This is a genomic window from Idiomarina sp. X4, assembly GCF_002808045.1.
Classification (GTDB): domain Bacteria; phylum Pseudomonadota; class Gammaproteobacteria; order Enterobacterales; family Alteromonadaceae; genus Idiomarina.
Genome location: NZ_CP025000.1, coordinates 689,229 through 746,899 on the forward strand (window position 1 = coordinate 689,229; position 57,671 = coordinate 746,899).

49 protein-coding genes and 1 pseudogene (2 of these 50 cut by a window edge) are annotated in these 57,671 nt (G+C 48.5%); 13 read left to right on the forward strand and 37 right to left on the reverse strand.

Going from position 1 to position 57,671, the window contains the following annotated elements:
* The 4 genes from folA to rplU all read right to left on the reverse strand — a co-directional run.
* Positions 1 to 406, reverse strand: partial view of a type 3 dihydrofolate reductase gene (gene folA / locus CWC33_RS03295; protein ID WP_100690771.1) — the 5' portion only. The gene continues 95 nt to the left of window position 1, outside the view; the window shows 406 of its 501 coding nt (coding positions 1-406); the start codon lies at positions 404 to 406; its stop codon lies off the left edge, out of view.
* An 84-nt stretch (positions 407 to 490) separates the two neighbouring features.
* The gene (gene cgtA, locus CWC33_RS03300) at positions 491 to 1,651 is read right to left on the reverse strand and encodes an Obg family GTPase CgtA (RefSeq protein WP_100690772.1); all 1,161 of its coding nucleotides are present in this window, start codon (positions 1,649 to 1,651) and stop codon (positions 491 to 493) included.
* A 116-nt stretch (positions 1,652 to 1,767) separates the two neighbouring features.
* On the reverse strand, positions 1,768 to 2,025 hold the full coding sequence (rpmA, locus tag CWC33_RS03305) for a 50S ribosomal protein L27 (protein WP_053954619.1): 258 nt from the start codon (positions 2,023 to 2,025) through the stop codon (positions 1,768 to 1,770).
* 15 nt (positions 2,026 to 2,040) lie between these two features.
* Entirely contained in the window at positions 2,041 to 2,352 is a 312-nt protein-coding gene (gene rplU / locus CWC33_RS03310; RefSeq protein ID WP_053954620.1) for a 50S ribosomal protein L21, read from the reverse strand.
* Positions 2,353 to 2,521: 169 nt separating this feature from the next.
* On the opposite strand from rplU, the gene ispB reads away from it, so the two are divergent.
* Positions 2,522 to 3,493 carry an octaprenyl diphosphate synthase gene (gene ispB, locus CWC33_RS03315; protein WP_100690773.1) on the forward strand — a complete coding sequence of 324 codons (972 nt, stop codon included), beginning with the start codon at positions 2,522 to 2,524 and terminating at the stop codon, positions 3,491 to 3,493.
* A 489-nt stretch (positions 3,494 to 3,982) separates the two neighbouring features.
* Here the strand turns inward: ispB and mdh are convergent, their stop codons facing one another.
* Complete coding sequence (mdh, locus tag CWC33_RS03320) at positions 3,983 to 4,915, reverse strand: malate dehydrogenase (protein ID WP_053954590.1); 933 nt, start codon at positions 4,913 to 4,915, stop codon at positions 3,983 to 3,985.
* Positions 4,916 to 5,100: 185 nt separating this feature from the next.
* On the opposite strand from mdh, the gene argR reads away from it, so the two are divergent.
* On the forward strand, positions 5,101 to 5,574 hold the full coding sequence (gene argR / locus CWC33_RS03325; RefSeq protein ID WP_100690774.1) for a transcriptional regulator ArgR: 474 nt from the start codon (positions 5,101 to 5,103) through the stop codon (positions 5,572 to 5,574).
* Here argR and CWC33_RS03330 read toward each other — a convergent pair.
* Complete coding sequence (locus CWC33_RS03330; RefSeq protein ID WP_100690775.1) at positions 5,550 to 6,506, reverse strand: Dyp-type peroxidase; 957 nt, start codon at positions 6,504 to 6,506, stop codon at positions 5,550 to 5,552. The genes argR and CWC33_RS03330 overlap by 25 nt on opposite strands.
* 116 nt (positions 6,507 to 6,622) lie before the next feature.
* On the opposite strand from CWC33_RS03330, the gene CWC33_RS03335 reads away from it, so the two are divergent.
* Positions 6,623 to 8,365: a DUF885 domain-containing protein gene (locus tag CWC33_RS03335; RefSeq protein ID WP_100690776.1), complete on the forward strand. Its 1,743-nt coding sequence runs from the start codon at positions 6,623 to 6,625 to the stop codon at positions 8,363 to 8,365.
* A gap of 315 nt (positions 8,366 to 8,680) precedes the next feature.
* On the opposite strand, the gene CWC33_RS03340 is transcribed toward CWC33_RS03335, so the two are convergent.
* The 5 genes from CWC33_RS03340 to CWC33_RS03360 form a co-directional block, all read right to left on the reverse strand.
* The gene (locus CWC33_RS03340; protein ID WP_100690777.1) at positions 8,681 to 9,013 is read right to left on the reverse strand and encodes a type II toxin-antitoxin system RelE/ParE family toxin; all 333 of its coding nucleotides are present in this window, start codon (positions 9,011 to 9,013) and stop codon (positions 8,681 to 8,683) included.
* A gap of 9 nt (positions 9,014 to 9,022) precedes the next feature.
* Positions 9,023 to 9,283, reverse strand: coding sequence for a type II toxin-antitoxin system Phd/YefM family antitoxin (locus tag CWC33_RS03345; protein ID WP_100690778.1), 261 nt, complete (start codon positions 9,281 to 9,283; stop codon positions 9,023 to 9,025).
* 271 nt (positions 9,284 to 9,554) lie between these two features.
* A complete protein-coding gene (gene acnB / locus CWC33_RS03350) occupies positions 9,555 to 12,143 on the reverse strand; it encodes a bifunctional aconitate hydratase 2/2-methylisocitrate dehydratase (protein WP_100690779.1) in 2,589 nt (862 codons plus the stop codon).
* Between the two features lie 151 nt (positions 12,144 to 12,294).
* Positions 12,295 to 15,345 (reverse strand): efflux RND transporter permease subunit, encoded by a 3,051-nt coding sequence (locus CWC33_RS03355; RefSeq protein ID WP_100690780.1) that lies wholly within the window; start codon positions 15,343 to 15,345, stop codon positions 12,295 to 12,297.
* Positions 15,345 to 16,418 carry an efflux RND transporter periplasmic adaptor subunit gene (locus CWC33_RS03360; RefSeq protein WP_100690781.1) on the reverse strand — a complete coding sequence of 358 codons (1,074 nt, stop codon included), beginning with the start codon at positions 16,416 to 16,418 and terminating at the stop codon, positions 15,345 to 15,347. The genes CWC33_RS03355 and CWC33_RS03360 overlap by 1 nt, the downstream gene beginning before the upstream one ends.
* 102 nt (positions 16,419 to 16,520) lie before the next feature.
* Here CWC33_RS03360 and CWC33_RS03365 point away from each other — a divergent pair, with 102 nt between their 5' ends.
* Positions 16,521 to 17,399 carry a LysR family transcriptional regulator gene (locus CWC33_RS03365; RefSeq protein ID WP_100690782.1) on the forward strand — a complete coding sequence of 293 codons (879 nt, stop codon included), beginning with the start codon at positions 16,521 to 16,523 and terminating at the stop codon, positions 17,397 to 17,399.
* Between the two features lie 183 nt (positions 17,400 to 17,582).
* Here the strand turns inward: CWC33_RS03365 and CWC33_RS03370 are convergent, their stop codons facing one another.
* From CWC33_RS03370 to ampD, 11 genes are all read right to left on the reverse strand, one after another.
* Positions 17,583 to 20,684 (reverse strand): efflux RND transporter permease subunit, encoded by a 3,102-nt coding sequence (locus tag CWC33_RS03370; protein WP_100690783.1) that lies wholly within the window; start codon positions 20,682 to 20,684, stop codon positions 17,583 to 17,585.
* Positions 20,684 to 21,724: an efflux RND transporter periplasmic adaptor subunit gene (locus tag CWC33_RS03375; RefSeq protein ID WP_100690784.1), complete on the reverse strand. Its 1,041-nt coding sequence runs from the start codon at positions 21,722 to 21,724 to the stop codon at positions 20,684 to 20,686. The genes CWC33_RS03370 and CWC33_RS03375 overlap by 1 nt, the downstream gene beginning before the upstream one ends.
* Complete coding sequence (locus tag CWC33_RS03380; protein ID WP_100690785.1) at positions 21,721 to 22,002, reverse strand: heavy metal-binding domain-containing protein; 282 nt, start codon at positions 22,000 to 22,002, stop codon at positions 21,721 to 21,723. Before CWC33_RS03380 ends, CWC33_RS03375 begins: the two co-directional genes overlap by 4 nt.
* A 57-nt stretch (positions 22,003 to 22,059) precedes the next feature.
* A complete protein-coding gene (locus tag CWC33_RS03385) occupies positions 22,060 to 22,335 on the reverse strand; it encodes a hypothetical protein (RefSeq protein WP_157803474.1) in 276 nt (91 codons plus the stop codon).
* Between the two features lie 80 nt (positions 22,336 to 22,415).
* Positions 22,416 to 24,485 carry a M13 family metallopeptidase gene (locus CWC33_RS03390; protein WP_100690787.1) on the reverse strand — a complete coding sequence of 690 codons (2,070 nt, stop codon included), beginning with the start codon at positions 24,483 to 24,485 and terminating at the stop codon, positions 22,416 to 22,418.
* 133 nt (positions 24,486 to 24,618) lie between these two features.
* Positions 24,619 to 26,046 carry a dihydrolipoyl dehydrogenase gene (gene lpdA, locus CWC33_RS03395; protein WP_100690788.1) on the reverse strand — a complete coding sequence of 476 codons (1,428 nt, stop codon included), beginning with the start codon at positions 26,044 to 26,046 and terminating at the stop codon, positions 24,619 to 24,621.
* Between the two features lie 111 nt (positions 26,047 to 26,157).
* Positions 26,158 to 27,915: a dihydrolipoyllysine-residue acetyltransferase gene (gene aceF / locus CWC33_RS03400; protein ID WP_100690789.1), complete on the reverse strand. Its 1,758-nt coding sequence runs from the start codon at positions 27,913 to 27,915 to the stop codon at positions 26,158 to 26,160.
* A gap of 12 nt (positions 27,916 to 27,927) precedes the next feature.
* The gene (gene aceE, locus CWC33_RS03405) at positions 27,928 to 30,600 is read right to left on the reverse strand and encodes a pyruvate dehydrogenase (acetyl-transferring), homodimeric type (protein ID WP_088768871.1); all 2,673 of its coding nucleotides are present in this window, start codon (positions 30,598 to 30,600) and stop codon (positions 27,928 to 27,930) included.
* A 25-nt stretch (positions 30,601 to 30,625) separates the two neighbouring features.
* Positions 30,626 to 31,372 (reverse strand): pyruvate dehydrogenase complex transcriptional repressor PdhR, encoded by a 747-nt coding sequence (gene pdhR / locus CWC33_RS03410; RefSeq protein WP_100690790.1) that lies wholly within the window; start codon positions 31,370 to 31,372, stop codon positions 30,626 to 30,628.
* A gap of 86 nt (positions 31,373 to 31,458) precedes the next feature.
* Positions 31,459 to 32,295, reverse strand: a complete 837-nt coding sequence (gene ampE / locus CWC33_RS03415; protein ID WP_100690791.1) for a beta-lactamase regulator AmpE — start codon at positions 32,293 to 32,295, stop codon at positions 31,459 to 31,461.
* A 12-nt stretch (positions 32,296 to 32,307) separates the two neighbouring features.
* Complete coding sequence (gene ampD / locus CWC33_RS03420) at positions 32,308 to 32,856, reverse strand: 1,6-anhydro-N-acetylmuramyl-L-alanine amidase AmpD (RefSeq protein WP_100692262.1); 549 nt, start codon at positions 32,854 to 32,856, stop codon at positions 32,308 to 32,310.
* Positions 32,857 to 32,922: 66 nt separating this feature from the next.
* Between ampD and nadC the strand changes: the two genes are divergently transcribed.
* From nadC to yacG, 8 genes are all read left to right on the forward strand, one after another.
* A complete protein-coding gene (gene nadC, locus CWC33_RS03425; protein WP_100690792.1) occupies positions 32,923 to 33,780 on the forward strand; it encodes a carboxylating nicotinate-nucleotide diphosphorylase in 858 nt (285 codons plus the stop codon).
* A gap of 86 nt (positions 33,781 to 33,866) precedes the next feature.
* Complete coding sequence (locus CWC33_RS03430; protein WP_100690793.1) at positions 33,867 to 34,325, forward strand: pilin; 459 nt, start codon at positions 33,867 to 33,869, stop codon at positions 34,323 to 34,325.
* Positions 34,325 to 35,605 (forward strand): GspE/PulE family protein, encoded by a 1,281-nt coding sequence (locus CWC33_RS03435; RefSeq protein ID WP_100690794.1) that lies wholly within the window; start codon positions 34,325 to 34,327, stop codon positions 35,603 to 35,605. The genes CWC33_RS03430 and CWC33_RS03435 overlap by 1 nt, the downstream gene beginning before the upstream one ends.
* Positions 35,598 to 36,770 (forward strand): type II secretion system F family protein, encoded by a 1,173-nt coding sequence (locus tag CWC33_RS03440; RefSeq protein WP_100690795.1) that lies wholly within the window; start codon positions 35,598 to 35,600, stop codon positions 36,768 to 36,770. Before CWC33_RS03435 ends, CWC33_RS03440 begins: the two co-directional genes overlap by 8 nt.
* A 19-nt stretch (positions 36,771 to 36,789) precedes the next feature.
* Entirely contained in the window at positions 36,790 to 37,653 is an 864-nt protein-coding gene (locus CWC33_RS03445) for a prepilin peptidase (protein WP_100690796.1), read from the forward strand.
* Positions 37,653 to 38,261, forward strand: coding sequence for a dephospho-CoA kinase (coaE, locus tag CWC33_RS03450; protein ID WP_100690797.1), 609 nt, complete (start codon positions 37,653 to 37,655; stop codon positions 38,259 to 38,261). The genes CWC33_RS03445 and coaE overlap by 1 nt, the downstream gene beginning before the upstream one ends.
* A 40-nt stretch (positions 38,262 to 38,301) precedes the next feature.
* Positions 38,302 to 39,066 carry a cell division protein ZapD gene (zapD, locus tag CWC33_RS03455; protein ID WP_100690798.1) on the forward strand — a complete coding sequence of 255 codons (765 nt, stop codon included), beginning with the start codon at positions 38,302 to 38,304 and terminating at the stop codon, positions 39,064 to 39,066.
* The gene (gene yacG / locus CWC33_RS03460; protein WP_100690799.1) at positions 39,063 to 39,257 is read left to right on the forward strand and encodes a DNA gyrase inhibitor YacG; all 195 of its coding nucleotides are present in this window, start codon (positions 39,063 to 39,065) and stop codon (positions 39,255 to 39,257) included. Before zapD ends, yacG begins: the two co-directional genes overlap by 4 nt.
* A 9-nt stretch (positions 39,258 to 39,266) precedes the next feature.
* Here the strand turns inward: yacG and mutT are convergent, their stop codons facing one another.
* From mutT to CWC33_RS03475, 3 genes are all read right to left on the reverse strand, one after another.
* Positions 39,267 to 39,683, reverse strand: a complete 417-nt coding sequence (gene mutT / locus CWC33_RS03465; RefSeq protein ID WP_100690800.1) for an 8-oxo-dGTP diphosphatase MutT — start codon at positions 39,681 to 39,683, stop codon at positions 39,267 to 39,269.
* A gap of 6 nt (positions 39,684 to 39,689) precedes the next feature.
* The gene (secA, locus tag CWC33_RS03470; RefSeq protein ID WP_100690801.1) at positions 39,690 to 42,407 is read right to left on the reverse strand and encodes a preprotein translocase subunit SecA; all 2,718 of its coding nucleotides are present in this window, start codon (positions 42,405 to 42,407) and stop codon (positions 39,690 to 39,692) included.
* Positions 42,408 to 42,491: 84 nt separating this feature from the next.
* The gene (locus CWC33_RS03475; RefSeq protein ID WP_100690802.1) at positions 42,492 to 43,418 is read right to left on the reverse strand and encodes a M23 family metallopeptidase; all 927 of its coding nucleotides are present in this window, start codon (positions 43,416 to 43,418) and stop codon (positions 42,492 to 42,494) included.
* Positions 43,419 to 43,453: 35 nt separating this feature from the next.
* Here CWC33_RS03475 and CWC33_RS03480 point away from each other — a divergent pair, with 35 nt between their 5' ends.
* Positions 43,454 to 43,894: a DUF721 domain-containing protein gene (locus CWC33_RS03480; protein ID WP_088768886.1), complete on the forward strand. Its 441-nt coding sequence runs from the start codon at positions 43,454 to 43,456 to the stop codon at positions 43,892 to 43,894.
* Here CWC33_RS03480 and lpxC read toward each other — a convergent pair whose 3' ends face one another.
* From lpxC to murE, 12 genes and pseudogenes are all read right to left on the reverse strand, one after another.
* Positions 43,895 to 44,815 carry a UDP-3-O-acyl-N-acetylglucosamine deacetylase gene (gene lpxC / locus CWC33_RS03485; RefSeq protein WP_100690803.1) on the reverse strand — a complete coding sequence of 307 codons (921 nt, stop codon included), beginning with the start codon at positions 44,813 to 44,815 and terminating at the stop codon, positions 43,895 to 43,897.
* 151 nt (positions 44,816 to 44,966) lie between these two features.
* Positions 44,967 to 46,160, reverse strand: a complete 1,194-nt coding sequence (gene ftsZ, locus CWC33_RS03490; protein WP_088768888.1) for a cell division protein FtsZ — start codon at positions 46,158 to 46,160, stop codon at positions 44,967 to 44,969.
* A 37-nt stretch (positions 46,161 to 46,197) separates the two neighbouring features.
* A pseudogene (gene ftsA, locus CWC33_RS03495) lies at positions 46,198 to 47,429 on the reverse strand (cell division protein FtsA).
* Positions 47,430 to 47,435: 6 nt separating this feature from the next.
* Positions 47,436 to 48,182 (reverse strand): FtsQ-type POTRA domain-containing protein, encoded by a 747-nt coding sequence (locus tag CWC33_RS03500; protein WP_100690804.1) that lies wholly within the window; start codon positions 48,180 to 48,182, stop codon positions 47,436 to 47,438.
* Positions 48,183 to 48,184: 2 nt separating this feature from the next.
* Positions 48,185 to 49,114, reverse strand: a complete 930-nt coding sequence (locus CWC33_RS03505) for a D-alanine--D-alanine ligase (RefSeq protein ID WP_100690805.1) — start codon at positions 49,112 to 49,114, stop codon at positions 48,185 to 48,187.
* Positions 49,104 to 50,570 (reverse strand): UDP-N-acetylmuramate--L-alanine ligase, encoded by a 1,467-nt coding sequence (murC, locus tag CWC33_RS03510; protein ID WP_100690806.1) that lies wholly within the window; start codon positions 50,568 to 50,570, stop codon positions 49,104 to 49,106. The genes CWC33_RS03505 and murC overlap by 11 nt, the downstream gene beginning before the upstream one ends.
* Positions 50,563 to 51,651, reverse strand: coding sequence for an undecaprenyldiphospho-muramoylpentapeptide beta-N-acetylglucosaminyltransferase (murG, locus tag CWC33_RS03515; protein ID WP_100690807.1), 1,089 nt, complete (start codon positions 51,649 to 51,651; stop codon positions 50,563 to 50,565). The genes murC and murG overlap by 8 nt, the downstream gene beginning before the upstream one ends.
* Positions 51,648 to 52,874, reverse strand: coding sequence for a cell division protein FtsW (gene ftsW / locus CWC33_RS03520; RefSeq protein WP_100690808.1), 1,227 nt, complete (start codon positions 52,872 to 52,874; stop codon positions 51,648 to 51,650). The genes murG and ftsW overlap by 4 nt, the downstream gene beginning before the upstream one ends.
* Positions 52,858 to 54,234, reverse strand: coding sequence for a UDP-N-acetylmuramoyl-L-alanine--D-glutamate ligase (gene murD, locus CWC33_RS03525; protein ID WP_100690809.1), 1,377 nt, complete (start codon positions 54,232 to 54,234; stop codon positions 52,858 to 52,860). Before murD ends, ftsW begins: the two co-directional genes overlap by 17 nt.
* Before the next feature lie 5 nt (positions 54,235 to 54,239).
* Complete coding sequence (gene mraY, locus CWC33_RS03530) at positions 54,240 to 55,322, reverse strand: phospho-N-acetylmuramoyl-pentapeptide-transferase (protein ID WP_088768896.1); 1,083 nt, start codon at positions 55,320 to 55,322, stop codon at positions 54,240 to 54,242.
* Entirely contained in the window at positions 55,316 to 56,719 is a 1,404-nt protein-coding gene (locus tag CWC33_RS03535; RefSeq protein WP_100690810.1) for a UDP-N-acetylmuramoyl-tripeptide--D-alanyl-D-alanine ligase, read from the reverse strand. Before CWC33_RS03535 ends, mraY begins: the two co-directional genes overlap by 7 nt.
* A protein-coding gene (murE, locus tag CWC33_RS03540) for a UDP-N-acetylmuramoyl-L-alanyl-D-glutamate--2,6-diaminopimelate ligase (RefSeq protein ID WP_100690811.1) crosses the window boundary here: on the reverse strand, positions 56,716 to 57,671 show its 3' portion. 511 nt of this gene lie beyond the right edge of the window; only the last 956 of its 1,467 coding nucleotides appear in the window; its start codon lies off the right edge, out of view; its stop codon occupies positions 56,716 to 56,718. The genes CWC33_RS03535 and murE overlap by 4 nt, the downstream gene beginning before the upstream one ends.

Below are 57,671 nucleotides of genomic sequence, written 5' to 3' on the forward strand. Positions count from 1 at the left end.
TTTCCTCGTAGTTAGGAAAGAAAGTATCACCGTCAACATTTAGGTCTATTTTAGTAACATATAAGCGGTCTGCCAGCGGTAAAAAATTTTCATAAATTTTTCCACCACCAATGATCATGACTTCTTCTACGGGACCGGCTGCCGCTATCGCTTGTTGCGGTCCATTAACCCAGAGTACTTGACCATCATGGGTTTCTCGAGCTTCTGAAGTTCTGCTCAGGACAATATTTTTACGACCGGGTAATGGGCGGCCAATTGATTCAAAGGTATTTCGCCCCATAACAATTGGCTTACCCAAGGTAATTTTTTTGAAATACTGGAGTTCGTCAGGCAAATGCCACGGCATTTTATTGTCTTTTCCTATGACTCTATTGTCTGCCATTGCAACTACAAGCGATATTTTCATCCAGAATTACCTTCGTATAGCCTGATGCTATTGCATCAGGCGGGATTTAAGCTTCAACATAGAATCTAACGTAATAACGCCAGGCTACTTCTGATAAATGACTTCGACGCCATGATCGTCGTCGTCGTCATCGTCGTCTTCATCATTATCAAAGTGTTCATCCATAACATCTTCGTGATAACTGTCCCACTTAAATTCAACCGGATCGGCTTCTTCCTGCTCTTCCATATGCGGTACGGGCAAAGTTTCAATATAGTTCATGACTTCGCGACACAGTTCTTTCGAACCTCTGCCTTCCAACGCCGCAATCTGGAACACAGGACCATCCCAGTTCAACTCTTTCACTAATGCATCAACTTGCTCCTGGACTTCTTCATCTAAGACCAAGTCAACTTTATTAATGACTAGCCAGCGTGGTTTTTCTGCCAGTTTCGGGCTGTACTTTTCTAACTCATCAATAATGATACGAGCCTGTTCAGCCGGATCCGTTTCATCAAACGGTGCTAAATCAACTAAGTGCAATAGCAGCCGGCAGCGCTCAAGGTGTTTTAAGAAACGAATACCTAGCCCTGCACCTTCTGCAGCCCCTTCGATAAGTCCGGGAATATCAGCTATCACAAAACTCTGTCCCGGCGCCGGCGTTACAACACCCAAGTTTGGAACCAAGGTGGTAAACGGATAGTCGGCGACCTTCGGTTTTGCTGCAGATACTGAACGAATAAATGTCGACTTACCCGCATTTGGCATACCTAACAGACCAACGTCGGCTAGCAACATCAACTCCAGCTTCAGGTTACGTACTTCTCCGGGCGTGCCGTCTGTTTTTTGGCGTGGCGCGCGGTTCACGCTGCTTTTAAAGCGAGTGTTGCCCAAGCCATGAAAGCCGCCTTTAGCAACCCGCAGTTTTTGTCCATGTTTGGTCAAATCGCCAATGACTTCGCCGGTATCAATATCAGTCGCACGAGTTCCCGGAGGAACCGTCAAAGTAATGTCGCTGCCTCGTTTACCGGTGCAATTCTTACCCATACCGTTTTGACCACGTTCCGCTTTATGGAAACGTTCAAAACGATAGTCGATAAGCGTATTCAGGTTTTCATCGGCTTGCAGGTAGACGTCACCGCCATCACCGCCGTCGCCTCCGTCTGGACCACCTTTCGGTATATATTTTTCGCGGCGAAAACTGATACAGCCATTACCGCCGTCACCGGCGTCGACACGAATTTCTACTTCATCAACGAATTTCATCGCAATCTGCTACTTATCACTCATTAAATATTGTGCAAAATTCTAGCACATAAGAAAAAGCCCCGCCGTAATGGCAGGGCTTTCGAACCGAAACTTTTCAGTTTATGTCGAGGTTATTAGTCAGTAATAACGCTCACATATTTACGGTTATTCTTACCTTTCGTTTCGAAAGATACCTTGCCTTCAGAGGTCGCGAACAACGTGTGATCTTTACCGATGCCAACATTGCTACCAGCGTGGAAACGTGTACCGCGCTGACGAACCAGGATGTTACCTGCAAGAACCGATTCACCACCGAAGCGCTTAACACCTAAGCGTTTACTCTCTGAATCGCGACCGTTTTTAGTAGAACCACCAGCCTTTTTATGTGCCATGTCGTTACTCCTTAATTAGCTATTGATACCAGTGATTTTCACTTCAGTGAACCACTGACGATGGCCTTGTTGGCGACGAGAGTGCTTACGACGACGGAACTTAACGATTTTAACTTTATCGCCACGACCGTGATCAACCACTTCTGCTTTCACTTTGCCACCGGATACGAACGGAGCACCGATTTTTACGTCGCTGCCGTCAGAAACCATCAAAACCTGGTCGAATTCAACTACATCACCGGTAGCTGCTTCCAGTTTTTCCAGGCGGACGATTTGGCCTTCAGACACACGGTGCTGCTTACCGCCACTTTGGAATACTGCGTACATATTATTCTCCACAACCCTATTGGGTATCCAAATTCAAATCAGGGCGCGAATTGTACGTAATCCCGCCAACGATCGCAAGTCCTAATTTGCCGCCTTTAGAGTTTCCGAGCTCGTTGAATTAGTGTACCATCTGGTTTCCGTTAAATTTTGTAAATTTCAGATATCTATGATGGATATGCAGTCCATTAACGCATTAGCCAAAGACGACATGTTAGGTGTTAATGCGCTTATTGGTGAACAACTAAAATCCGACGTTGCCTTAATTAACCAGCTGGGTATTTATATCGTCAATAGCGGCGGTAAACGCCTGCGCCCTTTGCTGACCGTATTAACCGCCCGGGCACTGGACTATGACGGCAACGATCACCAAAAACTCGCCACCATTATAGAATTTATTCATACTGCAACACTCCTGCATGACGATGTCGTCGATGAGTCAGATTTACGCCGCGGGCGCAAAACTGCAAACGCTGTATTCGGTAACGAAGCCGCCGTACTAGTGGGTGACTTTCTCTATACCCGCGCCTTCCAGCTAATGGTCGACTTAGACTCTCTGCGTATATTGCGTATTTTAGCGGACGCCACCAACATTATTTCCGAAGGCGAAGTATTACAGTTAATGAACTGTAACGATCCCGATACCTCAGAAGCAAGCTACTTCGACGTTATTTACGGCAAAACAGCCAAGCTGTTTGAAGCTGCAACAGAGCTGGCGGGCGTACTGACGGGTCAGAATGAAAAGCTCACCGCTCAATTAGCAGACTACGGTCGCTATTTAGGCACGGCTTTCCAACTGGTCGATGACCTATTAGATTACACTGCCGATAGTGATTCAATGGGCAAAAATGCCGGCGATGACTTAGCCGAAGGTAAACCAACGCTGCCGTTGCTATACGCCATGTGGCACGGCAACGAAACCGAGCAAAAGCTGATTCGTGAAGCGATTGAGCAAGGTGACGGACGTAAGCACTTACAAACCGTACTAACCGCTATGGAGCGAACGGGTGCTTTACAGTACACCCGCGACAAAGCATTAAAAGCCGCCGAACAAGCGCGCGAATCCCTAAGCGAACTCCCCGACTCCGACTATAAACAAGCTTTACTCGCTCTAACCCATCTGGCAGTCGACCGAGTGGCGTAAGCGGGCTTGGAGAAAGGAAATGCCTTGGGGGAGCGGGTTCTGTTTCGGAGGACGCCCGTGAATACATCCCTGTAGGGCTTGGGAGAGGGCAGATTGCTCACTTGTTTCGCTTGAGCATTGATAGCTTTTGTAGCGGAGACGCTACGAGCTCATCCACGAGGGCTTGACGAAGGCCATCCCTGGCCTTCGACACTCCGCGACAAAAGCTATCAACACTCATAACGCTCACAAATAAGCAACCTGCCCCCTTTTAGCCATTTCTGTAGCCTGATGCTATTGCATCAGGTGGGTGTTTAAGCGTCTCACCTGATGCAATAGCATCAGGCTACATACCTTTCAGTAAGTAGCGCGGAAATGTTGGGGCGGCTATTACAGGAGCGTCGAAGGCCAAGGATGGCCTTCGTCGAGCGCTCATGGATGAGCTTGTAGCGTCTCCTGTAATAGCCGCCCCAATATTTTCAAAAGCGGATTGCTGAAAGTTTTTTCAGCTTAGCTGGCAAAGTCGATGCCTTTTTGGATATCGCCTTTCAGACCGTCGAGCATGTCGTCCATGCATTTTTGTTCGAAAGCACTTAGCTTGCCGTAAGACAGAATTTCTTCAGCGCCGTTTTTGCCTAAGCGTACTGGCTGCGCGAAGAACTTAGCGTTATCGCCCGGACCTTCTACGTAGGTACACTCAACAGTGTCCTGACCTTGCAGGCCTTTCAGCAATGACAGAGCAAAGCGCGCTGCAGCCTGACCCATAGACAGGGTTGCTGAACCGCCGCCGGCTTTTGCTTCGACAACTTCCGTACCTGCATTCTGGATACGGTGAGTTAAGTCTTTAATTTCTTGCTCGGTAAACTCAACGCCTTCAACTTGTGACAGTAATGGCAGAATCGTTGTACCGCTGTGACCACCTATAACGGGTACGTTCACGTTTTCTGGGTTCAAACCACGCAGTTCGCCAACAAAGGCTTCTGAACGGATAACATCCAGAGTGGTGACACCGAACAGCTTACGCTTGTCGTAGCAGCCTGCTTTTTTCAGAACTTCAGCAGCAATTGGCACGGTGGTGTTTACTGGGTTGGTAATGATACCAACACAAGCGTCAGGACAGTTGTCTGCAACACCTTGTACTAAGTTTTTAACGATGCCTGCGTTCATGTTGAACAGATCAGAGCGATCCATACCTGGCTTACGTGGTACGCCAGCAGGAATTAATACGATGTCGCTGCCAACTAATGCTGACGCAAGGTCGTCTTTCCCGAAGCCTGTGACTTTTACGTCGGTAGGGATATGGCTTAGGTCAACCGCAACACCTGGAACTACTGGCGCAACGTCATACAAAGATAACTCTGAACCTGCTGGAAGTTGTGTTTTCAAAAGTAATGACAATGCCTGGCCGATACCACCGGCCGCACCTAATACGGCTACTTTCATCTCAGACTCCGTTTTGTTTGTCGATTAGAACTGCATAAACATGCAGAATTTGGTGCAAAACTGTACTTGAATACGCTGTTAAATACAACTGACCCGCCTTTTATAACAAAGCTCGAATAGCGTCACAGAATGCAGTAAACTGGTCGCATTATAGCATAAAATGACAGTCAGGAAGCGGCACGATAATGGTGAAAGATCAATTAATTGACGCCTTCAAAACGTTACTGCGTGAAGAACGTTACGGCTCACAAGGCGAGATAGTTAACGTACTGAAAGAGCAAGGCTTTGAGAGTGTTAGCCAGTCAAAAGTGTCGCGTATGCTGAGTAAGTACGGCGCCGTCAGAACCCGTAACGCGAAGCAGGAAATGGTTTACTGTCTGCCGCCCGATTTAGCGGTGCCCTCGACTAAAGCACCATTAAGCCAACTTGTACTGGATATTCAGCATAATGATGTGATGGTCATTATTCGCACCAGTCCCGGCGCCGCTCAACTCATTGCTCGTTTACTCGACTCGGTTGGTAAAAAAGAAGGCGTACTGGGAACCATTGCCGGCGACGACACTATTTTTATCGCACCGGTGAAAGTACAGGATATTGACTTCACGCTGCAAAAAGTCAAAGAACTGTTTGCGAATCAGTCTGTACTGCCGTCTTCTTGAGTGCTCGGTAACTCACGGTTTTCAGATAAAAACCGTATCGACGGCACAAAGAAACTTGAATTTAACACCGCCTGAGAGTAATCCAGCACCGGATCATACTGCCCTTGTTCATCGGCGTAGTAACGAGTCTTCAGCCACTCGACCACACTCTTTGGCGCATGAGAAAAATACATACCCAATAACCCTTGTTCACGTAAGTCTCCCCAGGGCATGTTCTGCCGCAACAAAGGTATTGGCTGCTCTTTCTTGTCCATCAACTTCGCTTTAGCGGCGTGGGTAACGCCATCAATCATTGCCTCCGGCAACCGTTCACCGGAGACTTTTTCCCGCCCCATGAGCTGCTCTTGTTTTTCAGGGCCTAAATAATCCCATCGGCGCAGGTCATAACGAATTTTCTGGACAAACAAATAACTGCCATCAACAAAGTCGCTATCGTCGTTTGCATTAATAAGCGCGGCCTGACGTTTACGCATGCCCCTTGGGTTATCCGGCGCATCAATAAAGCCCAGCAGGTCACGCCCGTCTAAATAACGAAAAGAGCGGATTTGCTCTGCCACCTCAATGTCATAACCAAACCATTCCATAATGGTTCTGCCAGCGAGATAATTGGCGTCAAAGCGGTCACATCGAATATGGATAATAAGATCGAATGGTTGTCGCGGTGCTTCACGGTCGGCATCACTGAGCTCAGGAAAGGTCTGTAAGTGTAACGGTCGTTTATGCGGATACAGTATGTCCCAATATTCCGCCCCTATACCGACAAATCCCGTCAGCATGGCTTCCGAGAAACGGGCATCGAGGTCCTGGACAATAGAGGGAAACCTCGACAACTTGCGGCGTAAGCTCTCGACATCGTCACTCATGACATGACAAAACAAGGTTAAGCCGTGCAAATTTGGCTCGGCGTATATCCCTGATTGCGCTTTATCCACCCTTTTCTCCCGTTTAACTATTATTATTGTGAGTTCACTGCATTGTTTTTTACATTAACTCATGCAAAAGGCATTATAGAATGCCTGTATTCGTTATGACACCGCAAGGAAAAATCATGCGTAATCTGATTCTTATTGGAAGTTTATTAGGGTTAACCGCCTGCGCGACAACAACGTCACAGCAACCGACCCAACAAAACGTTGCACAACAGGGCGTTGCTGAGCAATTTCATCAGTTGGCAGACAGCATCTGGGAAGGTATGAATGAATCCGGCGATACCGAGCTGACCGATATGTCCCCGGAGGCGCTTAAGGCTCGATACCAGAAACAGTCAAAGTGGCTGGAGCAACTGGACGCCATTAACGTGAGTCAGTTAAGCGATGAAGATAAAATTAACCACGCGATGATTCGCTATTCGCTAAAAAACCGTGTCGACGAATACCGCTTCAATGCGCATTACATGCCGCTAACCGCTGAAGGCAGCTTCCATAGTTCACTGGCGTTTATGCCGTCATACACGTCTTTTAACTCAGTTGAAGATTATCAGAACTATATTTCAAAGTTACGCAGCATTCCGCGCTACATGGAGCAACAGACACACTGGCTAAGAAAAGCGATAGACGAAGGTTACACACAGCCAGCAGCAGCTATGGCAGGGTTTGAAGAGAGTATCTTGGCCTACATTGTTCAGGACGCCAAAGAAAGCGTTTACTTTTCGCCATTTGCACAGCAGCCCGGCTTTGTCGACGACGTTGAGTGGGAAGCATTAAAAGCTGACGCAATAACCGCCATTGACGAGCAGGTTATGCCAGCGTACGACGACTATTTTACGTTTATGGTCACCGAATACTTACCGAACGCACGCGAAAGCGTTGGTGCCAGTGAACTGCCTAACGGTGAAGCGTTTTACCAAAACCGTATTAAGCATTACACCACACTGGATATGACCGCTGATGAGATTCATGAAATAGGCTTGCAGGAAGTCGCTCGTATTCGCGGTGAAATGCTCGAAGCCATTGAAGCAACCGGCTTTGATGGTGACTTTGACGAGTTCGTTGAGTTTCTGCGTACTGACGAGCAGTTTTATCCTGAAACCGCAGAAGAATTGTTGCACTATGCGGCTTGGATAGCGAAGAAGATGGATGGACAGTTACCTAAGCTGTTCAAAACCTTACCGCGTAAACCGTATGGCATTGCTCCTGTTCCTGAAGAGATTGCGCCGAAGTACACCACAGGCCGTTACTCAGGTAGTAACCGCGATGACCGCGCTGGTTTTTATTGGGTAAACACTTATGCATTAGACCGTCGTCCGTTATACCAGATGGAAGCGCTGACGTTGCACGAAGCAGTCCCGGGCCACCATTTACAAAATGCCATTGCGGGAGAGTTAGAAGACTTACCTGAGTACCGTCAGCAGACTTATATTTCCGCGTTTGGCGAAGGCTGGGGTTTGTACTCTGAATACTTAGGCCTGGAAGCCGGTTTCTATGAAGATCCATACAGTAACTTTGGTCGCCTAAGCTATGAAATGTGGCGTGCCGCACGCTTAGTGGTGGATACCGGTATGCACGCTAAAGGCTGGAGCCGTGAGCGGGCAATGGACTTTATGGCCAACAACACCGCGTTGTCGTTGCATAACGTGAAAACCGAAATTGACCGTTACATTACCTGGCCAGCTCAAGCGCTTTCTTACAAGCTGGGTGAGCTGACTATCAAACGCTTGCGCGCTGAAGCAGAGCAACAGCTGGGTGATAAGTTCGACATTCGGGAATTCCACGATGCAGTACTGGAAAACGGCAGCGTGCCACTGAAAGTGCTCGAGCAACACATCAACGACTGGATAGCTGAGCAGAAATAATCATGAGCGCTTAGGTTATAGGGCCTCATGTGGAGGACGCCCGCAAGTACCTCCCTGTAGGGCTTGGGCAGCGCCATCCATGGCGCTGCACACCTCCACATGAGACCCTGTAACCATTTGTCGCTCGCACGATTATTTCGCCCGTATTTAAAACAATCCATAGCATTCGACACTCCGCCACAGAATTACTCAACACTCATAACGCTCATAAGTGAACAACCTGCCCTACCGACTTACAAGCGCACGGCTGACCAACACAGCACAATGACGCATTAGTTATGATAGAGAGATCGCACCTGATGCAATAGCATCAGGCTACCCAATCATTATCTGATAAAGCAGATCTTGGGTATTCTGTTTCTGTCGAAGAAAAGCCATGACATAACTAGTCCTATCTTTCTCATCCAGGCGGAATAAGATCTTATAGTTATCCACGAGTATCACTCGATAATCAACTACGCCTAATGTCTCAAGCTCGTGGGAAACAGGAAATTGCAACGGATTGTCAGCTAGCTTATTTGCGGCGAAATCAAGGAGCTGCTTACCAAGTCGAATGGCTTCTTCGCCCCCAAGAAAGGATTCCATATAGCGAGATAAAGTAGCCAGTGTCTTATAGCTCAACTCAGTAAAATAAACATCGTATTCCATAAGTGAGGACTAAAGCTCAAACTTCTTTGTGCTAAGCTCGCGCTCTAGCCTTTCTTTTGCTTCGCTAAGAGATAGAAGGTTCTGATTTCGAGTATCCCGTTCAGCCAAGTTCATCAATTTAAGTGTCGCAATAGCTTCGTCCCGTTGTCTAGCACTAGCTTCCGACTCAATACGATATACCGGATTTCCACCTTGAGTGACCACAATAGGCTCTTCGACATTCAGTGACGCCGCATTTTGCTTAATGTAACTAATGGTTTTTATCTGCATAGTTCTCTCCAAACTGAACAGTCTAAATATAGACTATAAATAGACCATATACAAACCAGAATATCTCACCTGATGTGAACATCAGGCTACTGAATATCGGGCACAAAAAAACCGCCGAAGCGGTTTTGGAGACATTAAGCTGGGAATGGAAACAACATTATGGTCGGTAACCGGAAGTGTCTGGCGCCATGGATGGCGCCAGGCAAGCCTTACAGGGACGTACTTGCAGGCGTCTTCCTGTTACCGGCCATTATGTTTTCATTCCCAAGCATTAAGCCACGTTGATGGTTGGGATGATGTTTTCCTTGGCCGCTTTTTCGGCGTCGCGGAAGGCATCCATTTGGTCGAAGTTAAGATATTTATATACTTCGCCAGCCATCGAGTTAATGTCTTGTGCGTACTCCAAATACTCTTCAGGAGTTGGTAGGCGGCCTACAATAGCACCAACAGCTGCCAGCTCTGCCGACGTCAGGTAAACATTCGCGCCGTCACCTAAGCGGTTCGGGAAGTTACGAGTCGACGTTGACAGTACAGTTGCCCCCGCTTCTACACGAGCCTGGTTACCCATACACAGTGAACAGCCCGGCATTTCAGTACGTACGCCGTTACGCGAATAGATATCGTAATAACCTTCGGTTTCCAGCTGTGCTTTATCCATCTTCGTAGGTGGTGCAATCCACAAACGAGTGTTCAGCGGATCAGAGTTCTTCTCTAACAGTTTACCTGCCGCACGGAAGTGGCCAATGTTAGTCATGCACGAACCAATGAACACTTCGTCCACTTTGTCGCCCGCAACTTCGCTTAAGAACTTAGCGTCGTCAGGGTCGTTAGGGCAACAAACGATTGGCTCTTTGATTTCGTCCAGGTCGATTTCGATAACTTCTGCGTATTCTGCATCTTTATCCGCACGCGTCAGTGATGGGTTTTCAAGCCATTCTTCCATCTTACGAGCACGACGCTCAAGCGTACGCGCATCACCGTAGCCTTCGTTGATCATCCAACGCAGCATAGTGATATTAGAGCGCAAGTATTCGCTGACTGAATCTTCTGACAGGTTGATGGTACAACCCGCTGCAGAACGCTCTGCTGATGCGTCTGACAGTTCGAACGCTTGCTCTACGGTCAGGTGCTCAAGACCTTCGATTTCCAGAATGCGACCAGAGAACGCGTTTTTCTTGCCACGTTTCTCTACAGTCAACAGGCCGTCTTTGATGGCAAACGCAGGAATTGCGTGAACCAGGTCACGTAGGGTAATACCCGGTTGCATTTTACCTTTAAAACGCACCAGTACTGACTCTGGCATATCCAGCGGCATAACACCGGTCGCGGCGGCAAAAGCAACCAAACCAGAACCTGCCGGGAACGAAATACCTAATGGGAAACGCGTATGCGAGTCACCACCCGTACCGACAGTATCCGGCAACAACATACGGTTCAGCCAGCTGTGGATGATACCGTCGTTTGGACGCAACGAAACACCACCACGGTTCATGATGAAGTCAGGCAGAGTATGCTGAGTTTCAACGTCAACTGGCTTCGGATAGGCTGACGTGTGGCAGAAGGACTGCATAACCAAGTCAGCGTTGAAGCCAAGACACGCCAGGTCTTTCAATTCGTCACGCGTCATTGGACCGGTGGTGTCCTGCGAACCTACAGTCGTCATCTTCGGTTCAACGTATGTGCCCGGACGAACGCCTTCCATACCACAGGCTTTACCAACCAGTTTTTGTGCCAGGCTGTAACCTTTGTCACTAGATGCTGGCTGCTCAGGTGTCAGGAATAAGTCGCTGTGACCCAAACCCAGTGATTCGCGCGCTTTAGCCGTTAAGCCACGACCGATGATCAGGTTGATACGGCCACCGGCACGGACTTCGTCAAGAATAACGCGTGACGCATAATCGTACTCAGCGATAACGTCGCCCGCTTCGTTTTCAATTTTGCCTTCGTATGGGTAAATGGTAATAACATCACCCATATTCATTTTTTCGACGTCGGCTTCAAATACCAACGCACCTGCGTCTTTCATGGTGTTGAAGAAGATAGGCGCGACTTTGCCGCCAATACAGATACCGCCCGCACGTTTGTTCGGCGTACCCGGCATGTCTTCACCGATGTTCCAAAGAACCGAGTTGGTAGCTGACTTACGTGAAGAACCGGTACCGACTACGTCACCGACAAAAGCAACCGGGTGACCTTTTTCTTTCAGCTCTTCTATTTGCTTGCCGGCATCCGTAATGCCTTCGCGCGGCATTTTGTACATGGCTTTAGCGTGCAGCGGGATATCAGGACGTGACCACGCATCTGGCGCTGGAGACAAGTCGTCAGTATTGGTTTCGCCAGTCACTTTAAAGACGGTCGCTTTTATTTGGTCAGCCATTTTGTCACGGCTGGTGAACCACTCACCTTCAGCCCATGACTCAACCACTTCTTTGGCCAGTTCGTTGCCGGCTTTCATTTTTTCTTCTACGTCATGGAAAGCGTCGAACATCAAAATGGTGTGTTTTAATTCTTCGGCGGCTAAGCGACCCAGTTCAGCGTCGTCTAACAGAGCAACCAAGGTTTCGATGTTATAACCACCGTGCATATTGCCCAGCAATTTAACAGCGTTTTCTTTGCTGATAACCGGGCTTTGTATTTCGCCTTTTACCAGTGCACTTAAAAAGCCAGCTTTTACATAAGCCGCTTCATCAACACCTGGTGGTACACGCTCAGACAGTAGCTCGACTAAGAAGTCTTCTTCACCTGCGGGTGGATTCTTCAGTAGTTCAACAAGATCGGCTACTTGTTCGGCGTTTAATGGCTTCGGAGGGATGCCCTCTGCGGCACGCTCTTCCACGTGCTGACGATACTCTTTAAGCACTCGTATTACCTCTCATTTGCTTGCATGAATTCAAGACGGTTCACTAGTGCGGCGTATTATACGGATTTTACGCTGAAATTCCCATGCGAGAGGACTATAAATCAGATAATTCAGGGTATAAACAAGGTGAATGGATGCCGTGGTTGCGCCCTCATTGAGGACGCTCCACTTTTTGAACAATCGCGTACATAACAGGCACTACGAATAGCGTCAGTACTGTCGCAAACCCGAGACCAAACATAATGACCGTCGCCATGCTGGCAAAGAAGTCATCAAACAGCAGTGGCAACATGCCCAGTATGGTGGTTGCCGCCGCCATGCCCACCGGCCTTACACGGCTCACAGCGGCCTCAACTAACGCATCAACTCGCGATTTACCGGTTTCGAGCTCAACGTTGACCTGTTCCAGTAGCACCACGCCATTTTTAATCAGCATGCCTGACAAACTTAAAAAGCCTAACAGCGCCATAAATCCAAAGGGCTTATTCAGCAGCAATAGACCAACCGTCACACCAATTATCGATAGTGGTACTGTCGTCCATAGAACAGCGGCGTGTCGAATGCTGTTAAACAGCAGCACGGTAATAATAAACATGACCAGAAAGCCTAACGGTAACGCACCGAACAATGCTTTTTGTGCTTTGCTTGACGCTTCGTGCTCCCCTCCCCAACTCAACTCGTAACCCAAAGGCAGTTCAATCGCTTCTATTTTGGGGCGAACTCGTTCGAACACCTGAGCTGCGGTTTCATTACTCAAAATATCGTGATCAGCCATCACCGTCAGTGTCCGTTTACGGTCACGTCTCAGTATGAGCGGATCTTCCCATGTGGTTTCAATACTTCTCACCACTTGCGCCAGCGGTATAAAACGATCCAACACGGGGCTGTAAATTTGCAGCTCCTGCCAGTTGTTCAAGTCGACACGTTCGGCCGCCGGTGCTCGCTTTACAATTGGCAGCAGATCGGTGCCATCACGATAAATGCCAATTTGCTGGCCAACGAAGTTACCGAGCAATACGTTGTTCACATCCTCTTTAGTGACACCTGCTCGTCTTCCAGCCGCTTCGTCATACTGAGGCTGTAATAATTTGGTTCGCTGTCGCCAGTCAGAGCGAATATTGACCGCGCCGGCATCGTCCCGCAGTATCGCCTGCGCTTGCTCGCTCAACTCACGTAATACCTGAATATCCGGTCCGGAAAAGCGAGCTTCAATTTTTGCCGGCGTTGCCGGACCAATCTCGACCCGAATTAGCTTGTCTTCAACGTCCGGATGAGCGTTTTTAATGCGCTGCCGAATATCCGCCATTAGCGCTGACATAGACTCCTTGTCTTTCACGCGAACCAGCAATTGCGCATAGCTTTCGTAGCTTTTTTCAACCAAATAAGTCAACGTAAAACGCGGGGCGCCCTGACCGACGGTCGTTGCCACGGAAACCACCTCTTGCTTATCCAGCAGATAATCTTCCAGACGTTTTGAGTCCTGCTCGGTGTGGCGAATATCAGTTCCTTGTGGATACCATAAGTCCACATAAAACAGTGGCGTTGTGGAAGGTGGAAAAAAGGCTTGTTTTACCTGCCCGAAACCCACCACCGCCAGTACCAGCATAATGATCATTGCCGACATGCTGGCCGCGCGATGCGTTAAACAAAAACGCAACGCACTTCGATACTTTACATAGAGTGGGTGCTTAAAGGCATCGTCGTTCTCATCGCCAATGTCTTTTTCGGAATAGAGTCGGTCGGCTAAAAACGGAATCAGCGTTAATGCCGTTACCCAACTTAGCAATAAAGAAATAAGCAAGACCCAGAACAAGCTACCCGCGAACTCACCAGTGGCGTCAGAAGAAAGGCCGATTGGTGCAAAGGCAATAATACCAATAATGGTAGCCCCTAACAGCGGCCATTGGTTTTGCTTAACCACCTGCGTAGCAGCTTGAAGTTTGCTCTGCCCCCGACGCATACCCACCATAATACCGTCAGCAATCACAATGGCATTATCGACCAGCATACCTAAGGCGATAATCAGTGCGCCTAACGACACCCGCTGCAGGTTAATATCACCAAGCCGCATGAAAATGAACGTGCCGAGTACCGTCAGCAGCAACACCGAACCAATCAGCAAACCACTTCTAAAGCCCATGGACAGTAGCAGCGCCACAACCACAATCGCTACCGCCTCGACTAAGTTCAGCAAAAAGTTATTAACGGAGTTTTCAACTTCGTGGGGTTGATCATAAATGCGCTCAACGTTCATGCCAATTGGCTGAGCGTAGGAAAGGTCGTCCAAACGCCGTTCAAGTCGCTCTCCAACTTCCACAACGTTCACATCATCGGCGAAAGACAGTGCTAGCCAGAGTGACGGCTTTCCGTTATAACGCACCACGTGATCAGGGATATCCTTCGTTTCGCGATAGATGTCAGCTACGTCGCGCAAATAAATACGTTCTCTGGCGCCTGGGTTACTAATCACCAGTTTTTCCATGTCTTCGACGGAAGAAAATTCACCGTTAGTGGCAATACGCATGGACTCTTCATTAATCGTCACGCGTCCAGCATTTGCCACGGCATTTTGCGTTTGCAGTAAATTGGCGACTTGCTGGGGTGGGATACCAAAGTTACCCAGCTGTGCTCGTGACACTTCGACAATGACCTGCTCCTGACGTTCGCCTGACAGCATGACTTTACCGACACCGTCGACCAAGACCAGCTCGCGCCGGAGAAAGTCCGCGTAATGTTCAATGTCTTTGTACGAATAGTCAGGTCCGGTAATCGCCAGCATGACACCATACACGTCGGAGAAGTCGTCACGGACAATAGGCTCGCCGGTGCCCGGCGGTAAGCGTCGTTTCGTATCATTGACCTTGCGCCGAAGTTCATCCCAAATTTGTTCGAGATCATCCGCCCGGTAAATGCTTTTCATCTCGACCGTAATTTGCGATAGCCCTGGCTTCGATATGGAGCGAATATTGTCTACGTAGCTCAGTTCCTGGATCGCATTTTCAAGGCGATACGTTACTTCCTCTTCCACTTGTCGAGCCGAAGCGCCGGAATATGGCGTTATGACCATTGCTTGCTTTATCGTAAACTCAGGATCTTCCAGACGACCCAGCTGAGTTAAAGCGACGATTCCTCCGACCAATAACAACAGCAAAAACATCCAGCTGGTGGTTTTTCGGGTCATGCTATAGCGTGCAATATCCATTACAGCCCCCGTTCGCGTTGCCATTCACGAACTTCTTGGCCTTCCCGAAGCTGATGAACGCCGGCAACTACTATGGTTTCACCTTCTTCTAAGCCGCTGACGATAGTCAGTCCGTCATTAGTCGCGGTACCAACCACCACCTTGCGCTTTTCAACGGTCATGTCATCGCCCACGACCCACACATAAGAAGGGGGCTGTTCGGTATCACTGCCATTGGTAAATACGGCTTTTGTAGGTACCAAAATACCGGTGACGGTCGAGCGCAGCACTTGTGACATATCGACGACGACAGTCGCGGTCATACCCGGAAGAACATTCAGGTTGTCGGGTTTCGGTAAAGTGAACACGACTTCATACGTGTTGGTTGCAGGACCCGCTTGCGAATCCCACTCTTTAAGATGCGCCCGGAATTGAAATTCCGGCGCAGCATCAAACCGAATCATTGGCTCATAGTCTGTCTGCTTCTTAACTCTCGCAAAAAGCTGCTCTGGCACTTGGATACTCACATCCACCGCATTATTAATTTGCAAGGTAACAATGGGCTGTTTCGGTTGGATATTTTCATAAGCTTCTACAGCCAGGCTCGCAATAACTCCGTCAAAAGGCGCTCTCAGCTCGGTATACTCCAAATTCGCTTTTGCCGTTTCATAGTTCGATTTCGCTACCGCTCGCTGCGACTCAATTTGGTCAAACTGAGCCTCTGACATAACGCCCTCGCTTACCAGCACCTTGTTTCTTTGGTATTGAGACTGAGCTAACTCGTATTGCGCTTTTGCCTGGTCGACAGCCAGTTGATAGTCGGTCGGATCCAGCCTTGCAATAAGCTCACCTTGCTTAACTTCCGCACCAGGCCTTACCGGAAGTTCGGTAATTTCACCCGCAACACGAAACGTCAGCTGTGCCACTTTAGCGGCTTCCACCACGCCCGGGAACTCACGAAGTTGCGCGCCACTATTTTCGGTCACCGTCAGCAATTTAACCGGACGGGCATCCTGTGTTTTTTCGCTTTGTGCAGGTGCTTCACCGCAAGCAGCAATGAGTAAGATAAGGGATGTAACGACTAGCCAACGCATACCAAGTTCCTAATAACGGAGTGTTCAATTGATAAATAGTTTACTGCACGTACAGTTACAATTATATTGAATTAAAATTAAAAACTTAATCAGCATAACTTAATGAATTTATCACACTTAAAAATGCTGATTGCGGTCGCAGAGCTTGGCAGCCTACAAAAATCAGCAGAGCATTTAAACCGAACGCAATCGGCCGTCAGCATGGCCTTAAAAAAGCTCGAACAAAGCGCGGGCTTTGAACTGTTTAACCGGCAAGGCTACCGACTGCAATTAACCGAACAAGGTCAGCATTTTTTACGACAGGCCGAAGAGGTCGTGCGCCAGCAAGAGCGTCTACAGTCGCTGACTGAAAAACTGAAATACGGCGCCGAACCCTTGCTGACGCTTTGCTATGACCATACCTGCGACAGTAAGCTGTGGCTGCCCAGTATTGAGCATATACAACAGCATTACCCCGCCACCGAAGTTCACATTGACGGCGAGTCACAAATGCGAGCGCTCAAACGCATCGATAACGGCTCTGCTGATTTAGCATTATGCCCATGGTTGCCGTTATTTCGTCAGTATGGCGACTTTGAAACTCTACCCGTGGCGCCTTTCGAGCTCACAGTGGCCATTGCATCTTCTTTGGTGAATGAGTTCGGGCGCATACCATCAAGTCGGCAAGATTTGCTCGAGTTGCCAATGCTAGTGCCTCAAAATTTAGAGATCGGCATTAATTTAGATGCGGTACTGCGTTTACCCAGTCAGCAGCGCATACGCGTGAATGAAGTGAACACTCAATTTGAGCTATTAAAAGCCGGCTTTGGTTGGGGGATCATTCCTCGACATATTGCCGAAAGCGCACTTGAGTCCGGTGAACTGGTTGAAATAAGCATTCCCGGTTTCATCCAACAAGTCCGTCTGGAAATTCATTTGGTTCGCTCAGCAAACCGGACATTAGGGCCAGCTGCAAACACTATTTGGAAGAAGTTTTCTTAGTTCAGAACGACGTTAATAACAACCTGCCGCTGAGGGGATGTAAGCGAGTAGCCTGATGCTATTGCATCAGGTGAGATTACTTAGCCGGCACAGGCGTATAAATCATTCGCGCATGCCGGCATCTTTCGATATCTAACCTGACGTAAATAACGTCAGGCTAGGGTGAAGTCGCGGCTGTCCAAGCTATTTCCTCCCAAGATAAAACACAGCAGGAATGAGCAACATAGAGACCAATGGCGCCAAAATCATGCCGCCAACCATTGGCGCGGCAATGCGCTGCATGACCTCATTGCCAATACCACTACCCAGCATAATCGGTAGGAGCCCAATCACAATGGTTGCTACCGTCATCGCTTTGGGACGCACTCGCAGCACCGCCCCTTCAACAATTGCGGACTCCAGCTGTTCGCGCTTTTCACCAACGCCTTTCCAGGCATTATTTAAGTAAAGCAGCATCACCACGCCAAATTCTGCGGCAACACCAGCGAGGGCTATCATGCCGACAATAACCGCCAGCGACAGGTTATAGTCAAGCCAGTAGAGCAACCATAAGCTCCCCGTTAACGCCAGTGGTAAGGTAGCGATAACCAGCAATGCCTGGCTCATGGAGCGAAACGTTAAATAAAGCAGTATAAGAATCAGCGCTAATGTCAGCGGAATAATCTCTTTCAGGTCTGCTTCGACTTGCTGCATCGCCTGATACTGCCCCGTCCAGCTCCAGTTATAACCGGTTGGCATTTCCAGTTGGCTTAGCTCATCATTCACCGCTGCGATGTACTCACTCACTGTCACACCAGCGGCAGGCTCAATAAACACCCAGCTGCTTAAACGCGCATTCTCGCTTTTTAACACAGCAGGCCCTGAACTTAGCTCAACCGTTGCCACATCCGATAACGTTAACCAGCGCCCATCATCAGCCCTAATAGGCAGCTCACGCAACTTATCAATGTGGTCACGTGCATTACGTGGATAGCGCAAGTTAATTGGGAAACGCTCATTGCCCTGCACCGAGGTGGCTATATTTGCTCCTCCAATGGCCTGGGTCAGATGCCTTTGAATATCCGATTGCGTTAAACCAAAACGGGCCGCCTCACGCAGTTTTGGAGTCACTTCAATATAGCGTCCGTCAGCGGCTCGCTCTGCAATAACCGATGCCGTTTCTTCTCGCTCCGCTAGACGCTTTTCAATATCGGTTGCCAACGCTTGTATTTCGCCAAACTCGGCTCCGCTCACCTTTATCGCCAACGGTGTTTTAACTCCCGTTGCCAACATTTCTATGCGAGTTCTTATGGGCATCACCCAGGCGTTTGTCAGCCCCGGAATCTGAACGGCGTCATCCAGCTCCGCAGTGATGTCATCCACCGTTTTACCCTCAGGCCATTCCGACTCCGGTGTCAGAGTAATACTGGTCTCAATCATGGTTAACGGTGCCGGATCCGTCGCGGTATCTGCCCGTCCGATTTTGCCAAAGACACGTTCAACTTGCGGATGCTGTGCTATCAGCTCATCGGTTTGTTGAAGCAGCTCTCCGGCTTCGTTGACGCTGATACCCGGTAATGTCGTCGGCATATACATTAAGTCGCCCTCATACAACGGCGGCATAAGTTCATAATCAAGCTTTTGCCACGGATACCAAGCGGTTGCCGTCACAGCGACACACAAAATGATAAGTACTTTCGGCCAACGCAGCGTGAGATTTAAAAACGGCCGATAGAGCCAAATGAGTCCCCGAGTTAACGGGTTGGCATTTTCCGATGGAATTTTTCCTCTGACGAGTAGCGCAATGAGCACGGGAATGAGTGTTACCGCCAGAATAGAGGCCGCCCCCATCGCCAGCGTTTTTGTATACGCTAACGGTTCAAATAATCTACCCTGCTGACCTTGTAGCGCAAAGACCGGAATAAAGCTCACGGTGATGACCAGCAAAGAGAAAAACAGAGATGGGCCTACTTCGCTGCACGCATCGGTAATTAGGCGCCAACGATGAGCACCTTTTGCTGGCTCTTTGTGCTGCTCCTGATACGCATACAAATGCTTATGCGCATTTTCTATCATAACAATAGCGGCATCGACCAGAGCACCAATAGCTATGGCAATGCCCCCCAAACTCATAATATTGGCGCTGATACCCAGCCCGTTCATTATCCAAATAGCGAGTAATACTGACAGCGGCAGACTAATAACCGCGACTAACGCTGAGCGCGCGTGCCATAAGAACAAAACACAGACAATAGCGACCAATGCCATTTCTTCAATGAGCTTCGAGGTAAGATTATCAACCGATGCCTGAATCAGCTGCGATCGATCGTAAGTAGTGACAAGCTCAACGCCTTCGGGTAAACCTTGTTTTAACTCATCGAGTTTCGCTTTGACGTTATCAATGGTCTGCAAGGCATTAGCGCCGTAACGCATCACCACAATACCGCCAACCACTTCACCTTCGCCATCTAAATCAGCAACGCCCCGACGTACCTGTGGGCCTAAGCGAACATGAGCGACATCTTCCAGTAACAGTACTCCATCGTTCTCTGAACGCTTCACTAATGGCAGTTGGCGCAAGTCTTCGATAGATTGAATGTAACCAAGCCCTCTCACCATATACTCGGCTTCGGCCATTTCCACCACAGAACCACCGACTTCGGCATTGGCCTGTTGAATAGCTTGCTCAATGTCAGTCAGCGTTAATTCATACTGATGCAATTTGCTGGGCTCAACAACAACCTGGTAAGTCTCCACCATGCCGCCAACGCGGGCGACTTCGGCAACCCCCTCAACACTTTGCAACTCTTGCTGAAGGTACCAGTTTTGTAACCGTGTGAGCTCTCCTAGATTATGTTCACCACTGTTATCAACCAGGGCGTATTGGTAAATCCAACCAACACCGGTGGCGTCAGGACCGAGACTGGGCTGAACGTCAGCCGGCAACTGACTCTTAGCCTGATCCAAATACTCTATTACCCGGCTTCTTGCCCAGTAAGGGTCAGTTCCCTCTTCAAAAATAACGTATACATAAGAGTCACCAAAGAAAGAAAAACCACGTACTGATTTTGTGTCTGGTACCGACAACATGACGCTCGACAGCGGATAGGTGACTTGTTCTTCAACAACCGCAGGCGCCTGCCCCGGATAGTTGGTTTTGACAATGACCTGCACGTCAGACAAGTCAGGAATCGCATCCAGTTTGGTTTGCTGCAACGACTGCCACGCTAAATAACTTAACGCAGCGAACAACAGTAACACCAGCAATGGGTTACGAAGTGAAGCTTGTATAATCCGGGTAAGCATTAGTGACCTCCATGTTCATGAGACATGACAGGTGCTTTCTCACCGCCTGGCTGCATCCCTCGCAGTGACGCTTCAGAATCTAAAAGAAACTGACCGTTAGTGACCACTCGCTCACCCTCAGAAAGACCTTCTTTTATAACCACTTCATCGTCAACCCGCAGACCGGTCTTAACTTCCCTTACAGCAAACTCCTGTTCACCAACTTGTACCAGTACCCGATTATTTTTAGCGGTCGTAATTAAACTTTTAACCGGAACAACCAAGGCGTTTTTTACAGGCGACAGCTCAACATGACCGGTTGCCCATAGTCCCTCGCGAAGGCTATCTATGGAGCTATCAATAGGCACACGAGCGGTGAGTGTTTGAGTCTGCGGGTCTACTTGCGGGTAAACGTAGTCAATTTTGTTCATCCAGTGACCACTTACCTGATCCGAACCTAAGTGGACCATTTGACCGGTACTGAGTTGGTCAGCATAGCGCACTGGAATATCGAGCATAAACCAGAGCTGTTGGTCGTCAGTAATGGTCATTAATTCTAACCCCGGACTCACATACATGCCTTGCTGAATATTAAGTTCAGTGACATAGCCCGACTGCGGCGCATAATAGTCCACTTCGTAGGACGCTTGCTTGGTTTTTTCCAGCTCGTTAATTTGTTGCTCATTCATCCCCAGCAGCAGTAAGCGTTGTTTCCCCCGACGTTTGAATTGCCGCTGACTTTCGGCGTTGCCTACTTCGTTTAGTGAGTTTAGAAGTTGAAGATAGTCGTCTTGAGCAACGACTAAATCAGGCGCATACACCCGGTAAAGTTTTTCTCCCTGCTCCACCCACTGACCTTCAACATCGGCATATAATTCTTCAACCCAGCCCTCGGCGCGAGAATGCACATGATACTTTGCCGACTGTTGCCAGCGTACCTGCGCCTGAGCCTTTAGCATGGGCTGCAGATCTTTACGAGTGGCTTTCGCCGTGGTGACACGTATCGCCTGTTGCTGCGCCCTGGGGACATGAAAGCTCTTTTCTGAAGACATTTCGCTCATGTCATGCCCGCTATGCCCCCCTCAGTCATTTGAGGTTCCTGCTTTTTCTCGCGCTCAACCAAATCCATACCGCATATCGGGCAAGTGCCTGGCTCGTCTTTTACGATCTGACTATGCATAGGGCACACGTATTCCGTTTCAGCATCAAAGGGGTTCTTATCACTGTCGTGCTGACTCTGATGCTGATGCTCGCTATGGTCTTGCCAAGCTGCGGCGAATGAGCTGGATGTTGGCGTACTGAAAATAAGCGCAATTAGCGCTAGTAATAAAATTCGCATGGTTTACCACCTAAAATAATGACAACAAACTTTACTAAGAAAGCGGATTTCTTTTTATTAAGCTGCGATCAATTTTGGTGGCCGAATAAGACGCTCTGTGCGCTGCCACAAGGAGAGTTCACTCATTGTGTAGCTTTGTGAAAGAGAGGTACTTTCAATGACGTTGAATACATTGGTCAAGCCAATTTGGCCAGCACAGTGTTGTTCACAATGCTGGCAAAATGAGCTTTCTTCGTCACAGTTGTTCTGTTGCATAGCCGCGTCACTTTCATCGCAGCAATCATGCCCAGACATGTCATGAGTAGAAGCGCTAACGGCATCTGACATTGGCATAGCGTGCGCCATTGGTGAGGAGAAGCTCCCCACCAACAGCACCGTTATTAATGTCAAAATTACCGTTAGCGTTTTCATCATTACCAAATAGTAACACGATTTTCTGGTGCTACGTACAGTTCGTCACCTTCTTTCACGTCGAACGCTTCGTAAAACGCCGGTACGTTAACAACCGTGCCGTTAACACGATATTCAGCCGGCGAATGAGGGTCACTCATGACTTGTTGACGAATCGCATCTTCACGGTACTTACCGCGCCATACTTGTGCCCAGCCAATGAACACACGCTGGCTCCCAGTAAAGCCGTCCAGTACGGGCGCTTGTTCACCCTCCAGTGACATTTTATACGCTTCATAAGCGATAGTCAGACCGGCTAAGTCACCAATGTTTTCGCCCAGTGTCAGGTCGCCATTCACGTTCAAGCCTTCGATAGGTTCATATTGGCTAAACTGTTCAGACAGCTTTTGGCCACGCTCATCGAACGCTTCACGATCTGCGTCAGTCCACCAGCTTTGCAGGTTGCCGTCACCGTCGTATTTAGAGCCCTGATCATCAAAACCATGACCCATTTCGTGACCGATAACCGCACCAATGCCACCGTAGTTCACTGCCATTTCTGCATCCATATCAAAGAACGGAGGCTGTAAAATACCCGCCGGGAATACGATTTCATTACGCACAGGACTGTAATAAGCATTGACCGTTTGCGGTGTCATGCCCCAGTCTTCTTCATCTACCGGACCACCAATTTTGGCAATCTCTTCCTGGTAGTTAAACTCGGCGTATGCTTTGTAATTGCTCACTAAGTCCGTTGCTGAAATTTCCAGCTCGCTGTAGTCACGCCATTCATTCGGGTAGCCGACTTTCGGATCAAATTTGGCAAGTTTCTCTAGCGCTTTCTCTTTCGTTTCTTCCGTCATCCACTCAAGGTTTTTGATGGACTCACCATAAGCTTCACGAAGGTTCTCGATAAGACCTTCCATTTTCTCCTTCGCTTCAGGAGGGAAGTACTCTTTTACGTAAACTTGGCCTAACACTTCGCCCAGCACGCTGTTCGTTGCGTCCACTGCGCGCTTCCAACGTGGCTCTTGTTCCGGTGTACCACGTAAAACGGTGCCATAAAAATCAAAACGACGCTGACCAATTTCTTCGCTCAGAGCCGATGCATATTCGTTGACGACACGCAGACTCAAGTAGTCCTGCCAGGTTTGTAAGTCTACGTCAGCAAATAGGTTACCGAAATCTTCGAAGAACGACGGCTGACGAATGACCATTTCTTCAACGTGTGACAGTTCAGACGTTTCTATGAAACTTTTGAAGTCAAAGTTTGAGAACATACCAGCGACTTCATCAGCGGTTTTCTTGTTGTAGGTTTTATCCGCATTACGGCTTTCTACACGGCTCCACTGTACCTCGGCAAGCTTGGTTTCCAAGTCCAGAATGCGCTCGGCAGCCTCATCGGTATTTTCCAAACCAACCATTGCCAGAATGTCAGTAATGTAACTAACGTAATCTGCGCGAATCTCTTCAAACTTTTCTTCGTCTTTTAAGTAGTAGTCACGGTCGGGCAAGCCAAGACCCGCTTGGTACATATACATGGCGTTAGTTTGCGGATCTTTCGCATCAGGGTAGACGTAGAAACCGAACGGAATGGAAACGCCGCTACGGAACATACGCGCCATGTGCTCAGCAACCGCTTCATGACTGTCTAACGCCTGAATGGCTTCAAGGTCATTAGCGATTGGCTTAGCGCCTAGTTCATTCAGAGTTTCAGTGTCCATGTATGCATTGAAAAAGTCCCCAATTTTACGCTCAGGAGTACCCGGCTCCGGGTTTGCCGCTGCGGCGCCTTCTATAATGTCACGCAAGCGCTTCTGATTCAGTTCACGCAAATCGTAGAATGCCCCAATAGAAGAACGGTCCGACGGTATTTCTGTTTTCTCAATCCAGCTACCGTTGACGTAGCGGAACAAATCATTCTGAGGTTTCACGCTGTGGTCGAAATTCTCAAGAATAACGCCCGACGTCAGTTGCTGTTGAGTTTCTTCTGCTTGCTGGGACTGCTGGTTATTTTGCTCTTGCTGCGGTGAGCAAGCGCCCAGAGTCAATGCCATAGATACGCCTAGCGCTACAGCGGTCAATTTTTTCATTGGTCGTCACCTTTTTATAGTGTTCGTTATTTTAGCCCCATTAAACTAGCGCATTGTGAAATTCAGCGCAAAAAAAACGGCCACATTCGCGCTGAACGTAGCCGTTTTGCCGATAGTTTATCGTAACAAAATGTTACTTCTTCTTTTTCGCCTTAGGATTCGGCATATCGGTAATTGACCCTTCCTGAATTTCTGCGGCTAAACCAACAGACTCATGTAAGGTTGGGTGCGCATGAACCGTCAATGCGATGTCTTCCGCGTCGCAGCCCATTTCAATGGCTAAGCAAACTTCGCCCAACAACTCGCCGGCATTGCTACCACACATAGCACCACCAATAATACGATTATTCTTATCAAAGATAAGTTTCGTCATACCCTGCTGTGCATTTGACGCAATTGCACGGCCTGATGCAGACCATGGGAAAGTCACTGCGTCGTACTCAATGCCTTGTTCTTTCGCTTCTTTTTCGGTTACACCAGCCCAGGCAACTTCCGGGTTGGTATACATGATAGAAGGAATGACTTTAGGTTCGAAGAAATGCTTTTTACCAGCAATAACTTCAGCCGCAACATGCGATTCGTGTACCGCTTTATGCGCCAGCATTGGTTGCCCAACAATGTCGCCGATAGCGAAAATGTGGTCAACGTTAGTACGCATTTGACTGTCGACTTTAATGAAACCACGGTCGTCAACGTTAACACCCGCTTTGTCCGCATCAATTTTGTTACCATTTGGCGCGCGACCAACGGCGACCAGAACCGCATCGTACTTGACCGGATCTTTTGGCGCTTTATCACCTTCAAAAGTCACGTAAACGCCGTCTTTCTTCGCTTCTACGTTGGTCGCTTTGGTGTTTAACATCACATTTTCAAAACGGCCTTTAATTTGCTTGTTAAAGCTCTTGATAATATCCGCATCCGCCGGCGGCACAAGTTGATCTGTCATTTCAACCACATCGACTTTAGAGCCTAATGACGCGTAAACCTGACCCATTTCCAGAGCGATAATACCGCCGCCAAGCAACAGCATTTTCTTTGGAATTTCTTTCAGTTCAAGGGCATCAGTAGAGTCCCAGATACGATCGTCATCATGAGGAATGAACGGCAATTTAATCGCTTGAGAACCAGCAGCGATAATCGCATTATCAAATTTAACTTCGGTTTCGCCGTCGTCACCTTCAACTTTAATGGTGTTGCTGCCGGTAAATTTTCCGTAACCGTTAACGATTTTCACCTTGCGCATTTTTGACATTTGACCAAGGCCGCCAGTTAATTGCCCAACCACTTTCTCTTTATGCTTACGCAGCTTGTCCAGGTCAATCTTCGGCTCGCCAAACTCAATGCCTTCTGCGGCCAAATGCTGTGCTTCTTCAATGTGTTTGGTCATGTGCAGCAGTGCTTTTGACGGGATACAGCCAACATTCAGGCAAACGCCGCCTAAGGTGCTGTAACGCTCAATCAAGACAACATCCAGACCCAAATCAGCCGCACGGAAAGCCGCTGAATATCCACCTGGGCCCGACCCTAACACTACTACCTGTGTTGTAATTTTGTCGCTCATGTTAACCCCTTTTTTGTCACGACCAGTTGAGCCACTGGCCGCGGTCAGTCAACGCTAAATGTGGCGCTATTGTAGCGCGAATTAATTTGTATTTCCCGTGCAAATTGGTGCTTAAAGCACCAATTTTCGGATATCTCCCAGTACACCGCTTAAGTAGGCTGTAAAGCGAGCAGCCTCAGCACCATCAATAACACGGTGATCGTAAGACAATGACAACGGTAAGGTTAAGCGAGGCTCAAACTCTTTACCATTCCACTTAGGTTTCATTTCGTTTCTTGAAACCCCAAGGATAGCCACATCGGGGGCGTTCACAATTGGCGTAAACGCTGTGCCACCAATGCCACCAAGACTGGAAATTGAGAAGCAGCCACCTTGCATATCTGCAGCTTTCAACTTACCGTCACGGGCTTTCGAGCTAATTTCTACCAATTCTTCAGACAGCTCGTAAATACCTTTCTTGTCAACGTCACGAATAACCGGCACCACCAAGCCATTCGGTGTATCTACCGCAATACCAATGTGTACATATTTCTTCATGTACAGTGACTCGCCAGACTCTGAGAGAGACGAGTTAAAGGTTGGGAATTCACGCAGCGCTTTCGCACAAGCTTTCATGATGAACACCAGCGGCGTTATCTTGAAGCCTAAATCCTGCTTCTTCGCCACTTCATTTTCGGCTTTACGGAATTTTTCCAGCTCGGTGATATCCGCTTCGTCAAATTGCGTGACATGCGGAATCGTCACCCAGTTGCGGTGTAGGTTTGGTCCAGACTTACGCTGAATGCGTGACAGTTGCACCTCTTCCACTTCACCAAACTTGCTGAAGTCGACCTTCGGTGGGTCGATAACCTGCAGTCCGCCGCCACCTTGTCCGGTTGCGCCAGCAACCGCTTTCGGACGAGACAGTTCGTATTTAACGAAATCCTGCACGTCTTCTTTCAGGATACGGTTTTTAGGACCTGAGCCTTTGACTTGTGACAAATCGACACCAAACTCTCGCGCAACACGACGCACAGCTGGCGATGCATGTAATATACCTTCTTTGCGACCGCTACGTTGGCTTGGGTGATCAGGCACCGGCGGCTGACGTTCGCCACTAGGCTTAGCACTGCTGCCGCTGTCGCCTTTTGACTCCTTCTTATCAGCGTCGTCAGACTTGCTTTGTTCTTTAGGTGCCTCTTCTTTGTCTGACTCGTCACTTGAGTCATCACTATCGTCAGCGCCTTCTGATACCTTCAGCTTAGCGATCACTGAGCCTTGTGACACCTTGTCGCCAACACTAACCAGCATTTCTTCGATTTCGCCGTCTTGCGGACAAGGCACATCCATTGTCGCTTTGTCGGTTTCTAAGGTAATTAAGCCATCTTCTTCAGCGACCGAGTCACCTTTAGAAACCAAGACTTCAATGATTTCAACGTCTTCCTCGTCACCGATATCCGGTACTTCTACATCAATGACTTTACTGCCGCCAGAAGATTTTTTCTTAGGCTCAGAAGATTCTTCTTTCTCTTCTTCCTTACTATCGCCTTCCGATTCAGACGATTTTTCGTCGTCTTTATCGTCAGACTTACCGTCCTCTTCTGCCTTTTCGTCTTCCTTTTCTTCTTCGTCATCAGAAGAGCCAGAGTCGCCGGCTGCTTCAACAATAGCGAGCACATCGCCCTCGCTGATGGTGTCGCCTTCTTTGACTTTCAGCTCAACAATTTTACCGCCTGAAGACGCCGGAATATCCATTGACGCTTTGTCACTTTCAACCGTCACTATACCGTCTTCTTGTTCGACGGTATCGCCTTCACTGACGAGTATTTCAATGACTTCTACTTCTTCACCGCCCACGTCGGGGACTTTGAGTTCGATTTGATCGGCCATCTCAGTACCTCCTTATGCCAAACGTGGGTTCAGTTTGTCAGTGTCGATACCGTAGTCTTTGATAGCTTTCGCTACCACTTTCTTATCGATATCACCTTGGTCTGCCAGCTCTTTTAACGCCGCGACAACAATATACTGCGGGTCAATTTCAAAGTGCTTACGCAAGTTCGCACGGCTGTCAGAACGACCATAACCATCGGTGCCCAGTACGCGGTATGGGGTTGGTACCCAGGCGCGAACCTGATCGGCATACAACTTCACGTAGTCAGTTGCCGCAACCGCAGGACCTTTGGCTTTCTTCATCACTTGCGTAATGTAAGCTTCTTTTTCTTTCTTCTCAGGATGCAACATGTTCCAACGGTCGGTGTCTAAACCATCACGCGCCAGCTCGTTAAACGAGGTTACGCTGTATACCGTTGAGTTAATGTCGTAGTCCTCAGCAAGAATATCAGCCGCTTTACGTACCTGCTGTAAAATGGTGCCGCTACCTAAGAGCTGCACATCGCCTTTTGCTTTCTTCTTGGCTTTTACCTTATCTAGCTCGTAAATACCTTTCAGAATACCTTCTTCGACGCCTTCCGGCATTTCCGGCTGATGGTAGTTTTCGTTCATGACGGTAATGTAGTAGAACACGTTTTCCTGATCGCCAAACATGCGTTTCAGACCGTCCTGAACAATGACAGCAATTTCATAACCGTAAGTTGGGTCGTAGCTAATGCAGTTTGGCACAGTACCAAAGTGCACTAAGCTGTGTCCGTCCTGGTGCTGTAAGCCTTCACCGTTCAACGTTGTACGTCCGGCTGTACCGCCGACCAGGAATCCGCGAGTTTGGCTGTCGCCTGCTGCCCAGACTAAGTCGCCGACACGCTGGAAGCCGAACATTGAATAATAAATGTAGAACGGAATCATCGGTTCGTTGTTCAACGAGTAACTGGTACCTGCTGCTACCCATGACGCCATTGCGCCCAGTTCGTTAATACCTTCCTGAATAACCTGGCCTTTTTTATCTTCGCGATAATAGGCAACCTGGTCTTTATCCTGTGGTGTGTACTTTTGGCCATGGTGGGCATAAATACCAACCTGACGGAACAAGCCTTCCATACCGAAGGTACGAGCCTCATCCGGGATAATAGGAACAATGCGCTTACCAATTTTCTTGTCTTTCAACAATGCGGTAAGAACACGAACAAACGCCATAGTTGACGAAATCTCGCGATCGCCAGAGCCTTTCAATACCGCATCAAACGCCTTCAGCGATGGCAGTTCAAGCTCAACGTCCGATTCAGGACGGCGTACTGGCATATAGCCATTCAGACTTTCACGACGCTCGTTCATGTACTTCATTTCGTCGCTGTCGTCTTCAAACTTGTAGTACGGTAAGTCTTCTAACTCTTCGTCTTTAAACGGAATATTGAAACGGTCGCGCAGATGCTTAATAGCATCCATATCCATTTTCTTCACTTGGTGGGCAATGTTTTTGCCTTCACCGGCGGCGCCCATGCCGTAACCTTTAACCGTTTTCGCCAAAATAACCTGCGGGCGACCTTTGGTATTCGCAGCTTTATGATAGGCCGAATACACTTTCACCGGATCGTGACCACCGCGGTTCAAACGCCAGATGTCTTCGTCTGATAAGTTAGCAACCATCTCTTCAGTTTCAGGGTACTTACCAAAGAAGTTTTCACGGGTAAATTTACCGCCTTTGGCTTTAAAGTTCTGGTAGTCACCGTCAACGGTTTCTTCCATCAGCTGCTGCAACTTACCTTCGGTGTCGCGATACAGCAGTGGATCCCAATAACGACCCCAGATAACTTTAATCACTTCCCAGCCTGCGCCGTGGAAAGTACCTTCCAATTCCTGAATAATCTTGCCGTTACCACGTACCGGACCGTCGAGACGCTGCAAGTTACAGTTAATGACAAACGTCAGGTTATCCAACTCTTCGCGAGCGGCCAGACCAATGGCACCCAAGCTTTCCGGCTCATCGGTCTCACCGTCACCCATAAAGCAGTAAACACGTTGATTTGAGCAATCTTTGATGCCACGGTCGGTTAGATATTTCAGGAAACGGGCTAAGTAAATCGCCTGAATTGGACCCAAGCCCATTGATACGGTCGGGAATTGCCAGAAGTCAGGCATTAAATTCGGGTGTGGATACGACGGTAAGCCTTTGCCTTCGACTTCCTGACGGAAGTTATTTAGCTGCTCTTCCGTCAAACGGCCTTCTAAGAAAGCACGTCCGTATATACCCGGTGACGCGTGACCCTGAATGAATAGGAAGTCACCACCGTCTTTGTCGTTTGGCGCACGGAAGAAGTGGTTAAAGCCCACATCGTAAAGCATTGCTGATGAGGCGAAGCTGGCGATATGCCCGCCCAATTCTTCGCCCTTTTGTGAGGCGCGCAAGACCATCATAACCGCATTCCAGCGAATTGCTGAACGAATGCGCGCTTCCATTGTTTGATTACCCGGCATGGTCGGTTCCTGGCTGGCAGGAATCGTGTTTAAGTAAGCCGTCGTTGGCTTATAAGGCAGGTAGGCTCCATTTCGACGAGCCTTATCGACTAACTGCTCTAACAGGAAGTGAGCGCGCTCCGGACCTTCTGCATCCAGCACACCCTCAAGAGCATCTAACCACTCCTGAGTTTCCTGTGTGTCGACATCTTGTGTTAATTGATCACTCATAGCAATTCCTTACCTTCTTATCAATTCAGGAACGTCGCAGCGAACGCTGAATACGAGACTGTTCTTTGCCTAACTCTAACAATATCTGTTCAATATAGGTCAAATGTTGGTGACACGCATCCCGCGCTTGCTCCGGTTGTCCATCAACAATGGCGCTAACCAGCTGCTGACGGTGTTGATTCAGTTTTTCCAGTAGTTCTTTACGACCGCCAATAATGTCTAAGTTTTGGCGAATATTCTCCGCTAATAATTCCTGCATACCCTGCACAACATGCATAAGAATCACGTTGTGAGAGGCTTCGGCTATACGGTGGTAGAACTCGACCAAAGCGTCCACTTGTTCGTTGATTGGATCGCTCTGGCTTTGCATTATTCCTTTAATACTCTCCTCTATGCGTTCTAGATCGGCTTTGGTACCTCTCAGTGCCGCATAAAAAGACGAAATGCCTTCCAGTGCATGTCGAAATTCCAGTAGATCAAACTGGGACTCCGGGTGTTTGGCCAGCAACTCAAACAACGGTTGGGTCAGCTGCTCGTTGACCGTATTGATCACATAAGTACCACCGCCTTGTCGGCGTTCCACCACCCCTTTCGCTTCAAGCTTCTGAATGGCTTCACGTAAAGAGGGCCTGGACACATTAAACTGTTGCGCCAGCTGTCTTTCTGACGGCAGTTTCTGACCTGCACGCAAACGCCCATCCACAATCATCTGCTCTAAATGAGCAACGATTGTATCGGATAGCTTCGTTTGTTTAATAGGCAATTCAGACATTCCGGTAAATTGGTCAGACCAAAAGATGCGGTTATTCTAAATCATTTAGAGCAGCAGCCCAAATTTTTCTGCGCTGGTACAACCAGCTACAAAATGGTGCCGAAAAGCGTTAATACCGCAATCACTGTCACCCAGAAGATTTGTTGCCTGCGCATCAGTTTAAGTTGACAGGTCGCGTGTTCCGTCTTGTCATCCGGGTGCTGTGGCGTATCCTCTGCATTTTCTGCCACTTCAAATAACAGCTTTTTAGGCTCGCTGTAAGGCATGGTTGTTAATCGAATCCAAACCGGTAGCGCTCGTGAAAAATGGCCAACGATCAGTAAACCAAGCCCCGCTAGCCTAGCGGGAATCCAGTCAGCGAACCACAGAAGACGCGTCCAGTAACTCTTTGAATTATCAACTGATTCGTGCCTTTTTTCTGCATCAGAAGCAACCCGGAAAGTGGCATAAACTAACGCGCCAAAGCTACCAAACAGCACGAAATAAAATAGGACGGCTAAATACTGTCGGTAGTTGATCCATATCAGAGACTGATTAATTAGCGCGTCATTGTTCAAACCTGAGTAATCTGCAAGCGCTTGCCGGTGGCGCTCACTATCCTCGTCATCGCCACGGTTTGCGGCTTTTAAATACGCTTTATAATGAACGCGGGCGGGCTCACAGTTAATGGCCAGAAGCAGCGCGCCAATACTGACAAGAAACGTCACCAACAAGTTATTAAGTAGCAATACGAGCACACCAACAAAGAGCGCAGGCACCATCATTCGTAAAAAGCTCGCCGGAGCACTTCGCCATTTTTCATCATGGAGTTTTGCTGCACTCCAACGTTGCCAGCGGTTTAAGTAAAACTGCCAATGTAACGCATCCGGACTATGGTAAAGCCGCTCGATACTCAATGCGATTAGCAACGCGATGAGAACCATCTAGTGCTCCTTTTACAATTGATTCAGGTATTTTGACCAGTCAAAACCAATGCCCGGATCCGTCTTTCGACCCGGCGCGATATGCTCATGACCAACAATACGGTGCCGATTCAGTGTTGGATAGTGCTCCAACAACAACTTTGTGACCCCCACCAAGCATTCATACTGCTTGTCAGTATAGGCAGTCTTGTCCGTGCCTTCTAGCTCAATACCAATACTAAAGTCATTACAGCGCTTGCGCCCACAGTACCGGGACTGACCCGCATGCCAAGCTCGCTTATCAAAGGGCACATATTGCTCCAGCGTGCCGTCGCGGCGAATGACACAGTGCGCGGATACACGCAGCCCATGCAGTGGTGCGAAGTCGGGGTGCGCGCTGCTATCGAGCTCCCCCATAAACAAGTCTTTGACGTAAGGCGTACCGTAGTCGCCTTCAGGCAAACTAATACAGTGGATAACTAACAGGTTAATATCAACACCATTAGGACGCTCGTCAAAGTGCGGCGACGCGTGTTGTATAGCATCAGTTATTTTATGGTTTTTCAGTTGTTCGCTTTTCACAGGCTCAACAAAACGGTAAAGTTTGCCCCCTAGTATCCGTATTGTCTGTAAAAAGGTAAAGCCAATATGAGTCAGCATGAATTGCAACTCGCCATTCAGGAAGGTGTTCGTAACGCGTTGGTGGAAGATTTGTCCGAAAAAGATGCCAGTCTGGACATTACCGCACAGTTAATTAGCCCTACCAGTCACTCTAAAGCGACCATTATCACTCGTGACAAAGCGGTTGTTTGTGGTGTTGAGTGGGTTAATGAAGTGTTTAAACAACTTGGTCAGGACGTCGCTTTAACCTGGCACGTCAAGGATGGCGATGTGGTAGAACCCAATACCACACTATGTGACTTAGAAGGCCCAAGCCGCGTATTATTAACCGGCGAGCGCACCGCTCTGAACTTTTTACAGACACTGTCAGCCACAGCTACATTGACGCACCAGTACAGTCGTTTGCTGGAAGGCACCAATACGACATTGCTGGATACCCGTAAAACCCTACCCGGCATGCGACTGGCGCAAAAATTCGCGGTTCGCTGCGGTGGTGGTGCAAACCACCGAATTGGTTTGTACGACGCCTATTTAATTAAAGAGAACCATATAATGGCCTGTGGCGGCATCGAGCAAGCCGTTAACAAAGCTAAGCAGCTTAATCCCGGCAAAACGGTTGAGGTGGAAGTTGAAAACTTAGACGAGTTTGAACAGGCACTGAAAGCGAAAGCTGACATTATTATGCTGGATAACTTCAGTTTGACCGATATTGAAACAGCAGTTGCAACGAATAATAACGCGGAGCATCAAGCCAAACTGGAAGTGTCAGGCAACATTACCGATGAGCGCTTGAGTGAATTAGCGGCCACCGGCGTTGATTTTATCTCTTCAGGTGCTTTAACGAAAAACATTCAAGCCATTGACTTATCAATGAGAATTTCCTGAATTCGCCAATAGCTTACAAATAAATACATTCGACAAAATCTGCTTAATAGACGACAGTTTCCTGACTTTTTATCAGGAGCTGTCTTATGCAGGATGCAAACACTCAATACAACGGTTTTAGTCTTATAGAAATGATGGTGGTGGTCGCTATCATCGCGATATTGTCGGCCATTGCTGTGCCGTCCTATACCTATTACACCCAGCAAGCAAAAGTCACTAAGGCGATGGCGCACGCTCAGCCCTTTCAATTAGCAATAGCGCTATGTTGGCAAACGGAAGGGCAGTTATCTGACTGCGCACAGGCCGGTCAGAATGGGCTACCGAATGTCCCATCGCCATTACCAGCGGAATTGACTAGCCTCAGTATTGGCGACGACTCTCGTATTAGCCTCCAGTTAGCTTCAGTGACCATCGATGAACAGCCGTTGTCTGTTGAGCTAACACCAGTGCCCTCAAGCACCCATCTGGAATGGCGCATCAGCTGCTCTGATTACCAGCAAAGCCGAAGTGCGGTCAGTGACTGTCAGCAAGGTATTGCTCAATAATGTCTTATATTGGATCTTGCCTCACCACAGAGCTCGACTTGGCGTTGCTTACAAACGAAAATCGAACAGAAGCAACACAAAACAAGCGTTTCCTAAAGCAGCACGGATTGACACTACTCACCGAGGGTAGCTCGTGGGTGCTGCTGTCACAGGATCCAGGCCATGACCCCGTTGACTCGGTTTTATTAAGTTTGTTTAGCCACAAACACGCGCTGATTGTCAGAGGTTCCGGTTCATTTTCAGCCCATAAGCCCCTTCAAGAGTCAGCTGTTGAGTACGTTGATAGTCTTTTATCCTCATGCGCCGTTGACGGTGGTTCCGACATTCACATAGAGCCGTATCAAGGCAATTACCGGGTTAGAATGCGCAGCGGGGGACGATTAGACACAAAAGATGTCCTCAGTGTCTCGTTCGCCAAACAAGTGGTAGCCCGTATTAAGGTAATGGCTGATCTCGACTTGACGGAACAGCCGTTACCACAGGACGGACGCCTTACCGTCACTCAATCATCGACTCGACAATACCTGGAATTTCGTTTGAATTGCTGCTGCGTATTGAACGGAGAAAAACTGGTTTTACGTTGCCTTAAGTCCTCTGAACACATTTTACCCTTAGCAGATACCGGATTAATGGCCTGTCAGTACCAGGGCTTTCAGCACGCACTGTCACAATCTCAAGGGCTTATCATTGTAACCGGGCCTACCGGCAGTGGGAAAACATCAACTTTATATAGCGCATTGAAGTCTATCAATATTCAGACGCTCAATGTCTGTACCGTAGAGGACCCCGTCGAGGCACCTTTAAACGGATGCACGCAGCTTATGGTAAATGAGCGCAAAGGGCTTTCGTTTGCGTCACTGTTACGAGCATTACTGAGACAAGATCCAGACGTGATTATGATTGGTGAAATTCGGGACGCGGAAACCGCCCAAATTGCGCTTCAGGCCGCACAAACCGGACACCTTGTTTTAACAACAATGCATACCAACGGTACTCTGGAAACATTGGCACGTTTGAAGTCACTTGGTGTCAATCCATTAGACATTGCCAGTGCTTTAAACCTCATTGTCAGTCAGCGCTTGCTTTCATTCAAACGGGAACACAATAACATTATGCGACACGCTATTTTTGAAATTCTTCCCTGGCAACCGCAAGCCCATGCACTACTTAAGCCCGGATCCTCCGATACTGACAAGGCCAACTATTTACAAGATTTAGGCTTGCCCAGTTTCGATCAGGCTAAAACCTACTGGGAAAATCAGGTGAACCTTAATGATTAAAACGACCGTGATGCGTTGGCGCTGGAAAAGCTCAGACAATAGCGGCCTGATACACGCGGCCAGTCAATTGCAGGCGGTAAAACGACTCTCAGACAGAGGCCTGCAACATATCACCGTTTACCATGAACATTTCATAAAAACACCGCCGCCAAGCCGCAAAGAATGGCTGCAAACAATGAGTCAGTGGCTGGAACTGCTCGATTGCGGCCTGCCGTTGCCTGAAGCATTAAAACATAGCGTTAATCATCATTCCTCTCGCTCAATGAAATGGCTGGTTAATGACTGTCAGGAAGCTATCAAGCAAGGCCATCGGTTTTCCAGTGCGCTGCGAAACTACTCAGATTGGCTACCGTCTTCCGACTTGCAAACCATTGAGTGGGCTGAGTCCAGTGGTCAATTAACGCGAGGAATACAAAATATAGTCACGCTAAAGCAGCAACAACTAGCAATGAATAAACAGCTGACGAAAGCGCTTCGCTACCCACTTATGATAGCTGCAGTGGCCTGTGCTGTCGCCCTATTGATGATGACCTGGGTACTACCACAATTTGAAAAGCTGTTCGGTAACACAGGATTACCAGCGCTCACAAAAAACGTGTTAGCGATATCGGATTTTATCAGTCAACATGCGCTTGTTTTTATCGGAGCTCTTTGCTTGACGTACGTGATGACAAAAGTGGTTCGACATTATTGTCCCGCACTCTGGCGACGGATGACGCTCAAGCTGCCAATTTATCGCCAACTCCTCATTGGTGCTCGCGAACAACAAGTATTTTATCAGCTAGGCCTGTCTCTCGACGCCGGGATTGACGCTGTGAATACGCTACGGCTTACCACCAACAACCTCAATTGTCCGGTTTACAAAGCGCAACTCGAGCTTATTGGTTACCATCTGCAACATGGTCTGGGATGGTCACAGGCGTTCAACCTGTCGACCTTAAATTCGGCGAAGACCATGAGTTTTATTCAGGCAGCAGAGAAGTCAGGACAGATAGCTCAAGCATTTAAACAGCTGGGTTCTTATCAACAAAAACAACTCGAGATTTATTCTGAGCGACTATCAACATACGCACAGCCCTTGCTGATGCTTATTTTAGGCGGCATTATAGGCACTCTTTTAGTGGCAATGTACTTGCCGTTATTTTCGTTGGGTAAACAATTTTAATGAAGCAGGACGCTATCGAATGACCGAATTATTCGCAGCTCACACAGCGGCTATGTTGATCTTATCCGTCGTATTGGGAGCTGTTATTGGCAGTTTTTTAAACGTTGTTATTCACCGCTTGCCTATTCAATTGCAGCGGCAATGGCAACAGGAGTGCGCTGAAGCAAATGGCACGCCTCACACACAGATGGAGCCGTTTAATTTAGCTTTTCCTGCTTCACACTGTCCAAAGTGCCAATCCGCTATTGCTTGGTATGACAACATTCCTCTTTTAAGTTTTCTGTTTTTAAAAGCCCGTTGCCGCCATTGTAAGACGCCCATTTCAATCAGCTACTGGTTGGTGGAAATAGTCACCGCAGTTAGTTTTGGTTTTATCGGATGGCAATACGGTATCAGTCTACCGGCACTGTTTTACAGCGTCGTTGCCGGGCTGTTGATTTGTCTTTTTGTTATCGATTTACATCACAAGTTACTGCCTGACGTACTCAACTATTCGTTGCTTTGGCTTGGGCTACTCTGGTCTCTTAGCGACCAGAGTCCTGTAATACCTGAACAGTCAATAGTTGGCGCAGTTATCGGCTACCTTGCCTTATGGTCGGTTTACTGGATCTTTAAACTGCTCACTAAAAAGGAAGGTATGGGCTATGGCGACTTCAAATTACTGGCTGCCTTAACCGCATTTACCGGTGCCACAGTGTTACCGGTTACCGTATTAGCCGCTTCTTTATGCGGCGCGGTAATAGGGATTATTTATATAAAATTCAGTGGCCGTGCCCAGCCGATTCCCTTTGGTCCTTTCTTAATTGGCGGTGGACTCATTAGTTATTTCTGGGGGCACCAGCTGTTATACGCATATTGGTCCTGGCTGGGAGGGGCATCGTAATGACATACGTTGTTGGTGTCACCGGCGGTATTGGCAGCGGAAAAACAGCGGCGACGAACGAGTTCGAGCGTCTTGGTATTGTTGTCGTCGATGCCGATAAAGTTGCTCGCGAGGTTGTCGAACCTGGCTCTGATTGCCTTGAAAAAATTCGGGAGCACTTTGGCGAAGCGATGATTCAACCTGACGGAAATTTGAATCGCAAAGCACTCCGTGAAAAAGTCTTTAGTGATAACACCGAAAAGGAGTGGCTGAACAAACTGCTTCACCCGGAAATTCGACAGCAAATTCTCCACCAGTTGAATCACGCAAACTCTGACTACGTCATATTGTCAGCTCCTCTATTGCTGGAAAATGGTTTAGACAAGTACTGCGACCGTGTGCTGGTTATCGATGTACCAGAGTCGCTACAAGTTGAGCGAACAACTGCTCGCGACGACATCTCTGAAGAGCAGGTTGATGCCATTTTGAACGCTCAAATGACCCGTGACCAACGCCGGCAAAAAGCAGATGACATTATCCTCAACGATACAACGTTTGAAGCACTTCACTCACAGGTTCATGCTTTACATAAGCGGTATCTGGAAGCAGCCATTGCACACGGAGGCTAATGCGCTATTATAGGCGCATTACCCTTTACTCACTGACACTATGGCGTTCACGGATAACCAGCACATTATTTATGAATACCCGCTTCAGGAGCGTGTGCGCACTTACCTAAGACTCGAACATGGCTTTGAGCAGCTCAACGTCAGTAAAGGCTTATTCCAACAGCAGCCTGATGCGTTTTTTCAATCGCTCTTTTCTCTCAGTGACTTACTGGAGCGCGTCGATATTCGAACGGAATTATCGAAAGATCTCGAGGCGCAGCAGCAGCGCCTTAAGCAATGGGAACAACACCCAGAAGTTGACAGACAAGCACTGCGAGCGACCATTCAGGAAATTGATGACTGCCAACAGTTTTTACCTGATATCCCAAAAGTGTTACGCGAAATTAAAGATGACGCGCTACTTGCCAGTATAAGACAGCGCTTCAGCCAACCGGGTATCAGTGGTCTTTTCGAGCTACCACAACTGCAGCTTTGGTTAAATCAAGACCGTAATGCTCAACAACAAGCATGTGATAGTTGGTGTAACGCCTTTAAACCTATCGAAAAAGCAGTGCAGCTAAAGCTGACGTTAATGCGTGAACAAGCCGCTTTTTCTACCCTGACACTCACCAGCGGCTTTATGCAGGAGAGCTCAGAACAGCCTCTTGCGATGCTAAGAATTAAAGTACCTAAAGAGGCTTCTATTTATCCGGTTATTAGTGGGCATCGGCAACGCTTTACGGTAAGATTCATGCCCTTGCCGGGTGCCGGTTCCAATCAATCAATTCAATCTGTTCAATTTGAAATAGCCAGGTGTGCGCAATGAGTTTAACGGTCAACTGCCCAACATGTGAAACCCAAGTCGAGTGGAAAGAGACCTCAGAATTTCGTCCGTTTTGCAGCGAACGCTGTAAGCTGATTGACTTAGGCGAGTGGGCTAACGAAGAAAAGAGTATTCCGGGAGAACCCGCCCCTGTCGCCAACGATGACTACATTAACGAAGGCGACGGTTTTTAAAACATCTATTTAGTACGCACTCATTGACTGCATGATGCAGTCCACAATAGGTTGGTTTGCATCAGGAAACTGAAAGGCATCTAACTGGTTTTTATCAACCCAGCACCACTTTTGCCCTTCCAGCTGAGTGGCTTCGCCGTCATAAGACAGTATCCACCAAACATCTAATAATACCCGCTTATCGGAATACTGATGTTCAATAACCGTCAACGGAGCCATATCGGTCACATCAATACCGCATTCTTCTTTAAGCTCTCTGACTAACGCTTCCTGAACGCTTTCATCTGACTCCACTTTACCACCGGGAAATTCCCACTTACCGCCCTGGTGCTGCTCAGGTAGACGTTGTGCAATAAAGATTTCGCCATTCGAATTTTCTATAACTCCCACCGCGACATGCACAGCGGGAGATTTTTGGGTGGTCATATTAACCTACAGTTTACCGTGACAATGTTTGTACTTTTTACCTGAGCCACAAGGACATGGCTCGTTTCGACCCACCTTTTGTTCATTGCGGGCCGGTTGCTGAGACTGCCCTTGTTGCCGGGGTTGCTCACCTTGAGTTGCGGGCTTTGTCTGCTCGTGTTTAAACTCTCGCGGAGCACTATCAGCCGCTTTACGCTGTTCGTCAACCGCATCAACGTCTTCCTGTGCTCGCACTTTCACACGACTTAGAATAGTCACCACATCCAGTTTCAGATTCTCGAGCATTTCACTGAATAACTCGAACGCTTCGCGTTTATATTCCTGCTTAGGGTTTTTCTGCGCATAACCGCGCAAGTGGATGCCCTGGCGTAAATGATCCATCGCGGCCAAGTGCTCTTTCCAGTGCTGATCAAGGCTTTGCAACATAATCGATTTTTCAAAGCGGCGCAGAACTTCAGGACCGACCAATTCTTCTTTTTCCTGATACGTCTTAACAAGCTCTTCCAATATCCGCTCACGCAGAACTTCTTCGTGGAAGTGCTCTTCTTCTTCCAGCCACTGCTGTAGCGGCAATTCTACTTGGAAATCAGCACGTAAACGTTCTTCCAGCGACTTCAAATCCCATAACTCAGCCAGTGACTGTGGCGGCACGTATTCATCAATAACTGCATTGACCACGTCTTCACGAATAACGGTAATGGTTTCTGAAATGTCGCCTTCATCAAGCAGTTCGTTTCGCTGCTCATAAACAACTGAACGCTGGTCGTTAGCAACATCATCATATTCAAGCAATTGCTTACGAATATCGAAGTTGCGACCTTCCACTTTACGTTGTGCGTTCTCAATAGCACGAGTTACCCAAGGGTGCTCAATCGCTTCCCCTTCTTTCATCCCCAAGCGCTTCATCATGGTACCAATGCGATCAGAGGCAAAGATACGCATCAGTGGATCTTCTAATGACAGGTAAAAGCGTGAGGAGCCAGGGTCACCTTGACGACCGGCACGACCACGCAGCTGATTATCAATACGACGGGATTCATGGCGCTCAGTACCAATAATATGCAAGCCACCAGCTTCAATAACTTCGTCGTGGACTTTCTGCCATTCTGCTTTAATGGAGTCGATTTTGTCGTTAGATGGCTCTTCAAGCTTCTCAACTTCAACCATCCAATTACCGCCCAATACGATATCGGTACCACGACCGGCCATGTTAGTGGCTATCGTTACGGCACCAGGGCGACCCGCCTGAGCGATAATGTCGGCTTCTTGTGCGTGGAATTTCGCATTCAGTACCGCATGTGGAATTTTCTTTTTCTTTAAAAGCCGTGACAACAGCTCGGAGTTCTCAATAGATACCGTACCGACCAGCACGGGCCGTTTCTGTTTACGACATTCTTCAATGTCTTCCGCAATCGCTTCGTACTTTTCTTGAGCAGTCAGATAGATAAGATCCGCTCGGTCATCACGTACCATTGGCTTGTTTGTTGGAATAACAACGGTTTCAAGTCCGTATATCGACTGAAACTCAAAGGCTTCCGTATCTGCGGTACCTGTCATACCCGCCAATTTGTCATACAGACGGAAATAATTCTGGAAAGTAATGGAGGCAAGTGTTTGGTTTTCGTTCTGGATGGGTACGCCTTCTTTGGCTTCTACGGCTTGGTGCAGACCTTCAGACCAACGACGCCCTTCCATTGTACGACCAGTATGTTCATCAACGATGATAATCTGGTCGTCCTTAACAATATAATCGACATCTTTTTGGAATAAATGATGCGCTCTTAATGCCGCATTAATATGATGTAACAGGCTGATATTAGCGGCTGAATATAAGGAGTCATCTTCAGCCAACATACCTTTTTCTTTAAGCAATGACTCTATATGTTCTTGGCCATTTTCGGTCAAATGAAGCTGCTTGGCCTTTTCATCAATAGTAAAGTGACCATCGCCTTTCTCTTCTTCCGTATCTTCTTTTTCCTGACGAACTAAGTGTGGCACCAGTTCATTCATCTTGCGGTACATTTCAGAGCTGTCTTCTGCAGGCCCCGAAATAATCAGCGGAGTTCTGGCTTCATCAATAAGAATTGAGTCAACCTCATCGACCAACGCATAATAGAGCTCACGTTGCACTCGGTCCTGCGGCGAAAACGCCATGTTATCGCGCAAATAGTCGAAACCAAATTCGTTATTCGTACCATAGGTAATATCTGCCTGATACGCAGCTTTCTTGTCTTCCGGGTTCATGCCTGGAATATTGAAAGCAACACTCAGACCTAAAAATTCAAACAGAGGACGGTTGAATTCGGCGTCACGCTTAGCCAGATAATCGTTCACCGTAATAATGTGTACGCCTTTGCCCGGTAGCGCATTCAAATAGGCTGTGAGGGTCGCGGTTAAGGTTTTACCCTCACCAGTTTTCATTTCCGCAATACGGTTTTCGTTCAAAACCATACCACCAATCAGCTGCACGTCGAAATGACGCATTTTAAATACGCGCTTACTGGCTTCGCGAACCGTTGCAAACGCTTCAGCTAGTAATTTATCGAGCTTTTCGCCTTCGTTAAGGCGCTTACGAAACTCAGCGGTCTTTTCTTTTAATTCGGCATCACTTAATGCTTCAAATTCGGGTTCCAACGCATTTATCCGATCAACATCTTTTTGCATGGTTTTGAGGATGCGATCGTTGCGACTTCCAAAAACTTTTCGAAACAGACTGCCTAGCATGAGTTTGATATATCCTGTGTTACTTTTAACAACAAAAGCGGTACCCAGTACCGCTTGCGTGTATTCTCTTAATGTTCAAATGTATTAATCGGCTTTTCGGTACACAAATTGGTTCGGGTCAATCTGCTTACCATTACGTAAAACTTCGTAATGCACATGAGGTCCAGTTGAACGACCACTGCTCCCCATTTCCGCTATTTGCTGACCGCGTGTAACAACGTCGCCGACGTTCACTAATATCTCGTGGTTGTGCCCATAACGGGTTTTCAAACCACCACCATGGTCAATTTCAACCAGCTGACCATAACCGTACCTATCTCCCGCCCAAGTGACGACACCGGCCCCGGTAGCAACCACTTGCACGTCTTCGTTATAACTCGCAAAGTCCAGACCCTTATGCATGGCTGGCGTGCCGTTGAAGGGATCTTTACGAATACCGTATTGCGAAGACAACCAACCATCTGAGATTGGACGTCCGGCAATGTAAGCATCGTTATTAAGTTGGTGATTCATCATCACAGATTCAAGGAGAGATAACTGTTTTTGTTTGTCCGATATCTTTGACAACATGTCTTCAATATCAGTGAGTACGTCAGTCCCGGAAGCCTGTGGTAACTCAGCCACTTCTATTTCAGGTCCGCCAATCGGCATTTCCTGCTGGAAATTGAATTCGCCATTATCAAGATTGGCAACGCCTGCTAAGCGTTCACCTAAGGCATCTAAACGGCGCATTTGAGCACGTAACTCGCCTAAATAAACCTTCATTGCGCCCAATTGCTTTTGGGTATCTTCTCTTAAGGCTTTTACGGTTTTTTGCTGAAGAATAAGGTTCTTTTGCTCTTTGGTAATTTGCGCTTGCGCAAACTCGGGGTCAACCCCGCGGTATTCCCATGGCTGCCACGTGACAAGCCCAATAAACGCAGCAACACCGGCGAAAGACAACATCCGTCTACGACTTAATTTAACGCGAAAACGAATTTTGGAGCCTCGATAAAAGACTGATAAACTCATCTGAACTCTCTTATTATTTGTTGACTACACCACTTATGTCACGACAACCCAAAACGCCATCAGAATTGCTACGCACGGGTCAGCAACCAATGGCTGAAACGTTGCGACATTATGCACAGTTTGCCGCTCAACTCTCAGAATGGCAACAGTTGTTTAAAAACTGCGTGGACAAAGCGACAGCACAACATTGTCAGCTTGTGAACATTCGCGACGGAGCGCTCATCATAAAAGCTGGCAGCGGCAGCTGGTCAACAAAACTTAAATTCCAACAAGCGGCCATTATAACGTATTTTCAAAACAATGCGACGGTGCCCGTCAACAAGCTCTCAGTGAAAGTGTCACCGAATGTAAACACAACAAATGACAGCGCACAAAGGCTAAGGAATATGGCGGAGGGGTGCAGCGAACCACTGCGTCTTCAGTTAGAAGCGTTGGCGGCGAAGTTTGATAACGACGCCGCCGACAATAAGAGTTGATTATGCGGTTGTATTAGCCGGTGACCAAAAGGCAATAGGCTCTTTTGCCTGTTCATCTTCAAAGGTCACAAACTCCCAGGCGGATTCATGCTCCAGGACAGCCTGAAGCAACTGGTTGTTCAGCGCGTGGCCTGATTTATACGCACGCAAGTGACCCAAAATACTGTGACCGCCCATGTATAAGTCGCCCACAGCATCCAGCATTTTGTGTTTCACAAATTCATCATCGTAGCGCAAGCCGTCGTTGTTCAATACACGGAAGTCATCAAGAACCACAGCGTTATCAAAGCTGCCACCGAGTGCCAGATTGTTTTTACGCAAGTACTCAATGTCTTTCATGAAGCCGAACGTCCGCGCACGGCTAATGTCCTTAATGAACGCGTTAGCACTGAAATCCATGCTGACAGTTTGCCCAGTGTCTGCGATAGCCGGGTGGTCAAAGTCGATAGCAAAGTCGATACGGAAACCATCGTGGGGTAGCAGTTCCGCCCACTTGTCACCGTCTTCAACACGCACCGGCTCTTTGATTCGGATAAACTTCTTCGCTGCTGACTGCTCTTCAATGCCCGCACTTTGTAGCAGGTAAACAAACGGGTGAGAGCTACCGTCCATAATTGGAATTTCATGCGAGTCCACTTCGATAATAGCATTATCAATGCCAACCCCGGCAAGCGCAGCGAGTAAGTGTTCGACAGTCGATATGCGAATGTTTTCTTCATTAATTAAACACGTACAAAGCTGCGTATCACGAACCCAGTCAGCACGCGCAGGGATATCCACTGCCGGCTCTAAGTCAGTACGGCGAAAGATCAGCCCAGTGTTAGCCGGCGCCGGACGCAAAGTTAAATTCACTTTGTTGCCCTTGTGCAAGCCAATCCCTGTCGCTGATATCGCTTGTTGCAATGTACGTTGCTTAATCATGAGCTTTATTCACCTACCTTAATAAAATCGGTTCGCTTTATACGGTTACTGGTCAAAAAACGACCATCCAAACCAAAGCGGCCGCATATTATACGACATTTGTCATGTTCCGATCAAATTTTACGCATAATTACACTGGCTTAGCAGTCATTTAGTCCGCTTGTTTGCGCAAAAATGCCGGAATATCTAAATAATCCAATTCTTTCTCTTGCTTTGGCTTCGTCGCCGCTTGGCGCTTAGCTTCCGGCTTAGGTTCAGCTTGCGCTTCTTCTTGCTCTTCATAACGAGGAGCCGCTGCACCACGGTCAAGATCAGCGCGATACGTTGGCTGAGGCTCACGTTTTGGTGCGCTTTGTGCGTTGTTAACCAACGAAATGTCCGGTTTGCGCTCAGCACCAATGCCAGTTGCCACAACAGTGACTCTTAATTCATCAGACATCTCAGTGTCGATAACGGTTCCCACAATAACGGTGGCATTATCTGACGCAAACGCCTTCACGGTGTTACCCACCGTTTCAAATTCGTCAATGCTCATATCCATGCCGGCGGTTACGTTAACCAATACGCCACGCGCACCTGACAGATCGATGTCTTCCAGAAGTGGGCTGTTGATAGCCATTTCCGCCGCTTCCTGCGCACGATCTTCGCCGCTGGCAGCGCCCGTTCCCATCATTGCCGTACCCATTTCTTTCATCACGGCACGAACGTCAGCAAAGTCGACGTTGATAAGACCCGGACGGGTAATCAGTTCAGCAATGCCCTGTACCGCACCTAAAAGAACGTTATTGGCGGCGCTAAAGGCGTCTAACAGCGACGTTCCTTTACCCATCACCTTCAGCAGTTTCTCGTTAGGAATGGTAATGAGTGAATCAACACTTTGTTCAAGTGCGTGGATGCCTTCGTCGGCAACGGCCATGCGCTTCTTACCCTCAAACGGGAAGGGTTTAGTAACAACCGCAACCGTCAGAATACCCAGCTCTTTGGCTACTTCAGCAACCACAGGTGCTGCACCGGTACCAGTACCGCCGCCCATTCCGGCTGCAATAAAGACCATATCCGCGCCTTCTAATTGAATACGGATATTTTCGCGGTCTTCTTCCGCCGATTGGCGACCCACTTCCGGGTTAGCGCCAGCGCCAAGCCCTTTAGTGATGTCCTGACCTAATTGAATGGTTACGTCTGCGGTGTGATTACGCAATGCCTGCGCATCGGTGTTCGCCGCAATAAACTGCACACCTTCAATTGACTCTTTAACCATGTGCTGGACAGCGTTACCGCCACCACCACCGACGCCAATCACCTTAATGACGGCTTCGCTTTCGTAATTATCCATCAGTTCGAACATAATAATTCTCCCTACCTGCTTTTTTTGCTACCCCAAGTTAAAACTCACCTTTGAACCAACTCTGTACTTTCTGCCAGAGTCCGATCACGTCAGTTTTAGAGCTTCTTTTTGTGATACAGCGGCGTCTTCCTGTCCATACCGTAACAGTCCAACCGCTGTCGCATAAACCGGGTCTTCTACGTAGTCCCGTAAACCTTTCATACCAAGCGGCACGCCTACGCGCACCGGCATTTGAAATATCTCTTCTGCAAAATCAACGCAGCCTTCCATTTTTGCGCTACCGCCAGTGATAACCACACCCGCAGCAATCTGCTCGTCTAAGCCACTTTGCTGAATTTCATCTCTGACTAATTCAAACAGTTCCTGATAGCGCGGCTCTACCACTTCCGCCAGTGTATGGCGCGACATCACTCGTGACGGCCGGCCACCGACAGAAGGCACTTCAATGGTGTCTTCCATACTGACCATTTGACGCAACGCACAAGCATGCTTGGTCTTAATTTCTTCCGCATGATTGGTCGGAGTACGGAATATCTTGGCAATATCGCTGGTCACCTGATTACCGGCGGCTGGAATCACTGCGGTATGACGTAACACGCCGCCCGCGTAGATGCAGATATCAATAGTGCCGCCACCTAAATCAACCAACGCTACGCCTAAGTCCTTTTCGTCATCGGTCAATACTGAGATACTGGACGCCAGCGCAGAAAAAATCAGTTTGTCGACTGACAAACCACAGCGCTCAACCGCTTTGGTAATATTCTTCGCCATGTCATTGGCGCAGGTAATGATGTGGACCTTTGACTCCATACGCACGCCCGACATGCCAATGGGACTGCGAATACTTTCCTGCGAGTCAATCACGTATTCCTGCGGCAGCACATGCAAAATGCGACGCTCTTTTGCAATCGGCACGGACTGCGCGGCGTGAATAACACTATCCACGTCGTCTTGTGTCACTTCCGCTTCATTAATCGGCACCATGCCACTTTCGTTTTGGCATGAAATATGGCGCCCTGAGATATTCAGGTAAACAGACGCAACACGGCAGTCGGCCATCAGCTCAGCTTCATCCACAGCTCTTTGCACAGACTGTACAACCAGGTTCAGATCATTAACGCCGCCTTTATCCATGCCACGCGCAACGGCGGTACCAACGCCTACAACGCTGATTTCATTGTCCGGCAAAAGCTCACCGATAAGTGCGGTGACTTTACTTGTACCTATGTCCAGACCTACTACCATATTGCGTTCCGATGTTTTCGACATATCTGCCTAACTCTCACTTTTTGCTTCACGCCAGGCCACTGCAGCCCCGGTATCGTATCGTAAATCCACTGTATCTATTTTCTTATTTTCACTGTTTTCGTGGTTCATCATGCTTGGAAACAAATCAATAAAGCGTTTAATTCGCTCCAAAGTCGCTTCCCTACCCAGTTTTATCTCTATGCCTTGCGTCAACACTAAACTGACAGCAAAGCGGTCGGTTAAACGTAAGGCTCTTATCGAAAAACCATTCACCGACAACATCTTTTGCAAACGGTAAAATTCACTCAGTGTCTCTTCTACCGCATGCTCAGGCCCAAACAATTGGGGTAACTGAGTACTCACTTTGGTGACATCCGCCCGAAACACCTCATCGTGCTCGTTAATTAACCGGTCAGCATTCCATAGTGCTTGTGGCTGATGTTCCGACACAAACACCGACAACCGATCGGGCCATACTTTGCGTATTGACACCTTTTTTACCCATGGCAGCGCTTCAACACGCTGCCTCAAACCATTCACGTCCGCCGTAAAAAAACTGCCCAACGGCTTTGACAAAAGCGCCTGTCTTATCTCGCTTTTGTCGGTATAAACCAATTCGCCTTGTACACTCAGGCTCGCTATGGGCACTTGTTGTTCATCTGTCAGCACTTCATTTAACTGATAAATGCCAACGCCTAGACCGATTAACGTCAGGCAAAACACGATGACACCAGACCAAAAGTTAACCAACTTAAGGCGCTGTTCAGCGGCCATGCCTACTGCTCCAGTGTCTGCGCCAATATGCGCTGCACCAGCTCACCAAAATCAATACCCGATGCTTTTGCTGCCATAGGCACCAGGCTCTTTTCTGTCATACCGGGCACAGTATTCGCTTCTAACAAGTACCAGCTACCCTCTTTTGCACGCATCACGTCGATACGCCCCCAGCCTTTTGCGTCTATCGCTTTGAATGCTTCCTCGGCCAGTGCTTTCAAATACACTTCATCTTGCTCGTTTAACCCCGACGGACAGTGATACACGGTATCGTTTGCCTGATATTTGGCTTCAAAGTCGTAAAACTCGTGTGGCGTTTCCAGGCGAATAACTGGCAGCGCGCTATTATCCAACAAACCGATGGTGTATTCCTCACCTTCTATCCATTTTTCCACTAAAACTTGCTCATCAAACTGCACCGCGTGTTTTAATGCTGACTCTAAATGTTGACCAGTATCCGCTATGCTCATGCCTATAGACGAGCCTTCTCGCGCCGGCTTCACAATAACGCGCCCACCAAGCTCAGCGATTAATTCCTCGCAATTAACGCTATCAAGCTCCGCCGCTCTAACTACACGCCACGGCGCTGTCGGCAATTCAAGCGCGTGCCAGATTTGTTTGCAGCGGACTTTATCCATAGCTAAGGCGCAGCCTAAAACACCACTGCCGGTGTAAGGCATTTCCAATACATCCAAAGCACCTTGCATACTACCGTCTTCACCACCCCGACCATGCAGCGCAATGAACACTCGCTCATAACCTTCATCGATCAGTTCATGCAAGTCATGTGCAGCCGGGTCAAACGCGTGCGCATCAATGCCTTTCGCCACTAACGCTTTTAACACCGCCATGCCTGACTTTAACGACACTTCCCGCTCGGCCGAGTAACCGCCAAGCATGACCGCAACTTTTCCAAAAGCTTCAGGCATCATTGTTCAATACCTCTGAAGCAATACGCTTCGCTAAAGCACCAACGTTACCTGCCCCCTGCGTCAGTAGTAGGTCGTCGCTTGCCAGTACCGACTTAAGCACTTGCGGCACTTCCTCAGGGGTTGCCACAAAAACCGGGTCAATTTGTCCTCGCTGACGAATGGAGCGACACAGCGACCGACCGTCTGCGCCAGGCACCGCTGTTTCACCGGCACTATAGACTTCTAACATGATGAGCACATCGACCTGCGATAACACATTCACAAAGTCTTCATACAAGTCGCGCGTTCTAGAGTAACGATGTGGCTGAAAGACCATCACTAAGCGTCTTTCCGGCCAACCTTCACGCGCTGCTTTAATTGTTGCAGCCACTTCTGACGGGTGATGCCCATAATCGTCGACTAACATCACCTCGCCATTATCTCCAGAGTCAGAAGGTACTGGGAAATTGCCGTAGTGCTGAAAACGGCGACCAATACCCTCAAATTTCGTCAAGGCGCGCTTAATAGAGTCGTCATCGATGCCCTCATCCGTGGCAACGGCCACCGCCGCCAATGCATTTAACGCATTGTGTTTACCCGGCATATTAAGGCATACACGGAAAGGTTCGCGGTCCTTACGTAAAATCGTGAAACAGCTTTGGCTTGCGGTTTGTTCATAGTCAACGGCGCGCACATCCGCAGACTCGCTAAAGCCGTAAGTGATTGCCTGACGTCCCACGCGCGGAATCAACTCAGACACAACATCGTCATCGGCGCACATAACCGCTAAGCCATAAAATGGGAGGTTATGCAGAAACTCTACGTAAGTGTCTAACAATTTATTGAAGTCGCCTTCATAGGTGTCCATGTGATCGGCTTCAATATTGGTCACTATCGCAACCATGGGTTGCAGATGCAGGAAAGACGCATCGCTCTCATCGGCTTCTGCAATTAAGTATTTACTACTCCCTAAACGGGCATTTGAACCGGCACTATTCAACAGACCACCAATAACAAAGGTGGGATCCCGGTCGGCTTCCGCAAAAATACTCGCTACTAAAGATGTCGTGGTTGTTTTTCCGTGCGTACCGGCCACGGCAATGCCATGTCGGAAGCGCATTAATTCAGCCAGCATTTCGGCACGACGGACCACAGGCACTCGCAGCTGATGAGCAGCCAATAACTCTGCATTGTCCTGTTTTATGGCACTGGAAACGACAACCACACTGGCGCCTTCCACATTATTCGCCATGTGGCCCAACACGATGGTCGCACCCAGTTCCCGTAAGCGCTCAGTATTGGTGTTTTCTGCAATATCAGAGCCCGATATTTGATAGCCTTGATTCAGCAATACCTCGGCAATACCCGCCATACCGGCACCGCCAATACCCACAAAGTGAATACGCTGCACCCGGCGCATTTCAGGTACATTCACTATGGTAAAAGGCTGTGCTTTGGTCGTGGTCATGCTAGTCATCGCTCTTCTCAAATCTTTTACATTCATTCGCTAAGCGTTGGGTTGCTTCCGGCATACCACGCTCGCGGGCGAAACGCGCCATTGTCCACAGTTGTTGCCTGTCATGCAATAAACGTTTTAAGTGGATGGCTAATGCCCCATTTTCTAACTCTTTTTGCGGCATTAACAGAGCCGCACCACAACTTTCCAAAACCTTTGCATTCGCCGTTTGATGATCATCCACAGCATGCGGTAATGGCACTAAAATTGAGGCCACACCAACGGCAGCTAATTCGGACACGGTAAGCGCTCCGGCGCGGCAAATAACCAAGTCAGCTCGGGTAAACTCAGTCGCCATGTCGTCGATAAACTCTCGTACTTGTAATGACTTAACCGTACCGGCGTCAGCATACGCTTGTTTTGTCGAAGCCTCGTTCGCCTGACCACATTGATGAACCACATTTAATTCAGCGTCTGATAACGTCCTAATGGCTTGCGGTACCTGTTCGTTGAGCACCTTTGCGCCCAAACTGCCACCAACAATCAGTATGGTTAGAGGGCCAGCGATACTTTTGTCTTCCTGATGCGTTTTCACGACATCGGTAAAGGCTTGTCGCAGCGGGTTACCTATCACCGGATATTGCTGCCACTGAGGCATAGCAACCGGCAAGCCAAGAAAAACGTTTGTCGCCCTGGAAGCCAACAGCCGAGTCGTCATACCGGGTATTGCGTTTTGTTCATGCACAAGAAGCGGAATGCCCATCATTTTTGCGGCAATCCCCATCGGCGCGCAAACATAACCTCCAAAGGTCACCACAACATTGGGCTGCAACCGTTTCAGTAACTGTCGGCATTGCATAACGGCTTTGGCCAGTGTGAGCGGCATCATCAATTTGCGCATAAGCCCATGTCCACGCACACCAGTCATACTAATACTATGAAGGCTAAATCCGGCGGCCGGAACGACGCGCGACTCCAGCCGACCTTCTTGGGTACCCAGCCAGTCAACCTGCCAGCCGCTGTCTCGTAAACTTTCTGCCACGGCCAATGCCGGGAAAATATGGCCGCCGGTACCGGCTGCCGCAATGAGTACTCTATTCATTCGGCACCTCCTCGCGGCGCGACTTTACGGCCACTCATTCGGCGTTCATGGTCAATTCGCAGTAATAAGCCGACGGCCAACGCCGATACCACCAGGCTCGTGCCACCGTAGCTGACTAATGGCAAAGTTAACCCTTTGGTAGGCAATGCGCCCGACGCCACACCAATATTGACGAACGCCTGAATACTAAACCACACGCCGATGCCATACGCTAAGTAACCGCCGTAACGCTGGTCGACCATCAGACAGCGACGACCGATGATGAGCGCTCGCCAAACCAGCATTAACACCACAGCAATGACCGCAATGACGCCAATAAAGCCCAGTTCTTCAGCAACAACAGCCATGATAAAGTCGGTGTGGGCTTCCGGGAGATATTGTAATTTTTGAATGCTGTTACCTAAGCCTGCGCCACTGAACTGCCCCTGACCGAATGCAATAAGTGACTGCATAAGCTGATAACCGGCGCCAAATGGGTCTTTCTCGGGTTCAAGGAAGGTTAAAAAGCGCTGCATACGGTAAGGTTCGACAATAATCAGCAGTATCATCGCCAGCACACAGGTAATAAATACGGCGAAAAACTGCCATAACTTCGCGCCCGCTAAAAATAGCATGGCGACAGTCGTCGCTGACAATACAACAACCGTACCGAAGTCCGGTTGCATGAGCAGCAGCACCGCAGCAATAAACAACAATACCAAAGGTTTGATAAAGCCCTTAATAGCTTCCCGAACTTCGTCTTCGCGCCGAGCTAAATAGCTGGCCATATAGATATAGAAAAATAACTTCGCCATTTCGGCCACTTGCACAGTAATTGGACCAACTTTTATCCATCGTTGCGAACCGTTGACTTCATGGCCAATAACCAGCACCGCCAACAACATAGCGAGTCCGACTAATAATAATTTTCCACTGTGCTCATTCCACAAATTAGTTGGGATGCGCAACGACACCAGCATGACGAATAGGCTTATCGTAATGTAAATGCCATGACGGATCGCAAAGTGAAAGGGATTACCGGTCAAGCGATCTGCGGTCGGCAGCGAGGCCGAAGACACCATAATAAATCCGAACGCCAACAACGCCAGCGATACTGTCAGCAACACGCGATCATAAAGAGCCTGACTGGTTGACGGCTTAAGCCATTCAACCAGCTGTTGCCACCGCGGCGTTGCTGCGGTTGGCATATCAAGTGCTAACTGTTCTTCACGCACGGTTGCCATTCGCTGCCTCCACCGCTTGACAGAATACGTCACCACGATGCTCGAAGTTATCAAACTGATCAAAACTTGCACACGCTGGCGATAGCAGTACCATGTCTCCGGGTTGTACCAGTGATTTAGCAAGCTCTACCGCCTGCACAAGATCGTTAACCTGCCTCGACCCATTAAACAGCTGACCGATTTTCGGACCATCTTTACCGATGGTTAGCAGTATGTCGACTTTGTCTAACGTGCCGGTTAATTCTTTAAAATCCGCACCTTTGCCATCTCCACCAGCAATCAATAAAAGCCGTCCGGTAATTGCGGGACGCAGGCCTTCCACTGCTGCAGCGGTTGCACCAATATTGGTAGCTTTTGAATCATTAACCCAAAGCACACCCGACTCCTGACTGACTAACTGACAGCGGTGCGCTAACCCGTCAAAATTTTTCGCCGCTTCTACGGCGTCCTCTATAGAGATACCAAGCGACAATGCCAGACCCAGTGCAGCTTGTGCGTTTAATAAATTATGGACGCCTTGTAACTGAAGCTGGTCTGCCCTTAAAACCACTTCTCCTGCATAGGTAATAGCAACGGGACCGCTCGATTTATCGACATTGCCTCCCAGCAAACCAAAATCGTTTGGATGCGCATCTTTGCCAATGCTCAATACTTTCCCCGTGATGGGGTGAGGCCAGGTATCCTGCTGTTGACGATTCAGTACCCAGGTATCCGCGTTATTAAATATGCGTTGTTTAGCGGCAATATAGTCTTCAAGCGCATTATAACGATCAAGGTGATCGGCACTAATATTCAGCAACGCCGCCGCTTTTAGTCTTAATTTTTCAGTTAGCTCCAGCTGGAAACTCGATAACTCAAGTACAACAGCGTCAGGTTTGCTATCAAGCTGCAGCAGGTCTAACACCGGTAACCCAATGTTTCCGGCTGCAACTACGTTTTTCCCGGCTAGCTGACCAATAAACTCAACCAATCGGGTCACGGTCGACTTACCATTTGAGCCGGTTACAGCAACCAGAGGGAAATCGACATTTTGAGCAAAGATTTCGATATCACCAACGACCGGAATACCCGCATCTCGAGCTAACGTTAACGGCTCTTCTCGAGAGTCAATGCCAGGGCTGGTAATTATTAAATCTGCGGCCAGGGTGTCTTCAATTTCCCAGTGTCGCGTGTTGAATTCAGCGCGTGGCATTATCGCTTTCGCATCTTCCAGGCCGGGCGGATTTTCGCGTGAGTCAAACACTCGTACATCCGCAATCAACGATGGCTTATTGGCAAGAAAACGCACAACTGAGACACCCGTCTTACCAAGACCGAGTACCACAATGTGTTTTATTTTCTGCCAGTTTATCGTTGTCATTGTTGTTACCGAAGTTTCAGTGTTGCTAAACCAATTAGCACGAAAATTAACGACAATATCCAAAAGCGCACGATAACTCGCGGCTCTGGCCAGCCTTTCAGTTCATAATGGTGATGAATTGGCGCCATACGGAAAACTCGCTTTCCTCTGAGCTTGTAGGAGCCAACCTGGAGCATGACCGACACCGTTTCCATGACGAAAACGCCACCCATAATGAACAAAACCAGCTCCTGACGTACCAGAATCGCAATAATGCCAAGCGCAGCACCAAGCGCCAGCGAACCTACATCGCCCATGAAGACCAGAGCCGGGTAGGTGTTAAACCATAAAAAGCCAAGCCCGGCGCCAACAATGGCGGCGCACACGACCAATAGCTCTGCGGTTAATGGTAAATAAGGAATTTGCAAATAATCGGCAAAATTTACGTTACCCGAGGCGTAGGCAAATATACCCAAGGCTGCCGCCACCATTACCGTTGGCATAATTGCTAAGCCATCGAGTCCATCGGTTAAGTTTACTGCGTTACTGGTGCCGACCATGACGAAGTACGCCATCAAGATATAAAGCATGCCCAATTGCGGCATCACATCTTTAAAAAACGGAACGAGCAGCGCGGTCTCAGCCCCCATGGTACTGCTCCAGTACAGGTAAACCGCCGCCGCGCTGGCAATAACGGACTGCCAAAAATACTTCCATTTAGCAATGAGGCCTTTCGGATCTTTACGCACGACTTTGCGATAGTCGTCGATAAATCCAATAATGCCGAAGCCTGTAATGACCAGTAACACAACCCACACGTAACGATTTTCTAAGTCAGCCCAAAGCAGTGAAGAGCCAAGCACCGCCGCGAGAATCAGAACCCCGCCCATAGTTGGTGTTCCACTTTTGCTTAAGTGACTTTGCGGACCGTCGTCACGCACTGTTTGGCCGATTTGCAAACGCTGCAGGCGACGAATCAATGTTGGGCCTAACCAGAGCGACAGTACCAATGCCGTCAAGATGCTTAAAATGGCTCTCAACGTCAGGTAAGAAAACACGTTAAACGCGCTTTCAAATTGCATTAGGTACTCGGCCAACCAAACTAACATGCGTGTTTATCCCCTATACTGCTGTGGCTCGCTACCGCGCTTTGCAACGCAGCGACGACGCGCTCCATATGCGCTGAACGTGAGCCTTTAACCAGCACTGTGACCGGCTGCGTTCCTTGTTGTTCTGTAAGTCTGTGTAAAATCGCCTGAACTAACGCATCTAATTGACTGAAGTGCTTACCACCATGACCATTGAATACCTCGCTAGCACTCTGACTAAGCACTCCCAGGCTGTATAAATTATCAATGCCGGTACCTATAGCATGCTCGCCTATTTCTTCATGATAAGCTCGAGCATCAGCGCCGAGTTCGCCCATATCGCCCAAAACAAAAATTCGATAGCCGCTGTAGCTACCGAGTAAGTCGAGCGCCGCTTTGGTTGAGGCGACACTCGCATTGTACGTATCGTCAATGATACGTAAGTGCTCACTTACCTTAAGAGTAGTTAGGCGTCCTTTCGCTGGCGTCACCTGATTTAAGCCGCGAACAATATCTTCTACCGAAATACCCAACTGATAAGCTGCCGCTGCGGCTGACAGCGCATTGAGCACATTATGATGGCCGCTTAGCTGTAAGGTGACGGTCTCAGCCTCGCCGTTAACATGTAACTTGAAGGTTGGCTGGCCCTCTTCATTCAATGTAATATCCGTTGCGTATACATCGGCTTCTTCTAATAAACCAAACGTCTGCCAGCGGTAGTTATCGCATACTGACTCCCAGCTCGAGCTGTATTCAGACTCTAGTGGGGTAATCGCCACTCCCTGGCACCCCAGACCACGGAAAATCTCAGTTTTGGCTCGAGCAACGCCATGCACACTGCCAAAACCTTCGACATGCGCAGCACTGACATTGTTTAATATTGCCACGTCCGGTTTGGTTAAATTGGTGGTATAGCCTATTTCTCCGGGATGATTCGCTCCCAATTCAATGACCGCATACTGGTGATGCTCTTCCAGGCGCAACAGGGTCAGTGGCACACCAATATCGTTATTAAAGTTGCCCGCGGTCGCCAGGGTGCTGGCTTTCAAAGACAGTATTGACGACAGCATTTCTTTAACGGTGGTTTTCCCGTTGCTGCCCGTAATAGCAACGGTTTTCGGAGCGACTTCTGCTTTCACTGCCGCACCGAGCAACCCCAGTGCATAACGCGTATCTTCAACGACAATTTGGCTTAATTCGGTTTGCTGCGGCTTCTCGACAAGTAAGGCTTGAGCACCACCTTGTCTGGCTTGTTCGGTAAATCGATGCGCATCGAAGTTCGGCCCTTTTAACGCAATAAATAGCGCCCCGGTTAAGTCGTCACGCGTATCCGTTGATACCTTATTAATGGTTTTGTCTTCACCGACAAGACGTCCATCAACTTTTTCCGCTATCCAGGCTAAGGTTACAGAAATCATGCGCAGTCTCCTTGCAGCCACTCGCTGACAACCGCTCGTTCGTTGTAATCAATACGTTGTGTACCAATAACTTGATAATCTTCATGCCCTTTTCCGGCAAGGAGGACAACATCATCCGGCTTCGCCTCTTGCATGGCTTTAAGCACCGCTTCACGACGGCCAGGCCATACCTTAACTTTGTCTTTTTCAGCAATACCGGCAAGGATGTCATCAATAATTTGTTCGCTGGGCTCTGTGCGTGGATTATCATCCGTGACAACAACAACATCGGCCGAGTCAGCAGCCACTTTCCCCATCTGAGGGCGTTTGCCTCGATCTCTGTCACCACCGCAACCAAACACACACCAAAGCTGCCCTTTACAATGCAAGCGCAGCGCTTTTAGCACTTGATCGAGCGCATCTGGGGTATGCGCGTAATCCACAACGACAAGTGGCGAATGCTGATTATGGAAAGCTTCCATCCGTCCCGGCACCGGCATTAACTGTTTGCAGGCGCCAGCTAATTCACTCAGCTCATACCCAAGCGAAAGCAAGGTTGCCACAGCCGTTAACACGTTATAGACATTGAAACGACCTAATAGCGGGGTTTCAACGTTATACGACAGGCCTTGCCAACTGATGTTGAAAGTCGAACCTTGTTCATGGAATTGCAGCCCAGATGCTGTTAACGATGGCGCTAACGATGACGGGTTTAATGTCACCCAAAGCTCTGCACCGTTGTCTTTATGCCAACGGGTCAACACAGCATCATCGGCATTGACGATTCGGTGCTGAACACCAAAATCGGTAAATAAACGCTGCTTCGCGGCAATATAATTGTCCATAGTGCCGTGATAATCCAAATGGTCACGGCTGATATTCGTAATGGCCGCAGCAGCAAATTTCAGAGCGTCGACCCGACGCTGCACTAACGCGTGCGAAGACACCTCCATAGCCACTAACTCGGCGCCTT

What these genes read in the sequence shown, in the direction of transcription:
- cgtA (WP_100690772.1), bottom strand. Translation starts at nt 1,651, where the DNA reads ATGAAATTCGTTGATGAAGTAGAAATTCGTGTCGACGCCGGTGACGGC.
- rpmA (WP_053954619.1), bottom strand. Translation starts at nt 2,025, where the DNA reads ATGGCACATAAAAAGGCTGGTGGTTCTACTAAAAACGGTCGCGATTCA.
- rplU (WP_053954620.1), bottom strand. Translation starts at nt 2,352, where the DNA reads ATGTACGCAGTATTCCAAAGTGGCGGTAAGCAGCACCGTGTGTCTGAA.
- ispB (WP_100690773.1), top strand. Translation starts at nt 2,522, where the DNA reads ATGGATATGCAGTCCATTAACGCATTAGCCAAAGACGACATGTTAGGT.
- mdh (WP_053954590.1), bottom strand. Translation starts at nt 4,915, where the DNA reads ATGAAAGTAGCCGTATTAGGTGCGGCCGGTGGTATCGGCCAGGCATTG.
- argR (WP_100690774.1), top strand. Translation starts at nt 5,101, where the DNA reads ATGGTGAAAGATCAATTAATTGACGCCTTCAAAACGTTACTGCGTGAA.
- CWC33_RS03335 (WP_100690776.1), top strand. Translation starts at nt 6,623, where the DNA reads ATGCGTAATCTGATTCTTATTGGAAGTTTATTAGGGTTAACCGCCTGC.
- CWC33_RS03340 (WP_100690777.1), bottom strand. Translation starts at nt 9,013, where the DNA reads ATGGAATACGATGTTTATTTTACTGAGTTGAGCTATAAGACACTGGCT.
- CWC33_RS03345 (WP_100690778.1), bottom strand. Translation starts at nt 9,283, where the DNA reads ATGCAGATAAAAACCATTAGTTACATTAAGCAAAATGCGGCGTCACTG.
- CWC33_RS03355 (WP_100690780.1), bottom strand. Translation starts at nt 15,345, where the DNA reads ATGGATATTGCACGCTATAGCATGACCCGAAAAACCACCAGCTGGATG.
- CWC33_RS03360 (WP_100690781.1), bottom strand. Translation starts at nt 16,418, where the DNA reads ATGCGTTGGCTAGTCGTTACATCCCTTATCTTACTCATTGCTGCTTGC.
- CWC33_RS03365 (WP_100690782.1), top strand. Translation starts at nt 16,521, where the DNA reads ATGAATTTATCACACTTAAAAATGCTGATTGCGGTCGCAGAGCTTGGC.
- CWC33_RS03370 (WP_100690783.1), bottom strand. Translation starts at nt 20,684, where the DNA reads ATGCTTACCCGGATTATACAAGCTTCACTTCGTAACCCATTGCTGGTG.
- CWC33_RS03375 (WP_100690784.1), bottom strand. Translation starts at nt 21,724, where the DNA reads ATGAGCGAAATGTCTTCAGAAAAGAGCTTTCATGTCCCCAGGGCGCAG.
- CWC33_RS03380 (WP_100690785.1), bottom strand. Translation starts at nt 22,002, where the DNA reads ATGCGAATTTTATTACTAGCGCTAATTGCGCTTATTTTCAGTACGCCA.
- CWC33_RS03385 (WP_157803474.1), bottom strand. Translation starts at nt 22,335, where the DNA reads ATGCCAATGTCAGATGCCGTTAGCGCTTCTACTCATGACATGTCTGGG.
- CWC33_RS03390 (WP_100690787.1), bottom strand. Translation starts at nt 24,485, where the DNA reads ATGAAAAAATTGACCGCTGTAGCGCTAGGCGTATCTATGGCATTGACT.
- lpdA (WP_100690788.1), bottom strand. Translation starts at nt 26,046, where the DNA reads ATGAGCGACAAAATTACAACACAGGTAGTAGTGTTAGGGTCGGGCCCA.
- aceF (WP_100690789.1), bottom strand. Translation starts at nt 27,915, where the DNA reads ATGGCCGATCAAATCGAACTCAAAGTCCCCGACGTGGGCGGTGAAGAA.
- aceE (WP_088768871.1), bottom strand. Translation starts at nt 30,600, where the DNA reads ATGAGTGATCAATTAACACAAGATGTCGACACACAGGAAACTCAGGAG.
- pdhR (WP_100690790.1), bottom strand. Translation starts at nt 31,372, where the DNA reads ATGTCTGAATTGCCTATTAAACAAACGAAGCTATCCGATACAATCGTT.
- ampE (WP_100690791.1), bottom strand. Translation starts at nt 32,295, where the DNA reads ATGGTTCTCATCGCGTTGCTAATCGCATTGAGTATCGAGCGGCTTTAC.
- nadC (WP_100690792.1), top strand. Translation starts at nt 32,923, where the DNA reads ATGAGTCAGCATGAATTGCAACTCGCCATTCAGGAAGGTGTTCGTAAC.
- CWC33_RS03430 (WP_100690793.1), top strand. Translation starts at nt 33,867, where the DNA reads ATGCAGGATGCAAACACTCAATACAACGGTTTTAGTCTTATAGAAATG.
- CWC33_RS03435 (WP_100690794.1), top strand. Translation starts at nt 34,325, where the DNA reads ATGTCTTATATTGGATCTTGCCTCACCACAGAGCTCGACTTGGCGTTG.
- CWC33_RS03440 (WP_100690795.1), top strand. Translation starts at nt 35,598, where the DNA reads ATGATTAAAACGACCGTGATGCGTTGGCGCTGGAAAAGCTCAGACAAT.
- CWC33_RS03445 (WP_100690796.1), top strand. Translation starts at nt 36,790, where the DNA reads ATGACCGAATTATTCGCAGCTCACACAGCGGCTATGTTGATCTTATCC.
- coaE (WP_100690797.1), top strand. Translation starts at nt 37,653, where the DNA reads ATGACATACGTTGTTGGTGTCACCGGCGGTATTGGCAGCGGAAAAACA.
- zapD (WP_100690798.1), top strand. Translation starts at nt 38,302, where the DNA reads ATGGCGTTCACGGATAACCAGCACATTATTTATGAATACCCGCTTCAG.
- yacG (WP_100690799.1), top strand. Translation starts at nt 39,063, where the DNA reads ATGAGTTTAACGGTCAACTGCCCAACATGTGAAACCCAAGTCGAGTGG.
- mutT (WP_100690800.1), bottom strand. Translation starts at nt 39,683, where the DNA reads ATGACCACCCAAAAATCTCCCGCTGTGCATGTCGCGGTGGGAGTTATA.
- secA (WP_100690801.1), bottom strand. Translation starts at nt 42,407, where the DNA reads ATGCTAGGCAGTCTGTTTCGAAAAGTTTTTGGAAGTCGCAACGATCGC.
- CWC33_RS03475 (WP_100690802.1), bottom strand. Translation starts at nt 43,418, where the DNA reads ATGAGTTTATCAGTCTTTTATCGAGGCTCCAAAATTCGTTTTCGCGTT.
- CWC33_RS03480 (WP_088768886.1), top strand. Translation starts at nt 43,454, where the DNA reads ATGTCACGACAACCCAAAACGCCATCAGAATTGCTACGCACGGGTCAG.
- lpxC (WP_100690803.1), bottom strand. Translation starts at nt 44,815, where the DNA reads ATGATTAAGCAACGTACATTGCAACAAGCGATATCAGCGACAGGGATT.
- ftsZ (WP_088768888.1), bottom strand. Translation starts at nt 46,160, where the DNA reads ATGTTCGAACTGATGGATAATTACGAAAGCGAAGCCGTCATTAAGGTG.
- CWC33_RS03500 (WP_100690804.1), bottom strand. Translation starts at nt 48,182, where the DNA reads ATGGCCGCTGAACAGCGCCTTAAGTTGGTTAACTTTTGGTCTGGTGTC.
- CWC33_RS03505 (WP_100690805.1), bottom strand. Translation starts at nt 49,114, where the DNA reads ATGATGCCTGAAGCTTTTGGAAAAGTTGCGGTCATGCTTGGCGGTTAC.
- murC (WP_100690806.1), bottom strand. Translation starts at nt 50,570, where the DNA reads ATGACTAGCATGACCACGACCAAAGCACAGCCTTTTACCATAGTGAAT.
- murG (WP_100690807.1), bottom strand. Translation starts at nt 51,651, where the DNA reads ATGAATAGAGTACTCATTGCGGCAGCCGGTACCGGCGGCCATATTTTC.
- ftsW (WP_100690808.1), bottom strand. Translation starts at nt 52,874, where the DNA reads ATGGCAACCGTGCGTGAAGAACAGTTAGCACTTGATATGCCAACCGCA.
- murD (WP_100690809.1), bottom strand. Translation starts at nt 54,234, where the DNA reads ATGACAACGATAAACTGGCAGAAAATAAAACACATTGTGGTACTCGGT.
- mraY (WP_088768896.1), bottom strand. Translation starts at nt 55,322, where the DNA reads ATGTTAGTTTGGTTGGCCGAGTACCTAATGCAATTTGAAAGCGCGTTT.
- CWC33_RS03535 (WP_100690810.1), bottom strand. Translation starts at nt 56,719, where the DNA reads ATGATTTCTGTAACCTTAGCCTGGATAGCGGAAAAAGTTGATGGACGT.